This window comes from Rhizobium sp. NPDC090279 (genome assembly GCF_044769665.1).
Taxonomy (GTDB): domain Bacteria; phylum Pseudomonadota; class Alphaproteobacteria; order Rhizobiales; family Rhizobiaceae; genus Rhizobium.
This window is the reverse complement of the sequence record NZ_JBIVYI010000011.1, coordinates 1-57,671: the sequence shown is the minus strand read 5'-3', so window position 1 is coordinate 57,671 and position 57,671 is coordinate 1. Positions and strand designations below refer to the sequence as shown.

Annotated in this window: 45 protein-coding genes, 1 tRNA gene and 4 pseudogenes (1 of these 50 running past the window's edge); 27 read left to right on the top strand and 23 right to left on the bottom strand. The window is 57.2% G+C overall.

Going from position 1 to position 57,671, the window contains the following annotated elements; translation table 11 throughout:
• Positions 1-361 carry the final stretch of a hypothetical protein gene (locus tag ACIQWP_RS25540; protein WP_402793587.1) on the top strand. Its footprint begins 497 nt before the window's first position, so the window shows 361 of its 858 coding nt (coding positions 498-858); the start codon falls outside the window, past its left edge; it ends in the stop codon at positions 359-361.
• A gap of 363 nt (positions 362-724) precedes the next feature.
• Here ACIQWP_RS25540 and ACIQWP_RS25535 read toward each other — a convergent pair whose 3' ends face one another.
• The 3 genes from ACIQWP_RS25535 to ACIQWP_RS25525 all read right to left on the bottom strand — a co-directional run bounded on the left by ACIQWP_RS25535 (position 725) and on the right by ACIQWP_RS25525 (position 3,598).
• On the bottom strand, positions 725-976 hold the full coding sequence (locus tag ACIQWP_RS25535) for a hypothetical protein (RefSeq protein WP_402793585.1): 252 nt from the start codon (positions 974-976) through the stop codon (positions 725-727).
• A gap of 1,101 nt (positions 977-2,077) precedes the next feature.
• Complete coding sequence (locus ACIQWP_RS25530) at positions 2,078-2,473, bottom strand: cupin domain-containing protein (RefSeq protein WP_402793584.1); 396 nt, start codon at positions 2,471-2,473, stop codon at positions 2,078-2,080.
• A gap of 204 nt (positions 2,474-2,677) precedes the next feature.
• Positions 2,678-3,598 (bottom strand): alpha/beta fold hydrolase, encoded by a 921-nt coding sequence (locus ACIQWP_RS25525; RefSeq protein WP_402793582.1) that lies wholly within the window; start codon positions 3,596-3,598, stop codon positions 2,678-2,680.
• A 155-nt stretch (positions 3,599-3,753) separates the two neighbouring features.
• Between ACIQWP_RS25525 and ACIQWP_RS25520 the strand changes: the two genes are divergently transcribed.
• On the top strand, positions 3,754-4,218 hold the full coding sequence (locus ACIQWP_RS25520) for a winged helix-turn-helix transcriptional regulator (protein ID WP_402793580.1): 465 nt from the start codon (positions 3,754-3,756) through the stop codon (positions 4,216-4,218).
• Between the two features lie 33 nt (positions 4,219-4,251).
• Here ACIQWP_RS25520 and ACIQWP_RS25515 read toward each other — a convergent pair whose 3' ends face one another.
• From ACIQWP_RS25515 to ACIQWP_RS25505, 3 genes are read right to left on the bottom strand one after another with little or no spacing between them, the layout of a single operon-like run.
• Positions 4,252-5,931, bottom strand: a complete 1,680-nt coding sequence (locus ACIQWP_RS25515) for an ABC transporter permease (protein ID WP_402793578.1) — start codon at positions 5,929-5,931, stop codon at positions 4,252-4,254.
• A gap of 11 nt (positions 5,932-5,942) precedes the next feature.
• Positions 5,943-6,902: an ABC transporter substrate-binding protein gene (locus ACIQWP_RS25510; protein WP_402793577.1), complete on the bottom strand. Its 960-nt coding sequence runs from the start codon at positions 6,900-6,902 to the stop codon at positions 5,943-5,945.
• Between the two features lie 32 nt (positions 6,903-6,934).
• On the bottom strand, positions 6,935-8,005 hold the full coding sequence (locus tag ACIQWP_RS25505; protein WP_402793575.1) for an ABC transporter ATP-binding protein: 1,071 nt from the start codon (positions 8,003-8,005) through the stop codon (positions 6,935-6,937).
• Between the two features lie 541 nt (positions 8,006-8,546).
• Between ACIQWP_RS25505 and ACIQWP_RS25500 the strand changes: the two genes are divergently transcribed.
• The 3 genes from ACIQWP_RS25500 (at position 8,547) to ACIQWP_RS25490 (ending at position 10,721) form a co-directional block, all read left to right on the top strand.
• Positions 8,547-9,917 (top strand): diguanylate cyclase, encoded by a 1,371-nt coding sequence (locus tag ACIQWP_RS25500; RefSeq protein ID WP_402793574.1) that lies wholly within the window; start codon positions 8,547-8,549, stop codon positions 9,915-9,917.
• 141 nt (positions 9,918-10,058) lie between these two features.
• Entirely contained in the window at positions 10,059-10,475 is a 417-nt protein-coding gene (locus tag ACIQWP_RS25495; RefSeq protein ID WP_402793572.1) for a flavin reductase family protein, read from the top strand.
• A gap of 27 nt (positions 10,476-10,502) precedes the next feature.
• Positions 10,503-10,721: a hypothetical protein gene (locus ACIQWP_RS25490; RefSeq protein WP_402793570.1), complete on the top strand. Its 219-nt coding sequence runs from the start codon at positions 10,503-10,505 to the stop codon at positions 10,719-10,721.
• 279 nt (positions 10,722-11,000) lie between these two features.
• On the opposite strand, the gene ACIQWP_RS25485 is transcribed toward ACIQWP_RS25490, so the two are convergent.
• Positions 11,001-11,213 carry a hypothetical protein gene (locus ACIQWP_RS25485; RefSeq protein ID WP_402793568.1) on the bottom strand — a complete coding sequence of 71 codons (213 nt, stop codon included), beginning with the start codon at positions 11,211-11,213 and terminating at the stop codon, positions 11,001-11,003.
• Between the two features lie 576 nt (positions 11,214-11,789).
• Between ACIQWP_RS25485 and ACIQWP_RS25480 the strand changes: the two genes are divergently transcribed.
• Positions 11,790-12,101 carry an H-NS family nucleoid-associated regulatory protein gene (locus ACIQWP_RS25480; protein WP_402793566.1) on the top strand — a complete coding sequence of 104 codons (312 nt, stop codon included), beginning with the start codon at positions 11,790-11,792 and terminating at the stop codon, positions 12,099-12,101.
• A gap of 22 nt (positions 12,102-12,123) precedes the next feature.
• The gene (locus ACIQWP_RS25475; protein WP_402793564.1) at positions 12,124-12,366 is read left to right on the top strand and encodes a hypothetical protein; all 243 of its coding nucleotides are present in this window, start codon (positions 12,124-12,126) and stop codon (positions 12,364-12,366) included.
• A gap of 33 nt (positions 12,367-12,399) precedes the next feature.
• On the opposite strand, the gene ACIQWP_RS25470 is transcribed toward ACIQWP_RS25475, so the two are convergent.
• On the bottom strand, positions 12,400-12,831 hold the full coding sequence (locus ACIQWP_RS25470) for an integrase core domain-containing protein (RefSeq protein ID WP_402793562.1): 432 nt from the start codon (positions 12,829-12,831) through the stop codon (positions 12,400-12,402).
• Between the two features lie 400 nt (positions 12,832-13,231).
• On the opposite strand from ACIQWP_RS25470, the gene ACIQWP_RS25465 reads away from it, so the two are divergent.
• Genes ACIQWP_RS25465 through ACIQWP_RS25435 form a run of 7 tightly spaced genes read left to right on the top strand, consistent with a single transcriptional unit; the run spans position 13,232 to position 31,407 of the window.
• Positions 13,232-13,903 carry an invasion associated locus B family protein gene (locus tag ACIQWP_RS25465; RefSeq protein ID WP_402793560.1) on the top strand — a complete coding sequence of 224 codons (672 nt, stop codon included), beginning with the start codon at positions 13,232-13,234 and terminating at the stop codon, positions 13,901-13,903.
• 20 nt (positions 13,904-13,923) lie between these two features.
• Entirely contained in the window at positions 13,924-15,717 is a 1,794-nt protein-coding gene (locus tag ACIQWP_RS25460) for a ShlB/FhaC/HecB family hemolysin secretion/activation protein (protein ID WP_402793558.1), read from the top strand.
• A gap of 1 nt (position 15,718) precedes the next feature.
• A complete protein-coding gene (locus ACIQWP_RS25455; protein WP_402793556.1) occupies positions 15,719-16,321 on the top strand; it encodes a hypothetical protein in 603 nt (200 codons plus the stop codon).
• Positions 16,322-16,375: 54 nt separating this feature from the next.
• Positions 16,376-29,503: a hemagglutinin repeat-containing protein gene (locus tag ACIQWP_RS25450; protein ID WP_402793554.1), complete on the top strand. Its 13,128-nt coding sequence runs from the start codon at positions 16,376-16,378 to the stop codon at positions 29,501-29,503.
• 11 nt (positions 29,504-29,514) lie between these two features.
• On the top strand, positions 29,515-30,294 hold the full coding sequence (locus ACIQWP_RS25445) for a hypothetical protein (protein WP_402793553.1): 780 nt from the start codon (positions 29,515-29,517) through the stop codon (positions 30,292-30,294).
• Positions 30,295-30,321: 27 nt separating this feature from the next.
• The gene (locus tag ACIQWP_RS25440; RefSeq protein ID WP_402793551.1) at positions 30,322-30,726 is read left to right on the top strand and encodes a hypothetical protein; all 405 of its coding nucleotides are present in this window, start codon (positions 30,322-30,324) and stop codon (positions 30,724-30,726) included.
• Positions 30,727-30,735: 9 nt separating this feature from the next.
• Positions 30,736-31,407 (top strand): hypothetical protein, encoded by a 672-nt coding sequence (locus ACIQWP_RS25435; RefSeq protein WP_402793550.1) that lies wholly within the window; start codon positions 30,736-30,738, stop codon positions 31,405-31,407.
• A gap of 256 nt (positions 31,408-31,663) precedes the next feature.
• Here ACIQWP_RS25435 and ACIQWP_RS25430 read toward each other — a convergent pair whose 3' ends face one another.
• Positions 31,664-32,581 (bottom strand): DUF1003 domain-containing protein, encoded by a 918-nt coding sequence (locus ACIQWP_RS25430; RefSeq protein WP_402793548.1) that lies wholly within the window; start codon positions 32,579-32,581, stop codon positions 31,664-31,666.
• 476 nt (positions 32,582-33,057) lie between these two features.
• Between ACIQWP_RS25430 and ACIQWP_RS25425 the strand changes: the two genes are divergently transcribed.
• Positions 33,058-34,014 (top strand): hypothetical protein, encoded by a 957-nt coding sequence (locus tag ACIQWP_RS25425; protein WP_402793546.1) that lies wholly within the window; start codon positions 33,058-33,060, stop codon positions 34,012-34,014.
• 61 nt (positions 34,015-34,075) lie between these two features.
• On the opposite strand, the gene ACIQWP_RS25420 is transcribed toward ACIQWP_RS25425, so the two are convergent.
• The 5 genes from ACIQWP_RS25420 to ACIQWP_RS25400 all read right to left on the bottom strand — a co-directional run bounded on the left by ACIQWP_RS25420 (position 34,076) and on the right by ACIQWP_RS25400 (position 37,012).
• A complete protein-coding gene (locus ACIQWP_RS25420) occupies positions 34,076-34,558 on the bottom strand; it encodes a DoxX family protein (protein WP_402793544.1) in 483 nt (160 codons plus the stop codon).
• A 125-nt stretch (positions 34,559-34,683) separates the two neighbouring features.
• Entirely contained in the window at positions 34,684-35,439 is a 756-nt protein-coding gene (locus tag ACIQWP_RS25415) for a DUF2063 domain-containing protein (protein WP_402793542.1), read from the bottom strand.
• A 10-nt stretch (positions 35,440-35,449) separates the two neighbouring features.
• Positions 35,450-36,304, bottom strand: coding sequence for a DUF692 domain-containing protein (locus ACIQWP_RS25410; RefSeq protein ID WP_402793540.1), 855 nt, complete (start codon positions 36,302-36,304; stop codon positions 35,450-35,452).
• Between the two features lie 110 nt (positions 36,305-36,414).
• Positions 36,415-36,699, bottom strand: a complete 285-nt coding sequence (locus ACIQWP_RS25405) for a DUF2282 domain-containing protein (RefSeq protein WP_174176672.1) — start codon at positions 36,697-36,699, stop codon at positions 36,415-36,417.
• Between the two features lie 46 nt (positions 36,700-36,745).
• Entirely contained in the window at positions 36,746-37,012 is a 267-nt protein-coding gene (locus ACIQWP_RS25400; RefSeq protein WP_174176673.1) for a DUF2282 domain-containing protein, read from the bottom strand.
• 292 nt (positions 37,013-37,304) lie between these two features.
• Between ACIQWP_RS25400 and ACIQWP_RS25395 the strand changes: the two genes are divergently transcribed.
• The 5 genes from ACIQWP_RS25395 (at position 37,305) to ACIQWP_RS25375 (ending at position 39,709) form a co-directional block, all read left to right on the top strand.
• Complete coding sequence (locus ACIQWP_RS25395) at positions 37,305-37,871, top strand: sigma-70 family RNA polymerase sigma factor (RefSeq protein WP_402793537.1); 567 nt, start codon at positions 37,305-37,307, stop codon at positions 37,869-37,871.
• Entirely contained in the window at positions 37,858-38,493 is a 636-nt protein-coding gene (locus ACIQWP_RS25390) for an NrsF family protein (RefSeq protein ID WP_402793535.1), read from the top strand. Before ACIQWP_RS25395 ends, ACIQWP_RS25390 begins: the two co-directional genes overlap by 14 nt.
• A 239-nt stretch (positions 38,494-38,732) precedes the next feature.
• Positions 38,733-38,806, top strand: a tRNA-Gln gene (locus tag ACIQWP_RS25385).
• Positions 38,807-39,128: 322 nt separating this feature from the next.
• A complete protein-coding gene (locus ACIQWP_RS25380) occupies positions 39,129-39,419 on the top strand; it encodes a hypothetical protein (protein WP_402793533.1) in 291 nt (96 codons plus the stop codon).
• 107 nt (positions 39,420-39,526) lie between these two features.
• On the top strand, positions 39,527-39,709 hold the full coding sequence (locus tag ACIQWP_RS25375) for a dTDP-4-dehydrorhamnose 3,5-epimerase family protein (RefSeq protein WP_402793531.1): 183 nt from the start codon (positions 39,527-39,529) through the stop codon (positions 39,707-39,709).
• A gap of 43 nt (positions 39,710-39,752) precedes the next feature.
• Here the strand turns inward: ACIQWP_RS25375 and ACIQWP_RS25370 are convergent, their stop codons facing one another.
• Positions 39,753-40,121: a phosphomannose isomerase type II C-terminal cupin domain gene (locus ACIQWP_RS25370; RefSeq protein ID WP_402793530.1), complete on the bottom strand. Its 369-nt coding sequence runs from the start codon at positions 40,119-40,121 to the stop codon at positions 39,753-39,755.
• Between the two features lie 301 nt (positions 40,122-40,422).
• Here ACIQWP_RS25370 and ACIQWP_RS25365 point away from each other — a divergent pair, with 301 nt between their 5' ends.
• Positions 40,423-41,529, top strand: coding sequence for a glycosyltransferase family 4 protein (locus ACIQWP_RS25365; RefSeq protein ID WP_402793528.1), 1,107 nt, complete (start codon positions 40,423-40,425; stop codon positions 41,527-41,529).
• A gap of 337 nt (positions 41,530-41,866) precedes the next feature.
• Here ACIQWP_RS25365 and ACIQWP_RS25360 read toward each other — a convergent pair.
• Together ACIQWP_RS25360 and ACIQWP_RS25355 are read right to left on the bottom strand one after the other, a co-directional pair.
• Positions 41,867-42,001: pseudogene (locus tag ACIQWP_RS25360) on the bottom strand (IS5/IS1182 family transposase); the annotation flags it as partial.
• A 283-nt stretch (positions 42,002-42,284) separates the two neighbouring features.
• Positions 42,285-43,563: pseudogene (locus ACIQWP_RS25355) on the bottom strand (IS701 family transposase).
• 418 nt (positions 43,564-43,981) lie between these two features.
• On the opposite strand from ACIQWP_RS25355, the gene ACIQWP_RS25350 reads away from it, so the two are divergent.
• Genes ACIQWP_RS25350 through ACIQWP_RS25330 form a run of 5 tightly spaced genes read left to right on the top strand, consistent with a single transcriptional unit; the run spans position 43,982 to position 52,113 of the window.
• The gene (locus ACIQWP_RS25350; RefSeq protein WP_402793526.1) at positions 43,982-44,788 is read left to right on the top strand and encodes an ABC transporter permease; all 807 of its coding nucleotides are present in this window, start codon (positions 43,982-43,984) and stop codon (positions 44,786-44,788) included.
• Positions 44,785-46,002: an ABC transporter ATP-binding protein gene (locus ACIQWP_RS25345; RefSeq protein ID WP_402793524.1), complete on the top strand. Its 1,218-nt coding sequence runs from the start codon at positions 44,785-44,787 to the stop codon at positions 46,000-46,002. Before ACIQWP_RS25350 ends, ACIQWP_RS25345 begins: the two co-directional genes overlap by 4 nt.
• The gene (locus ACIQWP_RS25340) at positions 45,999-47,294 is read left to right on the top strand and encodes a methyltransferase domain-containing protein (protein ID WP_402793522.1); all 1,296 of its coding nucleotides are present in this window, start codon (positions 45,999-46,001) and stop codon (positions 47,292-47,294) included. Before ACIQWP_RS25345 ends, ACIQWP_RS25340 begins: the two co-directional genes overlap by 4 nt.
• A 6-nt stretch (positions 47,295-47,300) precedes the next feature.
• Positions 47,301-50,978 carry a glycosyltransferase gene (locus ACIQWP_RS25335; protein WP_402793520.1) on the top strand — a complete coding sequence of 1,226 codons (3,678 nt, stop codon included), beginning with the start codon at positions 47,301-47,303 and terminating at the stop codon, positions 50,976-50,978.
• Between the two features lie 22 nt (positions 50,979-51,000).
• Complete coding sequence (locus ACIQWP_RS25330; protein WP_402793518.1) at positions 51,001-52,113, top strand: glycosyltransferase family 4 protein; 1,113 nt, start codon at positions 51,001-51,003, stop codon at positions 52,111-52,113.
• 123 nt (positions 52,114-52,236) lie between these two features.
• On the opposite strand, the gene ACIQWP_RS25325 is transcribed toward ACIQWP_RS25330, so the two are convergent.
• The 4 genes and pseudogenes from ACIQWP_RS25325 to ACIQWP_RS25310 all read right to left on the bottom strand — a co-directional run bounded on the left by ACIQWP_RS25325 (position 52,237) and on the right by ACIQWP_RS25310 (position 55,438).
• The gene (locus ACIQWP_RS25325; protein WP_402793516.1) at positions 52,237-53,328 is read right to left on the bottom strand and encodes an acyltransferase family protein; all 1,092 of its coding nucleotides are present in this window, start codon (positions 53,326-53,328) and stop codon (positions 52,237-52,239) included.
• 360 nt (positions 53,329-53,688) lie between these two features.
• Positions 53,689-54,035: pseudogene (locus tag ACIQWP_RS25320) on the bottom strand (transposase); the annotation flags it as partial.
• Between the two features lie 262 nt (positions 54,036-54,297).
• Positions 54,298-55,062 (bottom strand): annotated as a pseudogene (locus tag ACIQWP_RS25315) (IS5 family transposase).
• Positions 55,063-55,120: 58 nt separating this feature from the next.
• Positions 55,121-55,438 carry an H-NS family nucleoid-associated regulatory protein gene (locus ACIQWP_RS25310; protein WP_402793514.1) on the bottom strand — a complete coding sequence of 106 codons (318 nt, stop codon included), beginning with the start codon at positions 55,436-55,438 and terminating at the stop codon, positions 55,121-55,123.
• Positions 55,439-55,586: 148 nt separating this feature from the next.
• Here ACIQWP_RS25310 and ACIQWP_RS25305 point away from each other — a divergent pair, with 148 nt between their 5' ends.
• Entirely contained in the window at positions 55,587-55,916 is a 330-nt protein-coding gene (locus ACIQWP_RS25305) for a hypothetical protein (RefSeq protein WP_402793512.1), read from the top strand.
• Positions 55,917-56,556: 640 nt separating this feature from the next.
• Here ACIQWP_RS25305 and ACIQWP_RS25300 read toward each other — a convergent pair.
• Together ACIQWP_RS25300 and ACIQWP_RS25295 are read right to left on the bottom strand one after the other, a co-directional pair.
• The gene (locus ACIQWP_RS25300) at positions 56,557-57,108 is read right to left on the bottom strand and encodes an IS630 family transposase (RefSeq protein ID WP_402793510.1); all 552 of its coding nucleotides are present in this window, start codon (positions 57,106-57,108) and stop codon (positions 56,557-56,559) included.
• 7 nt (positions 57,109-57,115) lie between these two features.
• Positions 57,116-57,511, bottom strand: a complete 396-nt coding sequence (locus ACIQWP_RS25295; RefSeq protein ID WP_402793508.1) for a transposase — start codon at positions 57,509-57,511, stop codon at positions 57,116-57,118.
• Positions 57,512-57,671: the final 160 nt, after the last annotated feature.

The following is a 57,671-nucleotide window of genomic DNA, read 5'->3' as shown; positions in this document are numbered from 1 at the left end:
AGGTACTATCTCTATAGGTTCCACGAAGCAGGAGTTGGTCAAATTTGATGAAGGCACCAAGGACTGGGTAAATACTCGTGAGGAAGCCGTAGGGCTGGAAGTTTTGCGAGGGAATGTCACCCGTTACAACTCGATGTCTCGAAATTCACGTGTTTATGTTGATCAGTTCGACCGTATCGTTCCAATGAGACCGGGAGGCGACTTCGCTGTCGGGAATCTCGCGCTGTTAACGTGGTCTCTTCACGGAAGTAACGTCGGTGCCCCCAACAAGCTGGATATGCGCGTTCGCCGTGTGAGCTCCGCAAGCGGCAAGGTGAAACGTTTGCTTCTGTCAGATTGCGCGAGAGCGCCTATTGACTGAAGCTAGTGCCTTGGAGAGAGGACGGCGGCTTTGATCCGATGCGATCGAATGCGCGAATGCCGTTGCGTTGGAAATCGCGGGCAAGGGCTTGTCCCGAGTTTTCGGTGGCGCATACCTCTGCGGCTGCGGCTGCGGCTGCGGCTGCGGCTGCGGCTGCGGCTGCGGCTGCGGCTGACGATGCAGGCGCCGCTGCCCCGCCCCCAACGCTGAAACCACGGCATTGGATTTCTCGGATCACTTGCCGTCATCTAATCCGTGATACAGGGCCGCTAGGACCGTAAGATCACAGCCGATAATGGCTGCGATCTTGGACGGGTGCTAAGTGTCGCCAGCGCCCACCGGGGAACCACTCCCCAAACAGCATCAACCCTTCTCTTCCGCGAGTTGGACGAGATTATCAAGTCGATCGATGATGCGCGCCCCTCCCTTGAAGTAGGCTGACACTCCCGCTTTCGTGCCGAGGAGCGTCTGCACTTCCTTGTTAAACTCGGAAGGGTACTTCAATGACATGCCAAGTTCATCGACGCGGTCCAGGTAATGTCTGTAGGCTTGCTCAAAAATCTTGAACTCGGCAATAATTTCGCGACTGACGGTGCATTCGGTGGCCTGCGTCATGGTTGGCTCCTTTCATTCTTCTGGAAATTCATGACGGGGCCTATTCTGCATTAACTTGCTGAATTGGCTAGAAATTCTATTTCAAGGACTCGGTGCGGCGGCGTCAATTCTAGGCATCGCGAATCCTTGCGAGTGAGAATTCAGAAGCCTCCGAATCCTTGCAGCAAGGACTCGTCAACTGTCGAATCCTTGGTGCGGTAACGCGGACTAAGCGGCAATCCTTGGAAAAATATTTCTACCGACTCGGGAGAAAAGTCTCCAACGCTCGGAGGCCCTGTTGCTGCATCGCTCTCGCCATCTCCAAGCCTGTGCCCGGAATCCTACTGCGGCGGACGAGGTGCCTTGCCCCGGTTCTACGTTCCCGGAGTACAATTTCGGCGCGATAGAACAGCATGCCTACAGCATCCGCGTGGGCCGTTTCGATAACTAGGACATCGAGCGCAAGGCCCCGGAGTATGGTTATAGTCGTCTTCATCGAAATCCTCAACAACACATTGATAACAATGAATTTATGTCGGATCACGGTAGTCGAGCCCAGGCTTTTGGGTATCATTTCCGGGGCAAACGATCGGATAGCGATCGGAATGTTAACATTACTGAGACTGGCACGACGGTTAGGCAGTGGTTGACTGTCGCATGGGGCGCCATGCTCGGAAGAGGCATGGCCCCTCCAAGGGGGATGCCGCAGGCCGCAGGCCGTTTCTGAGCGGCCCATGCGATTGTCACCGAGGCGCGGGGCCTCGCGACTATGCGGGAAGCCCGCTCGCCTCAGGCGAGCGACACGAGACCAGTGGCTCGTGTCGAAGGGATGGAGCATCGTCGTGGGGCAAGCTGAGGGGAACCCCTGCCGGGTTCTGGATGATACGTGATATCGGTCTTGAAATCCTGTCTCGACGGCGGTCCTTGCCAACGGGGTATCGCTCGGGGTATCACGCCGGGTATCGCAATTTCCGTAGCGTAATCGGGGCTCTATCGAACACCTTGGAAAAGCGGGTATCGCGCGGCTATCTGGCGGATTGTCCCACCCTCTCCGCCAGCCTTTAGGTCTTGATTGCCCGTATCCCCCCGGCCGTGCGCCTGCTGAGAATGGTCGAAAACTCATCAACCCTCCGGAAACCGGTAGACCACGTCTGCAAAAGAGCCAGTCGGAAACACATAGAAGAATTTCAGGTTGGCGGATGACTCGTTGCGGATGCCGTGTTCGGCGTTGCCGGGGATGAAGACGGTCGTGCCTGATTTGACCGTCGTTTCCTCTCCGTCGATCTGGACGATGCCGGTTCCCTCGAAGATGAAGTAGATTTCCGATGGGTCGTGGCGATGCGGCTTCAGTTCGCCGCCGGGCGCAAGGTCTGCGATGCCGGCGCTCATGCTGTCGGTGGGGGTGATGTCGCTGCTCAAGAGCGTGTGCCAGGAGATGGAGCCGTGGACGGGGTCGTTCCATCCGTCGCGCGGGCGTTCTTCGGCTGTGGTGATAACAGCTTGCGATGGCTTGGTCATTTTGCCTCAAAACGGTGGGTGAGCAACAAGTCGAAACGGTGTCATAACGGCTGTGAATGTCAATTGGCCGGGTCCGGATATCGACGTCTTCCGGCCGTGGTTCGTCAGGTTTGATGACGGCAAGAGGCGGGGCCTGATTGACGATGGATCATCGGGAGCGGGAGGTTTTCCCCGCTCCTTTGCTTCGCGTTTCCCCTCCGCCGCTCAGGTCCGGCGGATGAAGTCCGATATCAGGCCGGTGACGGTTTCGGGGGCATCTTCGAAGCAATAGTGCCCGACGCCGGCAAGGCGTTCGATGGGGGCTGCGGGGAAGATCGCGGAAAAGAGCGGCAGGAAGTGTTCCGCGTGGAGCGTCCGGTCGGCGTCGCCCCATATGGCGAGTGCCGGCTTGCCACGGATGATGCGCTCGGCTGCCGGATCGGGCGTTTCGAATTGGTGCGCGCCGGTCGCAAAGCCCTTGGCCCAACCGAGCGCTCCAAGGCACTCGGCCGCAGTGGCAAAAGGCGTGCCATAGGCATCGAGCCAGGCGTCGTCGATGACGGCGTTGTTTTCGAAGCCATTGAGCTTGAGGGTGCTGAGAATGCTGAAGCCAAGATTGCTCAACACAGGCTCAAGTGTGCCGTCGGCTTCTGCCTTGATGATCCATTGAAACCAGGGCGATACGGCGGCATTGGCCAATCCGCGATCCATGCTGTCCGGCTGACCGAAGGGTGTTGGCCCGTTCGTCGAAATGATGCGCCGGATGCGGTGGGGATGACGGGCGGCAAAGCCCATGCCGACCGGACCGCCGAAATCATGCATGACCAGGGTGATGTCGGTGAGGTCGAGCGCCTCGACGAAGGTCTCCAGATTGGCGATGTGGTCCTGTAGCCAATAGCTGCGGGCGGCCGGCGTTTCGCTCTTGCCGAAGCCCATTTGGTCGGGAACGACGACGCGGTGCGTGCGGCTCAGCGTCGAGATGAGATGGCGAAAGAGATAGCCCCAGGTCGGCTCGCCATGCAGGCAGAGGATGACCTCGCTGTCGCGTGGCCCTTCATCGACGTAATGCATCCGGAAACCCGGTGCCTCGGTGAAATGGGGTGCGAAGGGGAATGTGCCGGCGAATGTCGCATCAGAAGGAATCACGATTGTTCTCCTAGAGTGGTTTTAGTTTGCAACCATGATGTCAGTATCTCTTGTGGTTTTAGTTTGCAACCCTTATGTTGGCTGACGACGCAGGCACTGGATTGAGTTCGCGGCGCGGCATCGGCAGACACGGAAACAGGCGAGGGCAGGGCGGCATGGCCAAGAGAGTTAGCCACAAGGATTCGATGTGCGGCGTGGCACGGCCGCTGGACGCGATCGGCGACTGGTGGTCGCTCTTGATCATCCGCGATGCCTTCGATGGGCTGCGCCGGTTCGGCGAATTTCAGAAGAGTCTCGGGCTTGCCAAGAACATTCTCTCCGCCCGGCTGCGCAATCTTGTTGCTCACGGCATTCTCGATACCGTGCCCGCCTCCGATGGCAGCCCCTATCAGGAATATGTGCTGACGCGGAAGGGACAGGGGCTGTTTCCGCTGCTGGTGGCGCTTCGCCAATGGGGCGAGGATTTCTTCTTCGCGCCGGATGAGCCGCATGTGACGCTGGTCGACAGGGTGACAAGCCTGCCGGTGCGGCGGCTGGAGCTGCGAGCGCAGGATGGGCGCATGCTTATGGCGGAGGATACAGTGATCGTGGTGCCGCCGGAACAAGATCAAATAAATTAGCCGGCGAATGTCTTTCAGGCTCTTCCGCCGAGGCTACTCGGCGACCAGGCCGCTTCGGCGCAGCAGCGAGAGGAAAAGCAGCGGGATCAGCGTCGTCAGGATGATCGTCACGAAGGCCATGGCCATGCCTAGGCCGATCGAGCCCTGCTCGAACTGCCGCCAGATGAAGGCGGCGATGGTCTGCATGCCGACGGGCGCCAGCACGATCGAGGCGACAAGCTCGCGCGAGGCGAGCGCGAAGACGAGCAACATGGCGGATGCCAGGCTCGGCAGCACCAGCGGCAGCAGGATGCGGCGGAAGACGGTGAGCGTTCCGGCGCCGGAGACGCGGGCGGCGGCCTCGAGATTGTCGCCGATCTGCTGGAAGGCGGCCGCGGAATAGCGCGCCGTCTGCGGCAGCAGGATGCAGCAATAGGCGAGCAGCAGGATGATGCCGGTATTGTAAGGGGTGAAAGGCAGGCCGGGCATGTTCCAGACGAGGATCAAGCCGACGGCGACGACGATGCCGGGTAGCGCATTCGGCAGCACCGTCATGATGTCGATCAGCATCCGACCGCGCATCCTCGTCTTGACGACGGCATAGGCGGCCACGACGCCGATGAGGCCTGTCACGACGGCGGTGCCGATACCGAGCGCCAGGCTGTTGCCGAGGGCTGCGAGCGCGCCGGCGCTGTTGCCGAAGACGGAGGCGAAATTGTCGAGGCCGAGATTGTCGATGACGAGGCCGCGCGAAATCGTCTTCGAGAGCGCGGTTGCGAGGATCGACAGCATGGGCACGCCGGTCGCGAGGAACGAGACGATGCCGAAGGCGAGCAGAACCGGCGCCGTCATTGCGCCGAGCGGCCGCTTGTCCTTGCTCTGCGGCTTGCCGCTGACGGTCTGATAGGAGCGGCGCGACAGGATGCGGCGCTGGATGAGAAATGCGACCAGCGAGATGATGACGAGGGTCAGCGACAGGACGGCAGCCCCCGGCAGATCGATCGGCCAGTCGCCGATGCGCGTATCGATGCCGGTGACGAGGACCTGGAAGCCAGCGCGGCGGCCGAGTGCTGCCGGCGTGCCGTATTCCTCGATCGCGGCGGCGAAGACCAGCAAGAGGCTGGCAGCAAGGCCGGGAGCGGAGAGCGGCAGCGTGATGCGCCAGAAGGCGCGCGCCGGCGAAGCGCCGAAGACGCGGCCGACATCGGCATAGCGGGCACCGACGGCTTCGACCGTGCGCGACACTGCGAAATAGACGACCGGAAAGGTGTTGAAGGTCATGACCACGGTCATGCCCGCCAGCGAAAAGAGGGTCGGGGCGAGATTGAAGCCGACGAGCTGCTGGAGATAGCCGCGCGGCTGCAGCGTCATGATCCAGCCGAGCGTCGCGATATAGGGCGGGATCATGAAGGGCGTCAGCAGCAGCACGTCCCACATGGGCGCGAGGGGAATGCGGTAGAGCGCCCGCAGCACACCGAGGGGAACGGCGATGAGTGCCGAAGCTAGAACGACGGCGCAACCGAGAAGGATGGTATTCGTCGTCATGCCGATCAGTGCTTCATCGGCCAGCGTCTTGCCGATGGCCGAGAAGGGTGCCGCAAACGAGCCTTGCCCGAGCGAGGGAAAGACGGCCTGCAGCACGACGGCTGCGAAGGGAAAGGCGACGATGACGATCAGCCCGAGGGCTGCGAGCCAAGCTGCCGGCACCGGAGCGCCTGTTCCCTTCGCACTCATTCTCTCAAGCCTTACTTGCCGCCGAACAGGTCGCCGACCTGCTTCAGCGTTTCCTTGCGCTTGCCGTAGACGGCGTTGACGTCGTAATCGAGCAGCTTCAGATCGCCGACGAGAGGACGCGAGGCTGGAATGTCGGCGCGGGCCGGCATCAGGTAAGTGCCGGCGACCAGCTTCTGGCCTTCATCCGAGAGCATGTAGTCGACGAACTTCTTGGCTTCGTCCTGGTGCTTGGACCAGTTGAGGATCATCACCGGACGCGGCGCGATGACCGTGCCGGACTGCGGGAAGACCACGTCGATGCTTTCGCCCTTGGCCTTGGCGGCGAAGGTGATGTAGTCGACCGCGCCGAAGACGGCCGCCTTGGCGCCCTGCAGCACAGGATTCAGCGCTTCGGCATTGGCGCCGGCGATGATGGCGCCATTGTCCTTCAGCTCCTTGAACAGCTTGTAGTTATCCTTGCCGCCGAGGGCCGCGGTCAGCTCGAAGGAGGAGCCGGACTGGGCGGGATCGGGAATATTGACGAGATCCTTGAATTCCGGCTTGGCGAGATCGGCCCATTCCTTCGGCTCGGACGTGCCACTCTTGGTGTTCCAGGCGATTCCGAGAGCGGAAACGCCCTGGGCGACGGCTGTATCGGTCTTCAGGAAGGCCGGCACCTTCTCGGCATTCGGGCTGGTGTAGGAAACGAGCCAGCCGCGCTTGGCAAAATCCGTCGCCGTATCCCAGGAAGCCGAGATCAGCACGTCGACGGCGGGATTGGCAGCTTCGGCCTCGATGCGCGCCATGACCTTGCCGGTCGTTGCCTGGAAGACGTTGACCTTGATGCCGGTCTGGGCCGTGAAGCCGGCGGAAAGCTTGTCGATGAGGTTCTGCGGGCCGGCGGTGTAGACGGTGATATCGGCATGGGCAACGCCACCCAGAAGGGCTGTGGAAAGGGCAAAAACTGCAATGGTCTTCAGCGATTTAAACATGTTTTCCTCTCTATGGCTTCGTAATGTTCCTGTCAGAACCAAAGGATGCCGTTGGCATCGACCGAAAGGCCGATTTGCTCGCCCGGCCGGATCTTGATCGGGCTCAGAACCTGAAGTTCGACGCCCGTCGTGCCATGCGGCGCGGCGGTGACGAGATGGCCGTCGCCGCGGAAATGCGAGCGCACGGCGGTTGCCGGCAGGTTCGGCCAAGCGGTTTCGCCAAGAGAAATGGCGCGCGTGGGGATGAGGATTCTGGCTTTCTCCTGCCCCGGCCGCGCCGTATCCGACAGCACATGCGGGCTTCCCGCCAGCCGCCAGCCATTGTCGCGCCATTCGAGATCGGCCGTGCTGCCGAGCCGCAGGAATTCGGCAACTTCCGGCGATGCCGGGCTTTCGATCAGCACATCCGGCGAGGCGAGCTGGGCGATTTCGCCAGAGCGCATGATGGCGACCTCATCGGCAAGCGTCAGGGCTTCGCTATGGTCGTGCGTGACGTAGATGGCCGTCAGGCCGAGACTGGCGATGAGTTCGGCCAGCTCGCCGACCATGTTTTCGCGCAATTCGCGATCGAGATTGGACAGCGGTTCGTCGAACAGGATGAGCTGCGGTTCGGCGACGATGGCGCGAGCGATGGCAACGCGCTGCTGTTGGCCGCCGGACAGATCGCTCGGGCGTCGCTGGGCAAGTGCCGCCAGCCCGACGCGCTCCAGTGCCCGCATGGTGCGTGTTTCCCGATCTGCCTTCGCGACGCCGCGCATTTCAAGGGGAAAGGAGACGTTGCCGCCGACCGTCAGGTGCGGCCACAGAGCATAGTCCTGAAACACCATGCCGAGGTTGCGCTTTTCCGGCGGTATGAAGGTTTTCAATGCCGCATCGGCAACGATCTGGCCGGAAATGCTGATCCTGCCTTTTGTCGGGGCGAGAAGGCCGGCAACGAGGCGTAGAAGGGTGGTCTTGCCGCAGCCGGATGGTCCGAGCAGCGCCAGCGTCTGTCCTCTCGCGAGCGAAAGATCGATGCCGCCGAGAACGATCGCCTTGTCGTAATGAAGTTCCAATCCCGTCGCCGAAACGGCAGCCTGGATGCGGCTTGCGTCACTTGTCATCTAAAAAATCGGTGTTTCGGAAAAACTGCAAGCCTGAGTAGAGGCGCCGCGTGACAACGGCATGACAATGGCGTGACGAATTTGCTGCAAAACCGGACGGCAGAAGGCGATGCGGCAATGACTACTGAAGTGGCCACAAGAAGATCTGTCCTATAGGCGGCATGTCATAAGTTGATCACATGGCGAATCAGCCTTGAAGGACGATTGTTTCACTAAAAAACAAGATTTTGATCGATTAGATCGGCAATACAGCCATTCGTTTTTAGTGTAGCAGAAGGGGTTTACTCTTCACCTTTATCGGCTATTTGAGCCACTCAACTCATTTGTTCGATTCTGATCCGTCTCGATCTGCGGTCGAACTGTGTGGGTGATGGAGCCGTCGGCCGGTTATTTTGCATGAGGGCTCCGGCCCTCATTGCAACTTCGGGCCGGAAGCGGGATTCGTGCAATGGGCGTGCCTCCGAAGTCCGGTTTCAAGGGCGGAGCACCATCGAACGGCGCAATATCAGGGAACCGATTCTTGAGTGTAGAAAGTACCGTAATGCCTGAACGTATCGCGCGGGAATGGAATAGCCTTGTCGAGCAGACTTCGGCCGAAACACATCAGATCGTCTACGCGATCGTCCACGATCATGAGGGCGAGTTGCAGCAGCGCTACAGGGCCTATCTGGAAGGCGATCCAGACCTCGCTTCCCTCGTCGGAGAGGATGCCAGCCTGACGGCCTTCACGGCCCGGTTCATGGAATGGATGAAGAGACTCGTCGACCCGAATGCGACCTCCGGCGAGCTGTTTTTCTCCGAACAGGATAGCCTTGGCGAGACCATGGCGCGCATCGGCTTTCCCCCGCACGCCGTCTCCAGGTCGATACGCAAGATCAAGCTTTGGTTCCTGCGGCATCTCGCCGAAGCCGATTTTTCCCGGCAGCAGCTGATCGATGCGATGGCCTTCGTCATTGGGCTCTTCGATATAGCGCTAGAAGTTCGCGAAGCCAGCTATCAGAAGGGTGTCGCTTCGAATGCGCGGGTCAACGAAGCCTATCGCCTGCATCTGCTCGGCCAAAACCTGGCGATGGAGCGGGAACGACAAAGGGCTGCCCTGATGGAATGGGGGCATGGCATACTGGCCGCCTTTTATCAGAATACGGCTTCCAGCGAGCTGCCGCGGCTCTCGAAAAGCGAGTTCGGCCTGTGGCTGAATCACAAGGCGCATATCCTGTTCGAGCGTCAGCCGAAACTCGAGCTTATCAAGCAGCTGGTCAGCCGCATCGATGGCGAGCTCGTTCCGGTGCTGGAGCGCGCAAGCTTCGGCGATCGCTCCCAGATCAGCGACGCTGCCGGAAAGATCGAGGAGGAGTTGTCAGCGATCAAGTTCCTGCTGAACAGCATCTTCGAAGCTCATATCGAAGTCGAAAGCGGCCGTGACCCCCTGACGCAATTGCTGACCCGCCGGTTCATGCCATCCGTGCTGATGCGCGAGATACAATTGCAGAAAATGTCCGTCGCTGCCGGTTTCTGCGTGTTGCTGCTCGACATCGATCACTTCAAGCGTATCAACGACACGCATGGCCACAAGGTCGGCGATCAAGCGCTGAGGGCCGTCGCGGCAGCGATCACCGAAAGTGTTCGCCAGACAGATTTCGTCTTCCGCTACGGCGGCGAGGAGATGCTGATCGTGCTTGTCGAGTGCGACGAGGCGATGGGCTTGCAGGTCGCCGAGAAGATACGCGCGGAGATCGCCAGGCTCTCGGTTCCGCTGGCCGATGGCGGCAGGCTTGCCGTAACCGCCAGCATCGGCGTTGCCGCCTTCGGGGGCGAACTGGATTATGAGCGTATCCTGGCCCGTGCCGACAAGGCGGTCTATGAGGCGAAGGAAGGCGGGCGCAACAGGATCACGCTGGCGCCGGCTGCATGACAAGGCTCAAAGCCCGCCGCGGAATGAAGGTCAGGCCCGTCCGGCATCGACCGCGAAGGGCATTCGCCAACGGTTCGTCCGCGGCCGAACTATTTCAGGTCTTCCGCCGTCTACACTGCAGCTCTCATAGGAGAATTTGCAATGTTGACGAAGGAAGCCGAATTCGGCGCCACTGAGAGCGCCCACCAACACATCGAGATCAAGCCGAGCGTTCTTTATATCGGTACGCCCGTCGTTCTGATTACGAGTCTCAATGCCGACGGCACGACGAATATTTCGCCCATGTCCTCGGTCTGGCCTCTCTTCGACCGGGTGGTTCCCGGCCTGACCTCTGCCAGCAAGGGGCGGGAAAACCTGGAGCGCGAGCGCCAGCTCGTGTTGAACTTCCCCTCGCCCGAGCTATGGCCGAAGGTCGAAGCGATCGCACCGAAGACGGGCCGCAATCACGTTCCCTCGCACAAGGAAAAAATAGGGTACCGTTTCGAGGCCGACAAATTCGATGTCGCCGGCTTGACGCCGCAGGCCTCCGATCTCGTGCGGCCGCTGCGTATCGCCTAATGCCCGATCCAGTTCGAAGCGGAGGTAGTGGCGTCCCATTCCCCCGGTGCGGAATGGCCATCGGAGCGTGTCGATTCCTTCCGGATCATCGAGGCGAAGGTCGTTCGGGTCCACGCACACAGGGATATCGTGATCGCTGGCACCAATCACATCGATACCGGCAGGTGGAGCCCGCTGCTTTACGTGTTTCGACATTATTTCGGCGCCGGGCCGGATCTCGGCCGCACTTTCAAGGCCGAGAGATGATGCATGCAATTTCGGACAACGCCCATATGACACATTACAGTCCGCACATGAAGTTGTGCGCAACCCCGCGAGCAATTTATGGCCGTTCGGTCCGCGCGTCACAGAGCGGCGTGTATACAACGCCGTCAATTTTCACGCACGGAATGTCTGAAATTCTGCCAACCCTTGTGGGCCGGGGCCGCGGGGGTGGCTCACCACAGCTCCCGTGGCGCAATTGCCTCGAAGCGCTGAAGAACGCTGACTGGCGGCAGCTTCAATCATTCGGCAAATGGCGGACAATCAATGAAGGTCGATTGTTTGCAAAGGCAATGAGCGATCCAGTTCTCCGCCCGAAAATGCTTCTTTGACTCTCAGTTGATTGACGAAAGAGCCACTGCCGCGAACGCCGTTAATCCAGCGAAAATCAGCAGGAGTTTCGTCATGATGAGCTGCGCAAGCTTTCGCTTTTCTGTGTCCGTCACGCTCTTCTCGCTTCGAAAAATAATTGCTCATAAAACCTTGCTACGCCGCAATTGGAATAACAGTGTCGCTTAGTGTGCAGAAAATAGCACCAAGGACACGCCTTGGCTATAGGTGCGTCGCTCGGCACGACGTTGGGGAGTGTTTACTTCTCGTGCGCAGGCGCGCACCTCATAAGAGGTCGAAAGTTTTGCATGCTAAAACCCATATCTGCATCATCGTTGCGTTTGGCGCGCGTGTTGTTGCGCAAATGCGCCGCTGCCGGAAATGCTCTTTCGGACCACTCTCGGCCGGGCTCCGTTGGAACAAAAGACGATCCACCAGGGAGTGCCCGCTTTCCTAGCGGGCCGAAGTTGGGGTACAATCACGGGCGGCTTAATTCCTTAGCAGTCGGCTCTGCTCAGCTTCCCAAAGCTCCTTGGGCGTCTCGGAGTGTGGTGTCTTCAATTGAAATAACTTTAGCCAATAACATCCCAATAAGACTCTACATTTGGCTCGGACGCGCTTATAGAGAGCGGCGTTCGTCAAGCGTCTATATACGATTTAATTGTTTTATGGTGCTTGAGGCGTCGACCCTTGGCAAAGCACTAACGAGATGAAAGGTTTTAGATGAAAGTTGATTATTCGAAGGCGACGCTAAAAGAATTGAATGAAATCATTGCTGATGCAGTCGCGGCTCGAAACAAGATCATCTCGACACGCAGGTCGCAACTTCTCGCCGAGCTGAACGAGCTTGATAAGTTGTCCAAAGCAGGCTTAGGGAAGACCGCCAGAGAAGTGCCTAGTTCAAAGGCTATCTACAGAGACGACAAAGGAAACTCATGGCGCGGCAGAGGCCGCATGCCTCAGTGGCTGAAAGATGAAGTTGATGGCGGCGCAAAGCTAGAAGATTTTGAGGTGCACGAGGCGAAGGACGACTAGATTTGGTTTGAATCCTCCTTGTATGGACACAAAAAAAGCAAGTGGCTTAGGTGCGATTGTCGCCATAGACCATTTGTATTATGGCAGCTACTTCGTCCACGACCTCAAAGATGACAGTCATCTATCGCGCCAATTTGGCCATTCCATCAACGCCAAGCCCATATACGCTACTGAAAAATTGTGGTGGGCACCGCTGGTTCAGATCGCTTCAAGAGCAAAAGCTGCATGTTGGTTTGCGTTGAGAGTTGACCTGGGATTGGAGTGAACCCCTCGGGCTGGACCAGCGATGCGCTTCAAACTAAGCCAGCTGCTGGGCGAATTGGGTTTCAAATTCTGCTGGTGACCTGTAGCCGAGGGCTGAGTGCAACCGCCTGGCATTGTAGATCTCGTCGATGAACCTGGGCAAGCGGTCAGCCACGTCCGCGAAGGTCTCGTAGCCAGCAGGGTAGATATCTTCCACTTTTAATGTCTTCATGAAGCTCTCTGCCTGCGCATTATGATTGCCGACGGCGCTGATGGAGCCCTGTAGACCAGCGGCATCAAGCGCCCGTCGATAGGTCTCACTAGCGTATTGGCATCCGCGATGCGGGTGTCGAGCGTGTGATGACCGGAAGTCGGCGGCCTTGCAATGCGACGCCCTGTTCGCAGCCGGGGCTGAAGGCTGGCCTTGCAGAATTGCGCGAAGGTGACGTGCTGGTCGTTTGGTAGCTTGACCGTCTGGGCCGGTCACTTTCCCTCCTGATCCGGATCGTTGATAATCATAAGATACCCAGGGTTGTCTTGTACTCTTGACGGAAGGTGATCGACACAACGAATTCGGAATGCCTAGCAGATCTATGACTATTTAAACTATCGCGCCGGGAATATGCTCCTTCGAGAGCAAAAAATAATTTTATTCAATTGTTGAACGTCGATGTTGCAGATTTTACACGAATATCTAAAAACGAGCGTGTGAATCGCCCATGTGTCTGCTACTTTTCGCTGTACTTTTTTGGAAATCTGCTATTGAACGGGCTAGGCCCATGATCGGCCACGCCACCCCGTGGTGAATCTTCCTGAATTTTGACCGACATGTCGATTGAGCAAGGTACGCCTTGCGTAAGCGAATGGCTTTGACTTGGGTAATGTGTATGTCCCCCGCCAATATGCCCCTTTCCTTCAAGACCCTGACTTCAGCAGTTTTTCTTTCCTCGGCATTTCTTGCTTTCCCGGCAATGGCGCAGGAGCAGCAGTCGCAATCGCCCGCAACCGCAGCTGCTGGCGCTCCTGCTGCCCAGGCTGCGCCCCCCGCGGCAACCGGCGAACAGCCGGCTCCGCAGGCGCGGGTGCAGAAGTTCGATGACTGGTACTATCGTTGTGTCGATGGCAAGGCGGCCGATGGTGCTGTGGCGACGAGCTGTGAAGTCGCGCAGATCGCAACGATCAAACAGGGCGATCAGGACGTCAACGTTTTGACGCTGGCTGTGGCCAAGGCTTCGCCTGCATCAGATAAGAAGGCGACAAAGCAGGCCGCAGGCGATCTGGTGCTGACGACGCTTGTGCCGCTCAACATGTATTTGCCGGCCGGCATCAGCATCGATGCAAGTGATAAGCAGGTGGTGCAGTTGGCCTACCGCAACTGCAACCAGGCTGGCTGCTGGGCGCAGCAGAAGCTGGACGGCAAGATGGTTGCAGCCCTTTCAAAGGCTGCGGATGGCACCGGTCACGTACAGATGATGAATGGCCAGAAGGTCAACATCAAATTCTCCCTCAAGGGCCTATCAGCGGCTCTCGACGCATTGCAGAAGCCCGCCTCTCACTAACCGGACGGCGGGAACAGCTCATGACATTAGCTTTGGGGCCGGCTCCCGCGCGGAGCGGCCGGGGCTTTTCGAAGTCCTGCTTCATTGTGTCTTTTGCCGTCGCGTTGTTGTCGGTGGTCCTGGCGTCATCCCAGGCTGCCGCGCAGCGGTCGCCGAGCGACGATTTCGCGCGCCGACAAGCACAGGAGGCCGAGCAACAGCGGCTGCAGAGCTTGGGTCAGATGACGCCGAAGCCTTCTCCGGCCGAAGCGCAGCAGCCGGCGGCGGCCGGCGGCGGCAAGGCCGGCCCATGCTTTGCGATCACCCATATCGAAGTCGAAGGCGTCAGGCAGTTTTCGGCCGCTGCCATCGACAAGGTCACCGTTCCTTATGCGAACCGCTGTGTCGGGCTCGGTGAGATCAATGCGCTCCTGCGCGACCTGACGCATCTCTACCTCGACAAGGGTTTTGTCAGCTCGCGCGTCTATGTTCCGGCGCAGGATATCGCCAGGACCAAGGTGCTGCGCCTCGTTGCCGTCGAAGGCACGCTTGCCGATATCTACATCAACGCCAAGCCAGTTTCGGGTTTCGGTGCGGCGGGCTCCGGCGTGCTTGCCACGGCCTTTCCCGGCATGAAAGGCGAGATCACCAATCTGCGCGATATCGAGCAGGGCCTCGACCAGATCAATCGTCTCACCTCCAACAATGCCAAGACGGCGATGCTGCCCGGCAAGACGGATGGCACCTCGATCCTCAATATCGAGAACAAGCCCAGCCATCCCTGGCACCTCTCGTTCGGCAACAGCAATCTTGGTCAGGAGCAGACCGGCTATTCCAAGAGCTCGGCCTCGATCGGCTATGACAGCCTCTTCGGCATCAACGACCAGTGGAATTTCGCTTACGAACACACTGGCCCGGATTATCCCTGGCGCAATGACGGCCATGGCAAGAGCAACAGCTATTTCGGCAATGTCAGCGTGCCCTATGGCTACTGGACCTTTTCCGCCAATGGCTCCTTGTATGAATATGACAGCTCTGTTCCGGGCAATTTCGGCACGCTGCGGACGTCGGGCGACAGCAAGCAGGCCGGTATCGGCGCCGACCGGGTGATCTTCCGCGACAAGGATTCGATCACCACCTTCAACAGCGGTCTCACCTACAAGGAAACCAACAATTTCCTGCTCGGCAACAGGATCGAGGTCGGCAGCCGCAAATACACGGTCGGCGATCTCGGCATCTCGCATTCGCGCCGTATGCTGGGTGGCCTCTGGGTCTTCGATCTCTCCTACAGCCAGGGGCTGAACCTCTTTGACGCTGTCGCTCCCGGAGAGACCGGGGCAGGGAATGCCGATCCTCGTTTCTCGAAATTGTCGGGCACGATCACGGTGACGAAGCCGTTCGAGGTGGCAGCGCAGCGCTTCGAGATCAATTCGATGGTCACCGGGCAGTATTCTCCTGACAACCTGTTCGGGGCCGAGCAGATCTCGGTCGGCGGCTATTCCTCGGTGCGCGGCACGCGCGAGACGATGCTCTTCGGCAACAGCGGCTTCTTCGTCCGCAACGATCTCGTCTGGCGCACACAGCCCTTCGCCGACAGTTCCGAGCTTGCGAGGATTCTCGGAGAGTTCAGGCCGTATGTCGGTCTCGACTACGGGCGGATCGCACGCCAGGCCGGCTACCAGATCGCAGGCGGCGACATGTTCGGCTGGACGGTCGGCGCCAAGTTCGCCGGCGGCAATGTCAATTTCGATATGGGTTATTCGGACGTCCTCGGCGGCACGGTAGATAAGCGCGATACGGGGCTTCTCTTCGTAAGTACTTCAGTGAGGTGGTGAAATGAGTGAGAAGATGAAGAAAAGTAGCAAAAAATTGCATCGTGGCGTGACTAGAGTTCTGCTTGCCGCTGCGCTTATGGGTTCGATTGTCGGGGTCGGATGCACCACACAAGATCCACGCCTCACCGCGGCACTTAGCACAGCCAGTATAGCTGATGTCCGCATAGAATCTGCGCCTGATCTGAGGATGGGATCACCTCTATTAAACGGTGATACCCGAGAATCTCAGGTAGCACTTGTGTCGCGTATCCTGCAGCAAAGACTTGCAAAAGATCTGAAGGGCTATCCAGGGGGTAATATTCCCGCGCGGTTGATTGTCACCCTTCATGATCTGGATGTGGCGTCGGCTCCCGGCAGAATTATCGCAGGTAACAACAGCTTTATCGATGGAACCGTTCGCCTCGAGGACATGCGCACAGGAAAACTGATCGCGCAGGCTCAGGAGATCCGTGCCAATGACATGACGGTCCGCGGGGATGGGTTAGCACTCATTCCCGCGATGGTCATCAATGCAGCCGTCACCCCCAATCAGACCGCCGTGGCGACCCAACTCGCCGAGACGTTCATGAAGCAGGTGAAGACGTGGCTAACGCCACGGAAGTAGTAGATCGAAAATTCAGGGCAAGCAAAAAGCGTTCAACAGGACAGGGCGATGACCATGACGTCAGCAAGTATTTCAAGTGACGAAAATGGCAAGGTAAGTGTCAGACGTCTGGGCAGCACCATGCGTCAATTGTCTGCGACTCTTCTGAGCGCCCTGCTTGTTTTCCAGCCGATGCTGGCCAACGCGCAATCCGTTTCCGCGGCAGGATCGGCTCCCGCTGCCAATCAGCCGGGCGTAGGGGCTGCCCCGAACGGCGTACCGCTGATCGATATCGTCACGCCGAACGCCACCGGCCTCTCACATAACAAGTACGATAACTTCAATGTCGGCACCCAGGGTCTGATCCTCAACAACTTCAAAGGTGAAGTCGGCACGTCGAACTTGGGCGGCGCGACACCCGGCAACCCGAACCTCAACGGCTCCGGCCCCGCTTCTGTCATCCTCAACGAGGTTATCAGCGGCAACCGCTCGGCCCTGAATGGCCCGACGGAAGTGTTGGGCGGGAGAGCCGACGTAATCATCGCGAACCCGAATGGAATAACTTGCGCCGGCTGCGGCTTCATCAACACACCGCATGCGACGCTAACGACGGGCGTTCCCAATATCGGCGCCGACGGAAGTCTCACCGGCTTCACAGTCAATGGCGGCGACGTCACCTTCGAAGGGGCGGGGTCGAATCTCACGACCGCTCCCGGCGCAGTCGATCTCTTCGACGTCGTCTCGCGCCAGATCCATGTGAATGCTCCAGTGTATGGCAAGACCGTCCGCCTGACTGGTGGCGCCAACCAATACAATTATGCCACCGGAGAGGCGACGGCGCTGACCGCCACCTCGGGCACCCCGGAGTATGCGATCGACGGCACGGCGCTTGGCGCCATGCAGGCCGATCGTATCAAGGTCGTCGTCACGGAAAAGGGCGCCGGCGTCAAGATGAGCGGCGACATGGCCGCCAATGCCGGCGAGTTGTCACTGTCGGCCGACGGCAAGATCTCGATCGGCAATGCGTCGGGCAGCCAAGGCGTTAGTATCACCTCGAAACAGAAGGTCACCGCAGCCAAAGTGACCTCAAAACAGAAAGTCGCTGTGCGGGCCGACCAGGGCATCACACTGCAATCGGTCGCGGCCGATAGCGATATCGCGCTTGCGAACGGCGCCGGCCTCTTGAGCGTGTCAGGCGATATCAACAGCGGCACAAGCGTACAGATGAGCTCGGGCGGCGGGATTGCCGTCGGAAGCGTGACGACTGGCAACGGTGCCGCAACGTTTTCCGCGACCTCCGGCGATATCGCGATTGCCGGCGCTGCCAACAGCACCGGCGACCTTACCTTGACTGCCACGGCCGGCTCGATCTCGGCCGCCTCGCTGCTGAGTTACAACAATCTCGCTCTTACCGCTGGTAATAGACTTGCGGTTTCCGGAAATGTCCTGGCACAGGGCAATGTCAGCGCCACCGCCCAGTCAATCTCCACCGGCATGGTTGTTTCCGGCATCAATATTGCTGCCACCAGTGCCGATCCTGGCGGGAATGTCGTTCTCGGCTCGATGGGCAACTTGAGCCTGACGGCAACCGGCGGCACGATAGACACTGGCAATCTGCAGTCGGCTGGAAGCCTCAGCACCAGTGCGACCGGCAATATCACGGCGGGGAATATTCAATCGGCCGGCAATCTTACCGCGACCGCAACCTTGCTCACGGCCGCTAACGTTACCTCGCATGGCGGGCTCACCGCTAATGCTGCGATGAACGCGAGCGGTCAGATTCTTGGAGCGGGCGATATCCTGATCTCCGGGGCTAGCATTCAGGCGACGGCTATCGCGTCCGGCGTCGACTTTGCGTCAACCAACGCCGCTGGTGGCAACATCGTCTTAGGTTCGGCCGGCGCACTCGATCTGACAGCTGCCGCCGGAACCATCACGGTCGGCACGTTGCTGTCGGCCGGCAATCTTACCGCCCAGGCTTCCTTGCTGCAGTCCAACAATCTCACCAGCCACGGCAACGTCGGTATTGACGGCGGCATGCGCGTTACCAACCAATTGCTCGGAGCCAGCGATATCACCATCAATGGCAACGCCAATGGTGTCAGCGCTGGTCTGCTTGCGTCTGGGGTCAATTTTGCCGCGACCAAGGCCGCCGGCGGCAATATCGTGCTGGCGGGTAGCGGCGATCTGACGATCAACGACAGTGCTGGCGCCATCCAGGCGGGCACCGTGCTTTCAGCCGGCGCGATCAACATCACCGGTCAGACCATCACTGCCGATGCGATCACCGGCAGCAAGAACATCACGCTGACCGGCGCCACCAGTGCGACCGCCGGAAGCGGCAGCGTGAAGATCAGCGGCCAGGTGCTTGGCGGTGGCAATGTCGGCATCACCGGTTCCAGCATGGCGGCTGATGCCATCGTCTCAGGCGTCGATATTGCAGCCACCAATGCGGCGGGCGGGCGCATCACCCTTGGCCCAACGGCCACGGGAACTGGCAATCTGACACTGACGACCGCAGGCGCGATCAGCGCCGGAACGCTATTGTCAGCGGGCGATCTCGACGCGAGCGGCGGATCAGTCACCGTCGGCAATATCTCTGCCCATCGCGACATGACGCTTGGAGGCGTCATCAGCGTCAGTGGCCAGATTCTGAGTGCCCGTAACGTGCTGATCTCTGGTCAGAGTCTGGCGGCACAGACTGTCGTTGCGGGTATCGACTTCGATGCGACCAACGCAGCCGCTGGCAATATCGTCCTTGGTCAGACCGGGAATTTGACGGTGAACGTCAATGGCGCCGTTGCTGCATCGACCATACAGGCTGCGGGTGCCATCGACATCAGCGGTGCATCGGTCGCCGCAGCTTCAATCACCGGCCAAAAGGATATTACCCTTTCCGGCACGGCAGCTGGTGGTGTCGCTGTCACCAACCAGCTGCTTGGAGGCGGTAATGTTGGCATCTCCGGCTCGAGCATTAAGGTCGGTACCGCGGTCTCGGGTATCGATTTCGCGGCAACGGCAGCCGCTAATGGGAACATCGTCCAGACGACAAGCGGCGATCTGACGTTTGCCTCAGCCGGCATCATCGATACTGGCACGCTGCTCTCGGCCGGCAAACTCAATGCTACCGGCTCGACCATCACGGCCGGGACCGTCACGGCGCATGGCGATGTGACGCTCCGGGGTGCTACCAGCGTTGCCGGCCAGATCCTGAGCGCCGGTAACGTGCTGATCACTGGCCAAAGTCTGGCAGCGCAGACCGTTGTTGCGGGCATCGACTTCGGTGCAACTAACGCCGCGGGCGGCAATATCGTTGTTGGACAGCTCGGGGACCTGACGGCTCAGTTGAGTGGTGGGTTCTCGACATCGACGATGCAAGCCGCCGGTGCCATCGACGTCAACGCCGCGACTATGACGGCCGATACCATCACCGGTCATCATGACATTACCCTTTCCGGGGCAACGACCGTCAATCAGCAGATCTTGGGCGGCGGTAACATCGGCATCTCCGGCTCGAGCATCAAGGCCGGCGCTATAGTTTCGGGCGTCGATTTCACCGCGACGGTAGCCGCCAATGGAGATATCGTCCAGACGACAAGCGGCAACCTGACGCTCGCTTCGACGGGTGCAATCAATGCCGACACACTGCTCTCGGCCGGCACTTTTTCGGCCAGCGGTGCGACTGTGACTGCGGACGCAGTCACAGCGCATGGCGACATCACGCTCAATGGCGCCACCAGCGTTACCGGCCAGGTTCTCGGCGCCGGCAACATCCTGATCACTGGCCAGAGCCTGTCGGCCCAATCTGTCGTCGCCGGTATCGACTTCGGTGCAACTAACGCCGCCGGCGGCAATATCGTTGTTGGACAGTTCGGGGACCTGTCGGCTCAGTTGAGTAGCGGGTTCTCTGCATCGACGATGCAGGCCGGTGGCACCATCAACGTCAATGCCGCTGCCGTGACGGCCGATACTGTCACTGGTCACAACGATATTATCCTGTCCGGCGCCACAAATGTCAGCGGACAGATCCTGAGTGGCGGCAACATCAGCATCTCAGGCCCGAGCATCGCTGCAGGCGCGATCGTCTCCGGTGGCGACTTCGCTGCCACCGCTGCCGCGAACGGCAATATCGTCCAGACATCAAGTGGCGATATGTCCCTGGCTTCGAGTGGTAATCTCACGATCGGCACGCTATTGTCGGCGGGCAATGTCACCGCGCAAGCGAGCGATCTGAGCGCGAATAGCATCACAAGCCATGGTACGACCGATCTGGCGGCCAACGGTCTTGTCAACGTCAGTGGCCAGGTATTATCGGCCGGCAATCTCTCGATCGATGGCGCCAGCCTCAACGCCGGACTTCTGGTCTCCGGCGTGAATTTTGCGGCGACCGCGGCCAACGGCGGAAGCATCGTGCTTGGAGGGGCCGGTAAGACGGACCTCACCGTCTCCGGCAATGCCACGGCCGGCACGATCCTGTCGGCGGGTGATATCACGGCAAAGACGGCCAATCTCCAGGCGGGTAGCGTCACAAGCCACGGCAACGTCGGCATCACCGGCAACGTCGCCACGACGACCGCTAGCGGTCGCGTTGACGTCAGCAACCAAATCCTGGCAGCCGGCGATCTCATCATCAATGGTGGCAGCATCAGCGCGCCGACCCTGATCTCCGGCATCGACTTTGCCGCCACCAATGGCGCGGGCGGCACTATCGTGCTGGCACAATCCGGCAACACCAGCCTGACGGCCTCCGACAACATCACAGCCGGAACGATCCTGTCGGCCGGCGATGTCACGGCAACGGCGGCAAACCTCATCGCCGACAGCATCACCAGCCACGGCAAGGTCAACATCGCCGGCAATGTCGATGTGAGCAACCAGATCCTGGCCTCAGGCGATCTCGCGATCAATGGCGGTCACATCAACGCGCCGACCCTGATCTCTGGCATCGACTTTGCTGCCACCAATGCCGCTAGCGGGAGCATCGTGCTCGGAACTGCCGGCGATATGAACCTGACCGCGTCTGGGGGCATCATCGCGCAGACCATGCTATCGGCTGGCGCAATCAATGCCAGTGGTACCGCGATCACAGCCAACGCTGTGACCGGGCATGGCGATATTACCCTCGAGGGCAGCAGCAGCCTCAATGTCTCGGGCCAGCTCCTTGGCGCCGGCGACGTCTTGCTCTCCGGTTCGACCGTCCAACTCGGCCAGGCAGTCACCGGCGTCGATTTCGCGACCACCGCGCGGTCGTCAAACGGCGCTATCGCTCTCGGATCAAGCGGCGATCTGACTATTAACGCCGGAAGTGCGTCGGCCAACACGCTGATCGTCGCAGGCAACCTCAATGTGGTCGCGAGTGCCTTTACGGGCGGCAGCATCACCGGCCACGGAGCGGTCTCGATCGGTTCGGCCACCAGTCCTGGCGCGGTCAGGATCAATGGCCAGCTCCTGGGCGCCAGCAACGTCTCGATGACCGGATCTGCCGTCAGCGGCAACGTCATCGCGGCCGGTGTCGATTTTGCGGCGATCGACCAATCGGGAGCCGGCAACGTCATTCTTGGCCAGAGCGGTAATCTGACGCTCGCAGCCACGGCAGGCGACATCTCTTTCAACAGCCTCCTTGCTGCCGGGACGATTACGGCCAACGCTGCGAACAATATCGGCGCCAATGCCGTCGCCCATGGCGACCTGGCGCTGACCGCCGGCAACGCCATCACGCTCACCGGCCAATCGCTTGCCAGCCGCAACGCCACTCTGTCCGCACGATCGATAACGATCGATACGCTGGTCTCGGGCGTCGATTTCGCCGCCACCAATGCTGCGGCCGGCGGCAGCCTGATGCTGCAGCGTACTGGCGCGATGACGCTGTCAGCCTCGAGCGGCAGTATCAGCGCCAATTCTCTGCTCTCGGGCGGCAATCTTGCCGCTACGGCGACGCAGGACATCGGTTACAACAGCCTGCAGAGCCTGGGAGACGCTGCGCTCACAAGCCCTGGCGCCATTGCTTATACCAGCACCACCCGCGTCGGAGGCAGCCTGACACTTAATACCGGCGCACTTGATCTCTCTGGCAGCAGAGGCAGCCGGATTGCCACGGGCGGCACCCTGATCGTCAACGCTTCATCGGCCAATCTCTCGGGAAGCAATCTCGTCTTTGGCGGCTTGGCCCTCAATCTCTCCGGCGGTGCCGATCTTTCCAATGCACAGGTCAGCACCGTTACCAATGCTGGCGGTTCCGGTGCCATCACCATTTCCGCCGCAGGCCTTGCCACCACCGCCAGCACTTCGCTGCTCGCCGCGCATGACCTGACGCTGAACCTGCCGTCGCTCGGCAATAGCGGCCAATTGGCGGCCGGCAACAATCTGACCTTCAACGTCGCTGGCGACTTCTACAACAGCCCTTCCGGCCTCGTCTTTGCTGGCAACAACGCCAACCTCTTCGTCGGCGGCACGCTCACCAACGACCAGGGCGCTATCCTCGCAGATGGCGGGTTGACCATCCGGGGAACGACCGAAGGTCAGCGCAATGCGGCAGTCACCAATGTGTCCGGTCTCATTCAGTCCGGTGGTGATATGTCGATACTCACCAGCAACCTCACCAATAGGCGATCGACGACGCCGACCTGGGTGACGGGTCAGCTGGTCTCCTCCGGTGGCGTTGTCGGTACCTTCGTGCTCAATCCAGTAGTCGCAGGCCAACCCTTCGCCTATCTGGAATCGACCGACCAGAATATGTTTCAGCTATATGCGGGGGTCGATCCGGGGCAGTTTTCTGACTACCAGCCGCTGTTGTATTCGGTCGCAACCCTTGCCGACGGCACCTCCTATCACGCCTGGACCTGGGTCAGCGGCAGTGGTCCGACGGAAGTTCGGCCTATCTTCGACTGGATCAAGGCTCGCGTTCCCAAGGATGCCAACGGCAATCCGATCCTCGATCCCAACAATCCGTCGCGCTATTTCATTGTCGATGAGGTCGTTCGAAATGGCTCGGATACGAGCACGACCTACACGTGGGATCCAACGTCCAACATATCGCAGTCGGTTTATGAAGACCGCTTCACCAGTGGGCTCAGCCCTGAGGCCGTGATCCGTGCCGGTGGCAATCTCACCGTCGATGCCACCAACCTTACCAATTCCTACAGCCGGATTGAGGCAGGCGGTGATGCGACGCTCAAAGGATCAACGCTCACCAACGAAGGCGTCGTTCTCAATCGCACCACGATGCTGACCTGCAGCGCTCAGAGCGCCTGCTCGGCCTACAACGCCGATGGCACGGCCGATCCTTCCCGCAATATCGCTAACGGCACGTCGATCGTCTCGGGATCGCAGGTTATTGGTGGCGCGGCTGGCACGCTCAAGGCGGCCAGGGCCTTGAGCCTTAATTTCGGTACGGTCAACAATACGTCGCTCGGTTCTACGGGCGGCGGCGCGGCCGTTAGCGCGCCTTCGACACCGAGCGATCCTCTGTCGGCCCTGAATGGCATGACCGCCGGCGGCGCCTTGTTCAATGTCAACGCCGCGCTAGGCAGTTTCACCTCGAATGGTGGCGCCAATGTCGGTAGTGGTCCATCATTGACAGGTACCGGTACAACGATCGCAGGCGGGCCGACCGTCAGTGGCGGAAACCTGACGGCAGCCGTCGGTGCGTCGGTGGGCAGCAACGGCGTGACGCTCGTGAGCGGCCCTTCGATCAGCTCGGGCACCCTGACAGCTGGTGGTGCTGCGATCAATCCCAACAGCCTGATGGGTAAGCTCACCGCTGCTCTCGGCAACAGCGGCAACCTCGCTCAGGTCCTGGAGGTCAATGGCGCGAAACTCGCCTCGCTTGCGAAGCCTCAGTCCGGCGGGGTCGGTGGCACGGTTCCAGGTCAGGTCTTCCTCTTCGAGACACGAGCGGCCTTCCTCGATGTGTCGAAGTTCTATGGGTCGAGTTATTTCATCGACAGAGTTGGCTATACGCCGGAGACCAAGGTTCCCTTCCTCGGCGACGCCTATTTCGACAATCAGCTCGTAGACGAACAGATGCGGCAGCTGGTGGGCGATGGCCTTGGCGCGGGGTCGTTCATCCCCGGCAATAATGCCACCGACCAGATGAAGACGCTGCTCGACAACGGTGTCGCTTATGCCGAGGCAAACGGGCTTGCTCTCGGGCAAGCGCTGACGCCGGAGCAGGCTGCATCGCTAACCCAGTCGATGGTGATCTACCAGACGCAGATCGTCGACGGCGCACCGGTGCTGGTGCCGGTCGTCTATCTCTCTGCCGCTGATAAGGCGAAGGTCAACGCAGGCGGTGCTGTCATCGCCGGCAATAGCGTCAGTATCGATGCCGGTTCGGTCAATAATTCCGGTGTGATTGCCGCTGCGGATGGCATGACCATCAATGCGACCGAGATCAAAGCCAATGGCGGCACCTTCCTGGCCGGCGGCAACATGAATCTCAATGCCACCAATGGCATTACACTTGCCGCCCAGACGATGACCCTCGGTGGTCAGAATGTCGTCACCACAAATGCCGGCGTGTCGGCTGGCGGCAACCTGCAGATTGCCGCGGGCGGTACGCTGAGCTTGCAGGGCACCAAGATTGCCGCGGGTGGCGCAGCCCAGCTATCCGGCGACAATGTCAATCTTACCACTGTCAAGGTCGACAACGGCGGTCAGCAAAATACGACGGGCGCCCGCGTCAACGCCGGTGGTAATCTCACCATTGCGGCCAACAATGACATCAATGTCATAGGTTCCTCCGCCAAGGCCGGTGGCGATCTCAAACTTAAGGCCACGGATGGAGCGGTCAACATCGTCTCGACCGACGTCGCACGAAAGACGGACGACGGCTACAGCAAGACGACGGGTACCGATCAGCAGGCCTCGCAGCTCTCCGCCGGCGGCAACCTTCAGGTCAATGCCAACACAGGTGTCCTGATCTCTGGTTCCGACCTGACGGCAAAGGGTGACGTTGGCCTGACCTCGAACGGCGACATCAATGTCACGACGTCTCAGAGCCAGTCACACTCGACTTTCGGCAAAAACTCCTCGTCCGAGCTGACTCATAATGGCTCGACGATTACGGCGGGTGGTGATCTCGTCGCCACGTCGAACAATAACATCAACGTCATCGGTTCGACGATGGATGCCGATGGAAAGCTTGACTTACAGGCCGGTAAGAACGTCACGATTGCTGAAGCGACCGATAGTGCTACCCTCGATGTAAAGAGCTCCAGCAAGAAGAGCGGGTTTTTCGGTTCGACGAAGGAGAATGCTTCCGGACATCTGGAGACCACGACGGCGGCTGGCTCGTCACTGTCCGGCAAGGACGGCGTGACGATTATTTCCGGCGGAGACACTACGGTATCTGCCTCCAAGGTAACGGCAGGTGATGACACTCATACCGCCGATCTCAAAGTCCAGACTGGTGGCAATCTGATCGTCACGGCCGGCAAGGATACCGAGACCGAGCATGACAGTGCCAAGCGCAAGGGTTTCCTGCGCAGCGGCAGCTCGAGCTATGACGGCTACAACGAGACCACCATCGGGTCGCAGCTTTCAGCCTCGGGCGATGTCAATCTGAATGCCGGCAAGGCGGCCGCCATTGTCGGCTCGAAGGTTAATGCCGATGGCTCGCTGAATATCTCCGGCGAGAGCGTCTCGATCATCGGCGCGCAGGAGAATCACCAATCCGACAGCAAGCGCAAGGATTCAGGCCTGTTCGTCGGCTCCGGCGGTGGTTTCATCTCGCTCTATGGCAAGAACGAAAAGCAGGGCCAGCAATCTTCCACGGACAATATCGGCTCAGAGCTTACGGCCGGGAAGGATGTCAATTTGACGGCGAGGGCCACCGATCTCAACATCATGGGATCGTCGGTCAATGCTGATCGCGACATCAATCTCTCGGCTGCACGTGACGTCAACGTCACGCCAGGCGCCGAGAGCTCGTCACAATCCGAACAGCAGAAGAAATCCGGGTTCGGCCTGGCCCTTTCCGCCGGCAATGGCGGCTTCTCGATTGGGATCGGCGCGCAGTCGACGAAGGACAGCAAGGCGCAGCAGTCCGATACCAATGCCGTCTCCCAGCTTTCGGCCGGTCGCGATCTCAACATCTCGGCGGGCAACAATGTCAACCTGCAGGCGACTAGCGCTTCGGCCGAGCGCGACGTCAATCTCTTTGTCAAGAACGATATCAATCTGCTCTCGGCCGACGACGTCACCAATTACCAGGAGGTGCATGAAAAGACCTTCGCCGGCGTCACCATCTCGGTGACGAGCCAAGTTGGCAAGGCGGCTGAGAGCATCATGAACTCGGCCGAGCGCCTTTCGGACAGTGGCGGCGTCAATGCGGTGACCAACACGGCCATTGCCGGTCTCGGCTTCTATCAGGCCTACAAGGACCTTAAGGCCGCTTCGGAAAATTTTGATGCAGGCAAGGGTCTTTCCTTCAGTATTGGCATCAATGCTGGCGTCAATCATCAGGAGAGCAGCTGGTCGTCGTCGTCCTCGACCCCGGTCGTGGCGGATATTCGTGCCGGGCGCTCGATCACCATGGAGGCCGAGAAGGGCTCCATCACCAGCGATGGTGCGCAGATCCTGGCCGGCTACGACAAGAACGGCATCCCGACAATATCGGGCGATCCGCTGACTGGCGATATCTTCCTGTCGGCCAGGAACGGCGACATCAACCTCAACGCAGCCACGGGCACGTCGGATTCGACCAGCTCGAACAACTCCTGGAGCGCCGGCGTCGGCGTCAACTTCGGCTGCAGTACCAAGGGTGGTTGCCAGGAGACCGGGGTCGGGGTCAACGCCTCCTATGGCAAGGGCGGCTCTGATACCTCCGGCACCAGCCACACCAACACGCATGTGAACGGCACCGGCGATGTCACCATCGTCACCAACGATCTCGCGCTAAAGGGGGCGACGGTTGCCGGCAATTCGGTTGGTATCGACGCGCGCTCGCTGACGATCGAAAGCCAGCTGGATACGCAGAAGGCCAAGGCTGATCAGTTCAATGTCTCCGGCCAGATCGGCTTCGGAAACACCGGTGTCTCCGGCACCGTGCAGAAGGCCAAGGGCGATGCGGTGCTCGTCTCCGAGCAATCGGGCATTCATGCAGGCACCGGCGGCCTCAACATTGATGTCAGCGGCCAGACATCGCTTGTCGGCGGGCTGATTACCAGCCAGGCGACGGCGGATAAGAACTCCTTCTCCACCGGCACCTTGACGGTTGCGGATATCGACACGCATTCGACCTGGAAGGCCGAAACCTATGGCGGCGGGATCGGCACTGGCGGGCTCACCATCGCTCCGCCCGTCAAGGCCGGCGAGAACGAGACCGGCAAGGCCTATTCGGCCATCGGCGGCAATATCGGCATCACGATCACCGATCCGGCGCACCAGGTGCAGGACATCGGCGCGATCCGCCGCGATACCGAGAACACCAATACCTCGCTGCCGGGACTGCCCGACCTGCAGAACATCCTGCGTCAACAGTATAAGACGCAGGCCGATCTGCAGGCGGCGCAAGCCACTATGGCGGGGCTGGTGGCTGATATTGCCAATAATCTCATGTTGAATGCCACGACGCAGGCTGAGAAGGACTTCTGGGGCGAAGGCGGCGCTGGCCGTGCTGCTTTGCATGCGCTCGGCGGTGGTCTTCTTGGCGGTGTTAACGGCGTCGAGGGGGCGGTGAAGGGTGCACTCGGCGGAGCCGCGTCGACAATGCTTGCGCATGCCGTCAAGGAACTCGTTGCGGACATGCTGAAAGACGCCAAATTCGGCAGTGATGAGGACAGAGCCAAGCTCAGCGCCGTGTTTGGAGCCACGATCATGGCCGGCATTGGTAGCGTCGTGGGGGGAGGAGAAGGCGCGGCTTATGGAGCGGCGAACTATCAATATAACTATCTCGCGGATGAAGACCTCTTCAAGGCTGCTGACGCCCTCGCAGCAGCGGAAAAATGCGAGACCGATTGCGCCGCCCTTTGGGAGAAGGTCAATGATTATAAGCAGCTGTCACAATATAACGACGCTGTTCTGATTACCACGTGCACCGCCGCGCCAGCATCCGGTGCCTGCCAGCAGATGAAGCAGGACCTCCTGAAGTTTGCCAGCCGGCTGGATCGGGCGGGAATCGATGTCTTTCTCGACACTGCTCCCAGCGAAAATCCGATCGATTTGACATTCGATGCCGGCACGCTGCAGCAATTCAGTGGAACGAAAAGCGCAATCAATCTCGACGTCATCCTCGCGCGATACCTGTCTGAGGCAGATAAGAACGGCGTCCCGGTCGATGTCGCGATTAATAAGGCGCTCACGCAGATCAGCCGCACCGAGGGTGGCATGAAGGCGCTTTTGGATGCTGCTGGTGTCGTTGGCGGCGCGGCGGCTTGTGCTGGTACCGGCGGGACTGCTTGTGTCCTCGGCCTGATCGGCGCGGCTGTCAGCGCCAATCAACTCGTTGCAAGTGCGCAGCAATCCCTCACAGGAGAGGACGCAAAGACCGCGCTCGTTTATTCGCTTGAGAAGGCTGGGTATTCTCAGGAGGAAGCCGAGCGCTACGAGCACTATATGGATATAGGCGCCGTCGTTCTGACAGTCGGCATCGTTGGCGGCGAGGTAGCTGTTCGATTCACTGCGGCGAACCTTAGCACTATCGCGTCGGCTGCCGAACGGCAGGCCGTGGCGCAGGCCCTTGAGAAGATACCGCCGCTCCGCACCATTAACGGCAAGGCCCTCAATCCGAAACTGCCGGATCCGGCGACCGGCTATGACTATGTCCCCAAAACGGTCGCCTCGGACAAGCCGAACATTGCCAACTCGCATATCAATGGCTTTAATGCCGAGATCGATTTGGCCAACCAGGTTGCCGACTTGCCCGGGCAGCAGGTTCTCAAGTATGGGGATGCAGTTGGAACGCATGGCGCGGATATCATCTCCGTCGATGTCAAAACCGGCGACATTTTCCTGTGGGACAGCAAGTTCAGAAGCTCTGCGGTATCAATCAAGTCGTCGCCAACGTTTACGCCGGGATCTGATGCCCTGAACAACGCGCTTCAGCAAGCTGAGCAGGAAATTCGAAAATCGACTTTGCCACAATCGATCAAAGATAAAGCTATCTCCAACCTGGATGCTGGCGAATTCACGGCCAATACAGTCGGAACGGCGAGCGCCAGAAATTCAGTCCCTGTCAAGTATTGTGGCTTCAATCCCTGCTGAAGGAGTCAGTTGTGAAAGCTTTTAACCCCGTTCGAGAGCGCGAGACGATGGACGGTACCATTGCGTATGTACTTCGGACTGAATTCGATCCGACGAAGCCGATGGGTAATTTTGCAGCGAACAATATCGCGAGAGTCATCGCCGCCTGGCTGGTGCTCTGTAATAAGGAAATAGAACCGGCAATCCATCGCTCAAACCGCTGGCTCGACCAGGTGATCGACGCGGGGGGCGAGAAGTTTGGCCCCGATCCCAATGCCCACCTCACAAAACTAAATTGGGCCAGAGCCATCGGTACATGGCTTGAAGATGGATGCGGCGACGAAGCTCACTGGGATAACGCCCGGATCTTCGAAGAGGCCAGATGGAGGTTTCCAGGTCGGCCATGGCCGCGAAACGAAATCGTGAACTACGGCCTTGACGACTACATGGCTTTTACCTGCCAGAACTTTGAAGAGCCGGAAACTGTCGAGGCTGGTATCGAGATATATGAGCACTGGCTCGGCGATAAGCCGTTGTCGCTGAAAAAGCTGCTGAAGCCGCGCGACCTCGGCTATGCCATTTGCTTGCACTATGCCCGCCAGCGGTTCGAGGAAGAGGAGTTGTTCGAAGCGGGCCGCCGAATGCTGCAGGCCAATCTTGAGGGAACCTGGTTGGGAAGCGGCCAATATATGCGCGCGGCCACATGGCTTAAGATCGTCTATTGGGACCGCAACCAGACACTCACTCCGTTGGAAACCATACTCAAAGCCTACGACAACATGCCAAACGTACCCCGTCCTGATTTTATTTAATGCGACCTGAGCTTTAAGGGGCTTTCTATGGGTGTGGATCTTCGTAACGACGCAGGCGAGACGATCAAGCTAACCAATCGTCATTGGGCCGTCGTGCTTGCTCTTGCAGAGACATTTGGCTGGCAGCCGGCAGGTACTGTAGCGCCGAAGGAATGGCGTGGTCCGGGCGAATGGGCGGCAAGGTACGACTCGAGTGACGGACAATTCGTATTGGAGGAGGATGCCAAGAGCTTGGCGAGGCATCTCCATGGCGCTGTCGTCAGCGACCAGTTCGAGCTCGCCCTAAACGACGTTATTCAATATCTTGAAAAGAGCGTCGAGGCGAGCGGTCGAAAGATCCCTGACGCGATGAGAATGAAGCCGGGCGAGTTCTCGAATATTTTCTCACCTTTGCTGATGTTCCTTTATGAAGGCTCATTTTACATCGAATAGGATTTCAGAATGTACGCAAAATTCTTCGCTGCCATCGGCCTGGGCTTGATTGCCTGCCTTTTGGCTGGCTGTGCTGGGACGCCAGACCCCGCCAAGGTCGCTGCCCAGCAGCATGAAGGGTCAGCCCAGATTTTCGCAAAGCAGAAGGAGAAGGGCTCGCTCCTTCTCGTGCGAATGGTGGATTCACCGTTCTTAGGTGATGTGAATTGCGATGGTTATATCACTCTGCGTCGAATGAATGCAGGAAAGCCAGACGAGGAACCGCCTCTGTCGGTTGGTTCCGCAGCCGCGTATCGTTTGCAAAACCCAAACAAACTGTCGCTGGGCCAGTTGTTCTCCGCGACCGCACAAAGATATGAGAGATGGTTTGTACCAGTTGCCCCTGGTCGCTACTCCATTACATACGCGTCGTGCCGTTATGGAAATACCAACATTGAAGCGGGAGGTGATCAAGACGGCCTCTTCGGTAGAACATTCAGCTACGTCCGCCCATTTGGGGGTGAAAGTACTATCACGATTGGTCAGGATCAGATCGTCGACGCAGGGTATATCCGGCTGGCAGGAACGCGCAGCGACCCACGCGTGGTCGGAACGGTGGCCACGCCCGCCGAGCGTGACCTCATGAAGAGCGTGATGCCGGATGTCTATTCCTCGATCACTTTTACGAAATTCGGCTTGTGAGCGCTTAATCAGTTCGGTCGGCGTACCGCTGTCACCTGGGGCCGCTGTGATGGCAGAATGATTAGGAGAAGTGCTTGGATTTTCCTTGGCATTTGGCCGGCGCCGGATTGAGCGGCGCTGGCCAATCAAGAGATATAGCCAGCAGTTTGCTTGACACGGAGTGGCGAAGAAGCTCGATCTCGCGGGCTACCGAGGGCTTATCCGTGAAAATAAGTTTCTAACTCCGCGCGTAAGCACGTAGCCTCTTGGTCCATGGTCAGTTGACGGAATCGTCCGGATCGGGGTCCTTGACCTTGCCGAAGAGGCTCTTCAGCGCACTGGTCTTGGCTTTCGTTACCTTGTTGGCCTTGATCGCGCGTGTCGCGGCCTTGGCCTGTTCCAGCATCATCTCGATCTGGATCTGCTGGATTTCGGTCAGTCGCTCCCATTGGCGGTTGAGGAGGTGGTCGACCTTTTCATGCAGGTGGCGGATTTCCAGTTCGGCCTTCAGGTTGACCTTGTAGTCGTTGAGGGCGCGCAGGCGATCCTTCTGTTCCTGGCGACGCTGGCTCATCATGATGATCGGCGCCTGCAGGGCGGCGATCGTCGAGAGAATGAGGTTCAGCAGAATGAAGGGATAGGCATCGAAAGCCTTGTTGTCGCCCATGAGGACATTGATACCCATCCATACGGTCAAGAACAGACAGAAGGAAATGATGAAGGTCCAGCTGCCGCCGAATATCGCGACCCCGTCGGCCATCCGGTCGCCGATGGAGCGATGGTCCTCGTAGTCCTCTTCAATGTTTTCGGCGAGCGTATCATGCGTCTTCAGGCTTTCGACGACTTCGTCTTCGAGGTTGGAAAGCTCGCCACGCTCGTCGGTCAGCAGCTCGGCGATATATTGGGCGCGATAGTCGTCCATGACCTTGCGGCTGATATAATCGTCGGCGCGCAGCTCGGGATGCTTCAGCCGCATGAAGTCCGCCAGCGAGGGGCGAAGGTCGTCGACGTGGACCGCATCCTTTTTCTTGAGCACCTGCCCGGTGATGGCGTCGATAAGCTTGACGGACTTGGCCTTCGCCTGGGCGAGGCTTTTGGTGTAGTCGTCCATTTCCACCACGGTCGGGGTCTCGCCCTCGCCCGCGTCGAAATCGACGATGCCTTCCGCCGGCTCAAAGCTCTTCGTTTCTGACATCTAAGGGGGCCCTCTTTGACGCTTTCTCGCTCATTTAGCCAATAATGCAAACAGGAATATGACTGTTCGAAGACAGTGAAAATTACGCCCGGCACAGACCGCCGCCGCCTATCCGCAACTTTCCTTTCCGTCCGCTCTTACCGGATTTTTAGCGTCATTATCCTAAGCAACGGCAAACGAAATGCGTCGTCCTAGCCTTCCGCTACGCCGATTCTGACCACGGAGCCCGAAAAACAACCGTTCCGGGCGATTTCGTAAACGTTTTCGAAAGCGTTGCGTGTTTCTGCGGAAATTTCTACCGATTCAATCAGGTTTTGACTTTTCGCCCCCTTGACCAAGGGCGGTCGACCTCTATTTGCCGCGGTGCAGCAGATATTCGCTGCTGCGAATAAACATTGAAGTTTCAAAGGATTACATCGCATCAACAGGAGTTGGGCCTGTTGCCATGGGTTTTGTAATGTGCAGAAAGGATGACTATGCACAATCCCCCGGCAAGAGACTTGGAGTCTATCGCCCGGCAGGGCGGCCGCTTCAAGCGTATGGCTGTTAGGATACCGACTTACCTGACCGATCTTAAAGAGAATCCGGCCTGGCTGCCGATGTTCCTGCTGGCCCGAACCCTGCCGTTTCGGCGAATGCATTGGTTTGCCACCAAGCAGGCCGTCAGGCTGCCGGTTTCCGGCGCTTCGATGTTTGCTGGCGTCGAGCGCGGCGCCGTCGTCAACGCCTTGCGGGCGGATGGCATCTATCCCAGCCTGATGCTGCCGGATCATATCCATCGCGAGATTGCCGAATTTGCGCTGGCCACCGGCTGCTACGGCAATTTCAACAGGCAGCTCGAATTCATCGCGAGCGAACACGGGCAGGCGGAGGCGCGGTTCGAGCGACCGATTCTGAGCGGGCACTTCTTCGAGCGCTCACTCGATTGCGACGCCGTCATGGCCGTCCAGCGCGATCCGCTGTTGATCGATGTCGCCCGCCAGTATCTCGGCGGTCAGGCCAAGGTGATCACCACCCGCATCTGGTGGAGCTTTCCCACGCAGGCTTCCGAAACCGATAGAAGCCTCGCCTCGCTCGACAAGTACCATTTCGATCTCGACGACTGGCGGATGCTGAAGTTCTTCTTCAACCTCGTCGATGTGGATGAGGGCACCGGGCCACATATCTTCGTCAAGGGAAGCCACAAGCGCCGCCGGGTCCGGCATCAGCTGACCCTGCTTGTCGGCCACCCGGCAAATGAGGTGCTCGATTATTATGGGCAGGCGAACGCGCTGATGCTGACCGGCAGGGCCGGGTCCGGTTTCGTCGAAGATCCCTTCGGCTTCCATATGGGCACCGTGCCCACGCAGAAGCCGCGGTTGATGATGGAGGTTGGCTTCGGCGTTTCGAAACCGTCGCGACGCCGCTTCCATGGAGAACCAGTGCTGCGCTAGGTCTCGTTTGACCCGGCACCACGGAGCGCCATTCGCGATTGGCGCTCCCGTCTGACCGATCTCAGGCCGAGCGTGTGAATCGCTTGGCGATCAGGTGATCGAGCGCGATGCGCCCAGGCCCGCCGGCGATGATGACCAGAAAACAGGTTGCCCATGTGCCGTGCGTCGGCCAGGCATCGGGATAGACGAAGATCTCGATGACAACAGTCATGCCGAGCAGCGCCAGTGCCGAGAGCCGGCTTGCGAAGCCGATGACGAGCAGAAAAGGAAAGAAATGCTCGCTGAAGGCGGCAATATGGGCAGCGATCCAGGGATCGATCAGCGGCAGCCTGTATTCCGTCTGGAAGAGATAGACGGCATTGTCGGTCACATGCCAGCCGTCGACCTTGGTCTGGCCGGACTGCCAGAAGACGGCGGCAATCGACAGCCGCGCGACGAGCGCGATGAGATCATGCGGAATACGATCAAGACGCTTCAGGCCGCTATAGAGCCTTTGGGGCACAGTTTCTCGTTCGGCCGAGGCCGTCATCATCTGGTTCTGCATGTCGGTTCTCCCTAGAGCATGATGCCGAAGCGCGGAGGGATTTTGGCATCATGCCCTGTTTCTGTGATTTCAGAGCGGATTCGGATTTCAGGTCACTTTTACCTGAAATCATCCGGCTCCAGCGTTCAGCGGATGGCCGCGAAAGCGCCTGCCGTGAACGCACCGGCGAGGTTGGCGGATAGATCGAAATTGGCAGCTTCGGCGAGCGCCGCCTCATAGGCCTCGCCAAGCGCAGCGTCGGCAAACAGCTGCTCCAGAAAGGTCGCGCTACCCGGCGGCAGGCGATGCACCTCGACGATCATCTGCGGGCGGATGACGAGAGCATCCTCGCCCGTCCAATCGTCGATATCTGTAAGCTCGTTTTCGCCAGTGTTCATCGCCCAGATGGTGACGGCCGGATAGGCGGAACGTGCCAGCGAGGCGGAAGGATGCGGCACGAAAGTCAGCTCCGCCAGGCAGGCCGGCTCGATGGTTGCCACGAGGGCCGCATCGAGCGGTACAGCATCCGCCGCATGATAGGCCCCACCCCGCAGCGCTTCCAATCGCATGACATCGGGCAGATAGGGGATTTCTCGCGCCGGTTCGAATCCCTCGACGAAATCGGGAAAATCATCGCCATAGGCAAACAGCAGCGGCGATCGCGGCGGGTGCAACTGAATGAATTCATGCGCCATGGCTGCGAAGAATTCCTCGCCGACGATCCTCTCGGCAGCCGGAAAGCGCGAGGCGAGCGCGCCAATCAGGCCGATGGCGACATTGTTGCGATAGACGCCAAAGCGCCGTGCCGGCTGTGGACCGTTCCAGGCGGTCAGGCCTTTCGGTACGTCGCGGCCGGGATCGACGAGTGCCGCTGCAAATTCGCTTTGCGTGGCGAGAGACATCGATCCCTCCTCAGGCTGCCCGGCGTGCGGCGGCGCGCTTCAAAATCGCGTCGGCGGCTTCGGCCTCGGCCCTCAAGACCGGCCATTTGGGCACGTCATTATCCCATTCGACCAGGCTGGCGATTGGCCCGGTGCGACCGATGAGTTCCTCGTAAAGCGCCCAGACGGGATACTTGACCGGCGTATCGTGGCTGTCGATCAAAAGCGGAGCACCGGCATCGTCGATGGTTTCCGAATGGCCGCTCAAATGGATCTCGCGCACCCATTGCGCCGGAAAGCGCTTGAGGTAGGCCTGTGCGTCCATGTGGTGGTTGGTGGCGGCGACGAAGACGTTGTTGACGTCGAGCAGAAGGCCGCAACCCGTGCGCCGGGCGACTTCGGCCAGAAAATCCGTTTCCTCGATCGTGCTTTCCTCGAAGAGCAGGTAGGTAGCCGGATTCTCCAGCAGCATCTGGCGGCCGAGCAATGTCTGCACCTCATCGATGTGAGCGCAGACCTGCTTGAGCGTCGCCTTTGTATAGGGCAGGGGCAAGAGATCGTTGAGAAACGTCGTGTCGTGCGTCGACCAGGCGAGATGTTCCGAAAAGCTTTCGGGCTCGTAGCGATCGCAGACGATCTTCAGGCGAGCGAGATGCTCCTTGTCCAGCGGCTGCATTGAGCCGATGGAAAGGCCGACGCCGTGGATGGACAAGGTATAGTCCTCGCGCAACTTCCGGAGCTGCGCATGCGGCGGACCGCCATCGCCCATATAGTTTTCGGCATGGACTTCAAAGAAGCCGATCGGCTGCGCGGCGCTATTGATCATGGCAAAATGCTCCGGCTTGAAGCCGACGCCGGCGCGGCGGGGAAGTTCTGACGGTTTCATTGCGGGCCTCCGGGTTAGGCAATTCGAGCGAAATTGCGAAGCGGCTTTGCGTTCGGAAGGCGGGCGGCGCCTGTAAAAGGCTGCGCCGCCCACGCGTTTGCGCTGCCTTGTCAGACCGGTGCCGGACCCTGCATCAGGGTGCCGTGGCCGTTCGGTGTCTTGATCGTCTCGCAGGTTCCTCCTGGAACCAGCTTCCACGAGTTCCGCTGGTAGTCGACCTTCGACGTGCCGGCGCAGGTCGTGCCGGGGCCGGCGGCGCAATCATTCTGGCCCTTGAGGGCGACGCCGTAGCATTTTTCCTTGGCATCGGCGGCCGAGGCGGTCGTTGCACCGGCAACCAGCGTCACCGCGGTTGCGACCGATGCGGCCAGGGCGAGTGCGGACATCTTGTTCATGGCAAACTCCTTACGAGCGATGATTGACGATCGATCCTGTTCCGGATCAGGCCGGGGTCAGCGAGCCATGGCCCTTCGGGGTCTTCATGGAGGTGCAGCTGCCCGTCGGAACGAGCTTGAAGGACATCTTGTCGTAGTTCATGGTCGACTTGCCGGCGCAATCGTGCTTGCCGGCGGCGCAATCGTTCTGACCCTTGAGGGCGACGCCGTAGCATTTTTCCTTGGTATCGGCGGCGGAAGCCGGGACGGCGACGGATGCAAGTGCCGATGCGATCGAGCCGGCGATAGCCAGGGTGAGGATGCTGTTCTTCATGGATCTGTCTCCTAGATGGATGCGAGCCGTCATTGGCTTGCATCAAGGTCTACGGAGCGTCTCGACCGGATGTTACAGCCGCATCGGAAATTTTTCGAGACGACGTCATTCATAGTGTGCCGGCTATCTGCCGTGGCGGCAATAGCCACGCGTCGCATGGCGATGCGGTCCACAAGGTGCATCGACAGAAGGCGCATCTTGCGAACAGCCCGCCATGGAAAGGAAAGGACTTGAAAAATAAGTGCCGTTGCCGGTAACGAAAGCCTGCGGTCCCGCGTAGAGGAGATGTCGGATGAATCATTCGGCGCGCGAAGAGGAATGGGCAGTCTGGATGCGCGCCGCCATAGGCGGCGATGCGCAGGCCTACCACCGTTTCCTGTCCGCAGTGACGCCACATCTGCGCGCCATGGCGAAAAGGCGCTGCGATCAGTTGGGCGCGCCGGTGAGCGAGGCCGAGGATGTGGTTCAGGAAGTGCTCTTGGCCGTCCATCTGAAGCGCGGCACATGGGACACGTCCCGTCCGATCGGACCCTGGCTGTCGACGATCGTGCGCAACAAGCTGATCGACAGCCTGAGACGGCGCGGGCGGCATGCGAGCGTGCCGATCGACGATGTGATCGATTTTCTGGAGGCGGAAGAGCATACCGACGCCTTGGATCGGTTCGACGTCGATCGTATGTTGGAATTGCTTAAAGATCCGCAGAAGACGATCGTGCGCTCGATTTCCGTCGAGGGAAGCGGCGTCCGGGAAACGGCGGACCGGCTGAGGATGACGGAAGGGGCGGTGCGCGTGGCGTTGCACCGCGCTTTGAAGGCGCTTGCGGCCTTGTATAGGAGTGAGACCAGTGAAAACCGATGACCTCATCAATCTTCTGGCGCAGGACGCGCCGGTCCGCACGCGGATCGGCAAGGTCCTGACCCTGGCGGTTGTCGCGGGCATCCTGATCAGCGGCGGTCTTTTCTTCGCCATGATCGGTTTTCGCGCCGATATCGACACCGCGATGGAGACCGTTCGTTTCCTGTTCAAGTTCGTCGTGACGATCGCGCTGGCCGTGACGGCCTGCTCGGTCGTCTTCCGCATCGGCCGGCCGGGGGTGTCGCTGCGCCTCTGGGGCTGGACACTTGTGGCCGCGCCTCTCCTGCTGCTTGCCGCGGCTGCCGCCGAAATGGCGGTCATGCCGGCCGACAGCTGGAGCGCACGGATGATCGGGCATAATGCCCGCTTCTGCCTGACTCTCATTCCGCTTTTGTCGATCGGCCCGCTTGCCTGCTTCCTTCTCGCCCTGCGCCACGGCGCGCCGGAAAAGCCGGGTGCGGCCGGCGCCGTTGCCGGACTTGCCGCAAGCGGCATCGCCGCGACCTTTTACGCCTCCAACTGCACGGATGACAGCCCGCTTTTCGTCCTCCTCTGGTACCCGATCGCGATCGCGATCGTGACATCAGTCGGCTACATCCTCGGCAAGCGCCTTTTGCGCTGGTGACGCGATCGAACCTGCCGTTGCGAGCGCAGCCAAATCATTTGAGGGACGACGTCTGGACGAGTTGCGGCGGCTTCGCTTGAAAAAGGCGCGTGTCATGCGCGAACTCAAAGGCTCTCACACGCTTTCCGTCACTCCATCAAAAAATCGCAGCTCGGCGCGTTAAAGTGTTTGCATCCGCGGCAAATTCGATTATAGAGGCGCAGCCTTCACCGCGAAGAGTCTTATCGCCTAGCGGTCGTTGGGGAATAGTTCAATGGTAGAACGACGGACTCTGACTCCGTTAATCTTGGTTCGAGTCCAGGTTCCCCAGCCAAATACTTCTTTTGAAAATTGATTGGGCAATTGGGTGGTCGCTCGCCATCGGCGATGTTGCTTATCGCGTTAAGTTGCGCTCCAATCCTTGGTTTCCGAGCATTTCCAGCTGGCCGCGGCAAATTCGAGTCGCATGAAAAAGCTCCTGCTGATCATTGAATTTTCATCCGCCAACGAAAATACGGCAACCCGTGGCGATAGCGTTCAGAGATGGTGCTGCCGCCAGAAAACTCGCTCAGTCCGTAATGTGACGCTACCTTCGCTTGTTATTTACTGCTATTCCCCACATAGGGAGTGAGGTTGTTTCTAACCGGGGAATTTTGATGTCGACCGATGAATTTTTTACCGATCAACAGATCCACGACTTTTTTATGAAAGGCCTATCCTGGGGTGTTCGCGTTCTACGCGGCGTTGCCTATTTCGGGGTGGCTCTAATGCTCTTAAGAAGCAACTCCTACGGCTTGCTCAATCAGACCTCCGTGGCTATAGCCATAGGCATCCTTGGGGCCGGATCTGCCAGCGCGCGCTTGGCGCAGACGGCTATCGCCGTTTTACTGTTTATGGCGATCCTACCTATCGGCATTTTTGGAAGCCTGAGAGCCTTATTTGGCTGAAGAGTGAGGCTGGCCGATCGACACCTATCATCAATAACCTGAAGACCTTAGCCACGGGCTGGACGCCGCTACTGCAGCGTTCCGGTCCGCAACTGAGATGATCCAAAGTGGGTAGGGATCTAGACGTTGCCGTCGACAGCCTGCAATCGCGTGCGACGTTCGGCCAGCGCGTAGGTATTCTTTTGTCAGACAACAACAAGCGCCGGCTTTTAATCCTGAGAGGCTTTGCCCGCAGATTCCCGATATCGAGCGCTCGCGTCGAAAGGGCAAAACTCAAGGTAATGAAGTAAGCGGCCGGCGCCCGTCAGTAGTTTCGAAGCCTCGGATCTAATGTCAGGCCCGATTGTAGTCGTCGCTCAACCTAATGATATCGCTCTCGTCGAGCAGCTCGCCGTATTGAATTTCGATGAAAACCAACGGCTTATTTCCGGTGCACGAAACCCGGTGTGTCGCCTTGAGCGGAATATCGACTGTATGTCCGAGCTGCAGAGCGTGTTCCGTTCCGTCAATCTCCGCAATACCATGCCCCGAAACGGCGGTCCAACGCTCCGAGCGGTGATTGTGATATTGCAGCGATAGCCGCTCTCCCGGATTCACAACAATGCGTTTAACGACGTGGTGATCACCGATATCAAGCACATGCCACGTGCCCCAAGGGCGCTGATCATTGTCACCAACCTTGTATAAGCTTCCCGACTTCAATGAGATTTCCTTTGCGATAAGCCGATCGGCGACCGCCGACCGAAAATAATGCGCGGGATTAATTCACTGGTGCTGGCAGAGCAAGGGTTTTCTGCGAATGTGGCAAAAGCGCCTTCTTGCACGTTGCTATCCAACTTGCTTAAGGACACCAGTTCAGAATTAGTCGGCCCGCGGTGCGGTCGACGTCGATGCAGCCGAAATATTCCGGCCATTGGCCTGGAGATTGCGTGGCTTCTAATGTTTTCTCCGACTCAACGATGCTCCAGGTGACGCAGCGATCACTTTTCGATACAGGAGTGGAATGCGCGTTTTACATTTTTTCAAAACATATTGGCCCGACACATTCGGTGGGGTTGAGCGGACCATTCATGCGATCGCCAAGGGTACCGCCAAATATGGCGTAGAATCAGATGTTCTCTCACTCAGCAAAACACCGTTGGAAAACAGTGTCGAATTCGACGGGCATATGGCGCATAAGGCCAAGCTCGATTTCGAATTCGCATCCAGCGGTTTTTCGCGCGAGGCGTTTGGACGATTTCGGGAATTGAGCCAGAAGGCCGACATCGTCCACTATCACTTTCCGTGGCCAGTGATGGATATCGTCCATCTGAGCGTTCCTCCCGGCAAGCCTGCCGTCGTGACCTATCATTCCGACATCGTGAAGCAGAAGGTTTTGCTGCAATTCTACAAGCCGTTGATGTTTCGCTTTCTGAAGAACGTCGACCGCATTGTTGCGACGTCTCCCAATTACCTCCTGTCGAGTGATGTCCTGAAAAGGTTCAAATCCAAGACGACGGTGATCCCGTTGGGTCTGGATGAAGCAGACTATCCGAAGGCGGACGAAGCGACGCTAGCCCGCTGGCGCGACAGGCTTCCCGATCGCTTCCTTCTATTCGTCGGTGTCCTGCGATATTACAAGGGAGTTCATATCTTGCTGGAGGCTGCGAAACACAATGGCCTCGATATCGCGATCGTCGGCAGTGGTCCGATGGAGGTCGAACTGAAGCAGGCTGCTGGGCAAAATCTGCACAATATCCATTTTCTCGGATCCTTGTCGGACAACGACAAGATTGCTCTGCTCGAGCTTTGTGCGGGGTTCGTGTTTCCCTCGCATCTTCGCTCCGAGGCCTTCGGGCTTTCTCTCGTCGAAGCGGCAATGTTCGGCAAGCCGATGATTTCGTGTGAAATCGGCACGGGGACAAGTTATGTCAACCGGGATAAAAAGACTGGGTTCGTAGTACCGCCGAACGATGTTGATGCTCTATCAAACGCAATGAAGTCGATCTGGGACGATGGGAAAGGGGTTGCTGTGCTGGGCGCTGCGGCGCGTGATCGCTATCTTGCATGCTTTACGGCAGAGAAGATGTGTTCAGAATATTATCGCCTCTATCGCGAGTTGGTAGGCTGAGTTCGGTAATACATGCCCGATATCGATTGGCACCCAGATGTACGGTCGCGCCAAAACCGATCGACTTTACGCCGGATTGATCGGAGCGACCTAAATTACTCTTCGAACCGGCGCAGTGGACGTTTCTTGTGGTGACGCCAATCGCCACAAAACTGAAGAGATAGTACCAAGGAGAAGATTACCGCAATCGGATTGGATTTGGTAAAGTCGGTTTTTTGAGGTCCACGTCCTCACTGACGGGGGAGACGTTGTTGTCCGACATGCCTTGCGGCGGTCGCAGGTGCCCGGAGTTCTTTTGTAACATCGAGTCCTGTCTCGTCGGCATCAAGGCTTGTGTTTGCCGATAAATCCAGCGCGAGAAGACGAAGGAGCCCTTGCGGTTTGTCTTTGGCGGAATGTTTGCCTATGCCTTTCGCTCGGCAGACTTGGCTCGAACGGCGTTGGTATCATAGCCCTTGTCGGCCAGCAGGAGGTGCTTCGGCACCCGCCGATCATCCACGCGGGGAACACCGCGGGGCTTGTTGGGCAACAACAGCGATATGATCGACCATTAATGCTCGGTAAGTTCGTAGCGGCGACGTGTCATGAAATGTTTCCTTGTCCGGAAGCCTTGAATCGCGACAGCCGATAATCGTCAAGCAATTTTATGGGCATGTGACCTAACATTACAGTTGTATTTTAGACTTTAGATGAGCCTGCCGCGCGGCAGCTTGGTGAGCGCGTCTCCAGCATGAACACGATGATGTAGGTGGGCTTTATGCGACGCTGGGCAAGCCTTGTGGCGATGCGTCGGACCTCCTGGATGGACCAGCGGATCAGATGTTGATGGTCGGCATCCGCGGTCTTTTTTTGGGGCGTCGCGTCGTTGGCGCGGTACCGGATCACCGCCATCATGGCGAAGGCGAGCATGACAAGGGAGACGTGGCGATGCCAGCCATGCCATGACCTGGTTTCGTTGTGATCGCGCCCGAGCCCGTTCTTGGCGGTCTCGAAACTGTCTTCGATCGCCCAGCGATGACCTTCCACGGAAACAAGCGTCTGGATGCCAGTCCCGGCCGGGCACCATGTGGTGAAGAATGCGAGTTCGCCGTCGCTGATATTGCGCCGGCCGGATCAGGAGGCCGCGCGTCCAAAGCCCAGTTTGGGTCTCGTCATATTCGTCGGCGTCGAGATCAGCGAGTTCGCAGTAAGCCCAGTCATGAAGCCGCGCGCCTTTGGTGCCCTCTCCGGCGGAAAGCCGCTGCCATGCACTTGGATCGAGATCACCGGCAATCTCCTGAGCTGTGCCGGCGACCGGAGGCTTGCCTGACCAGGAGCCGAAATGATGGTCCGATTTAACCCCGAGAACATAGCCTTTGCAGGCTCGGCGCAAAGCTCCTTCGATGTCCCCGACACCATAGACGGCATCAGCAGCCACCCATGAAAACGGCACATCGGCTGAAAGCCCCCGCCGTATCATATCGACAGCCAGACCGGGTTTGGTAGCGAAGGCTGTAGCCTCAGGAACATGCGCTGCTGCAAGCCTTGCCGGATCGCCAGTCCAGGTCGTGGGCAAGTACAGGGCTCGATCGATAAAGGCATGACTGCGAACGTACACATAGGCGGCGAACACACCGATCTGGCAGTTCGTTATCTTGCCTGCCGAGCCTGTATATTGACGCGCAACACCGCACGATGTCTTGCCCTGCTTGAGGAAGCCGGTCTCATCGATGACGAGGACCGCATCATCTGTAGAGAGGTGCTCTACAACATAGTCTCGTACGATGTCGCGAAGCCCGTCCGCAATCCAGCGACCGCGACCCAGAATGGCTTGCTGCCGCCAGGGGCCGGGATCACCGGCCGCCTCAGCGCGCATCCAACCTGTCTTGCGCCGTTCGTCACCCAGCAAGCCGTCCAGGAAAAGGTTGCCGACGCCGCAACCCGCTCCTGCGTAAACAGTCCGCGCATACGAGCCTTCACGTCTCGCAGCGATGATGCCCAAAGTTCAAGCGTCGTCTCGATCGATGCACCCGTCATCCATGACCTACGAATCATCGAAACCTATAGATTCAGACTATGGATAAATGCGCAACTGTAATGATAGGCGATCTATATCGCCGATCTCACCGTGGCCAGCGGTCTAAGACTGCGGTAACAAGCCGGACATATGATTGCACCGTCCAACGGCAATTTACGTTGAAACAGTCTTATAAGCCGGACCGTCCCACATATGAATCTGAGCCAACTCTCTGCGGAAATCCCGATCAGGTTTCGGTGGAATAAGCATCGCTGAGTCTCAAAAGCTTGAAAACCCGGCCTTTTCCGTTTAAAGGCGGCGCGATCGCACCGGCGGCAATTCTCACCCGGATTGACCGTGGACATGAATTTCATTGCAGAGGTAACGCGATATGGAATATCAACGTCAGCCATGAGATGGCAACCAAGGCTGGATTCAATTCAATATGACTGAGGCATGAAGGCTGATATGTTAGGACTAGCGAATGGGATTTGGAGCTACCGGTATTTTATTGCGAATTCGATATGGAACGACTTCTACACTCGTTTTGTGCGCAGTAAACTTGGTGGGGCATGGATCGTCCTGCAACCGCTGTCCCAGGTTATGATTTATGCGTTGATCCTTTCCAATCTTCTATCATCCAAAATCCCTGACATTAACAACACCTACGGTTACGCAATCTATCTGATGTCCGGTACGCTTGCCTGGAATTTGTTTTCCGAGATCATCGATCGTTGTCTGAAAGTTTTCGTCAACAACGCTAATATCATTAAAAAGATGAATTTCCCGAAGGTCACCTTGCCAGCGATTGCTGTTGGGTCGGCTATCGTCAATAACCTCATTCTTCTCGTAGTGATGGTGGTCATCTTTCTGTTTCTTGGGCATGTACCCAGCTGGAATCTGATGTTTATCTTCCTGCTGATGCCAGTTATCGTGGTTTTTGCGGTTGGGATCGGACTTTTTCTTGGAATTGTTAACGTCTTCATTCGAGATGTTGAGCAAGTCGTGCCAATTGTCTTGCAGATTCTTTTCTGGTTCACGCCAATTGTCTATCCGATTACTGTGATTCCGGAGAAATATGTTCGTATCCTTAAGCTTAACCCTATGTTCGATATCGTTGACGCCTACCACAAAGCGATTGCATACGACGTCGCGCCTCGATTGACGGCGGTGCCTGTCACTCTCGTTCTCGGTCTCATCCTGTGCGGAATCTCGCTTGTCGTCTTTCGTCGTGCTAATACAGAGATGGCTGACGTTCTATGACTGTTCTCAAAGTTGAAGGTATTGGCAAGGCTTTCCGAACTTATCGATCGGAGTGGCAGCGCGTGTTGAGTTGGCTTGGCCTTTCGGTAGTGCCGCGAGAGGAGAAGTGGATACTGCGCGACATAACGTTCAGCTTAGAGGCCGGCGAAGCGGTCGGTATTGTCGGGCAGAACGGGGCAGGTAAGAGTACGCTTCTTAAAATGCTGTGCAATACGCTGGCGCCAAGTGTTGGCACGATCGAAGTTAATGGCCGTATTGCGGCGCTTCTCGAGCTCGGAATGGGGTTTAATCCTGATTTGTCGGGGCGAGCAAATGTCATGAATACGGCAGGGTTAATGGGATTTACCCATGACCAGATTCTTGGCGTTATGTCACAAATTGAGGCTTTTGCTGAAATTGGCACCTATTTCGATGAGCCGCTACGAACATATTCCAGTGGAATGCAGGTGCGTCTCGCCTTTTCTGTCGCGACCGCCTTCAGGCCTGAGATTTTGATTGTGGACGAGGCGCTCTCGGTCGGAGATGCTTATTTTCAGCACAAAAGTTTCAATCGCATTAAACAATTCCAGAAGGAAGGCACAACGCTTCTACTGGTATCTCATGATAGATCCGCGGTAATCTCTCTTTGCGATCGTGCCATCCTAATTGAAAAGGGCGAAATTCGAAAAGACGGCCCTCCGGAGGATGTCCTTGATCTTTACAACGCCTTGATCGCCGAGAAAGAGGGGGGCATCGTTAGCCAAACGAAAAATAAGGATGGGAGAATTCAAACAGTTTCAGGAACTGGCGAAGCAGTTATCGCCGATGTGGTACTGCTGAATTCAGCTGGTTGTACAACTGATGCGGTGAGTGTGGGCGAAGCCGTCATTCTCGAAGTAAAAGTCGAAATCGTCAGAGATATCCCGGAACTGGTTGCTGGCTACATGATCAAGGATCGGCTCGGACAGCCGATCTTCGGGACCAATACCTTTCATCTGGATCGGGTTCTTTACAATCTAAAAGCCGGGGAAGAGTTGACGTTCCGCTTCAAGTTCAATGCCAACTTCGGCAACGGCAACTACTCCGTGGCAGTATCACTGCATCAAAGCGAGGCGCATGTGGCTTACAACTACGAATGGCAAGACCTCGCTTACACCTTTGCTGTGGTTAATACCGACAAGCAGAAGTTTGTGGGTGTAGCGTGGGTGCCGCCGGGACTGGAGCTTGTACGATGAGTTCGGGCCTGTTCTATCGCGACTTTGAAGAAAAATTCCGCGGCGATCGAGCAGAAATTGCCAAGCGACTGGAGATTTACCTGCCCTTCGTGAAACCGCTACTCGATGATGGCGGCACGCGAAGGATCATCGATCTGGGCTGCGGCAGAGGAGAGTGGTTGGAATTGATGCAGTCTATAGGTATGATTCCACACGGAGTCGACCTTGACGACGGTATGCTCGAAGATTGCTTCGCTCGCAATCTTTCCGCAGAGAAGCTCGATGCCATCGCGTGTCTGAAAAGTCTGCCAGATGAAAGTCAAGCTATAGTCTCCGGCTTTCATATTGCCGAGCATCTTCATTTTGAGGTGCTCCAGAAGCTAATCTCGGAGTCACTTCGTGTCCTTCGTCCTGGCGGATTGTTGATTCTTGAGACGCCGAATGCGGAAAATATAAGCGTCGGTACGCTGACTTTTCACATGGATCCGACTCATAACCGACCGCTTCCACCCGGATTGCTTTCTTTCTTGCCGCGGTTTTATGGCTACGCGCGCGCTGTGGCGATACGACTTCAGGAAAACGGCGCTCTACGGCAATCTGGTGATGTCCACCTCATCGATGTGTTTCAAGGGGTTAGTCCGGACTATGCAGTCGTGGCGCAGAAGGCGGCGCCTAGCACGTTTCTGCAAAAATTCGACGGGCCTTTCAATGCCGATTACGGCCTTACGCTAGATGCGCTGTCGCAACGTTTCGAAGCGCGTCTGATCTCTGCGGCCGAATTCGAAGTTAGATCGCAGGCAACCGACGAGGCGATAGCGAAGGCATCGGCTTCTATAAGCGGATTGAAGTCGGAATTCGATCGAGTTCGGGAAGATCTTGCTCGAATTCAACAGGAGTTCGATTTGCTACGCAAGGAAAAAGACGTGCTGCGCGAGGAGATTGACAACTATCAGCAGCGTCTGATGGATGTTTATAAGAGTTCGTCTTGGAGACTTATGGCGCCGTTTCGCAAGACGATGGGGACCCTACGTCGACTTCGGCACGGACACCAGACCGTCATTTTGAATATCAAGATCTTTATTGCCGATGTTCTACGTCAGTTCATCCGCTTTGCCGTCGCTCGCCCCACTCTACGGCGTGTGGCGGTGCGGCTTCTCTCTTGGTCTCCAAGAACGACAGACCGGCTGAAGCGGCTTATCGTGCCTGGTCCCGTAGAACAGTCTGGCCATTTCGATCATCGAATCGATCATGCCGACCTCTCTCCTCACGCTAAGCGTATTTTTGAAAAATTCAAAAGCGCCACAGAACGGTAATCTCAAATGGCTCGTATCCTAATCGATCTGCAGGGAGCGCAAACCGAAAGCAGGCTGCGCGGCATTGGTCGCTATACTATCGCATTAACCTTGGCGATGATCCGTGAAAGCAGAGACCACGATATTCACGTCTTGCTGAGTAAAGCCTTTCCTGAGACCATCATCGAGCTTCGTCGTACGCTAGAAGAATTTCTACCGGACGAAAAGATTCATTTTTTCGACATTGTAACGCCGACAACTGGTCTAAACCGACAAAATGCTTGGCGCTCCGCTGCTTCTGCGCTCCTCCGCGAGGCGTTTATCGAGGGGCTGCATCCGGATGTGGTTTTTTGCCCCAGCCTTTTTGAGGGGTTTATCGACGATGCTGTCCTAAGTGTCCGTCGATTTTCCTCCATTCCCGTTGTCGTTACGCTGCACGACCTCATTCCTCTGATCTACAAAGAAAACTACCTTTCCAGTGGGAATGGCTATGAGGCTTTCTACTACAACAAGGTTGAGGAGATAAAGAAGGCGGATGGTTTGTTGACCATCTCAGAATCGTCCTCGTCGGAAGCTGTCAGTCTCCTTGGATTTTTGCCAGATAAAGTTCTCAATGCTTCAGAAGCCGCTGATGCGAAATTTTGCAAAAAGGAGATTAGCGACACCCGGGCGAAACTCCTGCTGAAGAATTTCGGTATAGACAAGCCATTCCTCTTTTATACAGGTGGTGCCGATCATAGAAAAAATCTTGATAGGCTCTTGAGTGCTTTTGCCGCTCTGCCTGCTGCTCTGCGCGATGAATATCAGTTGGTCATGGCTGGACGCATGCCTGATGGCGAAATTTGGGCGTTAAAGGAACAGGCAAAACGCTTGGAGTTCGGTGAACGGCAGTTGCTCTTTACTGGTTACGTATCAGATGACGATCTGATCGAACTTTACAATCTTGCCCGTGCCTTCGTTTTTCCCTCTTTGCATGAGGGCTTCGGCCTTCCTGTTCTCGAAGCAATGCAATGCGGCGCGCCGGTGATCGGCGCCAATATTTCCAGCGTTCCTGAAGTGTTGGGCAATTCCGAAGCTTTGTTCGATCCGACCTCTGTCAAGGATATGGCGTATAAAATCGAGCATGCGTTGAGCGACGATGCTTTCCGGGAGCGTCTGATTAAACACGGACGTGAACACGCTAACCGGTTCTCATGGCAAACCAGCGCTAAGAGCGCCTTGGAAGGCATTGCACGATTCGCGAGCGAGCCACAGACGAAAGAGCTTTCGTGGGCAGATATCCGGGATCGCCTTGAGGATTGTGAGTCGCGACTGATTGCTGCGATATTGGCCATCGATCCTTCGATCGGCCGGCCAGCGGAAAGAGATCTGCTGCGATTGTCACAAGCTATTGCTGATAATCGCCGAGCAGTCGAAGAACGTCTACGTTTGCGATCCCTTTCGAAATCGGTCCGTTGGCGGTTGGAAGGTCCATTCGACTCCAGTTATAGCCTTGCATTGGTTAATCGCGAGATGGCTCGATCGCTTTCCGCTCAGGGGGAAACCGTCGACCTTTGGTCATCGGAGGGCCCGGGCGATTTTCCTCCAAGCGAACAGTTTCTTATTGAAAATGCTGATCTTCGTTCGATGTATGATCGGGCAAGCACGGTAGCTTCGGACCAAGTCGACATTGTCAGCCGCAACATGTATCCACCGCGTGTCGCGGATATGACTGGCAAATTCAATGCTCTTCATAATTATGCCTGGGAGGAGACCGGCTTTCCTGAAGAGTTTGTAAGGAGCTTCAACGAAAGTCTGCAATTTGCCACCATCACATCTCAGCATGTGCGAAAGCTACTCATTGATAACGGTGTCTCTATACCGCTAGCGGTGGTGGGTAACGGCGTTGACCACTGGATCGCTGTCAATCCTGATCAGAACTACAATATCGCCAAACGTGGTTTCACGTTCCTACATGTTTCTTCTTGCTTTCCTCGCAAGGGAGCAGACGTCCTTCTTGAAAGTTATGGTCGTGCCTTTACGTCCAAAGACGATGTAATCCTGATCGTCAAGACTTTCCGCAATCCGCACAACGAGATCGAGCACTGGTTGGAAGAGGCTCGTGCGCGTCATCCGGATTATCCTAACATCGCAATTATTTTCGATGATCTAACTGATGCACAGATGAAGGCTGTTTACAGTCAATCCGATGTTCTGGTCGCACCGAGCCGAGCAGAGGGATATGGTCTTCCGCTCGCAGAAGCTGCCCTCAGTGGTACGGCGGTGATCACAACCGCTTGGAGCGGCCAGCTAGATTTCTGCGATTCTACTGAAGTTGATTTGATCGACTTCCATTTCGTTCCGGCGGCCACTCATTCCGGCGTTCAGAATAGCGTCTGGGCAGAGCCGGATCCAGACCATCTAGCGCGGATGATGCGCAAGGTATTTGATGAGCCAGCAGAGCAACGGCAAGCAAGGACTTCGGCTTTTCAAAAGCGGTTGTTGGAGTCGCATAAATGGAGCGATGTAGTAGCGCGGCAGATCGAGGCGGCGCGGCGGTTTGTATCGAATCCATGTTTTTCGGAACCGAAGATCGGCTGGGTTACTACCTATAATCAGCGTTGTGGCATTGCGACCTACTCAAACCACCTCTTGCAGGTTCTGGGCATGCCCGTTTTGGTACTCGCGCCGAAAATCCATACAGCGTTGGGGGTGGATTCGGAAAATGTGATTCGTTGCTGGAAAGAAGGCAATGACGACGATCTGACAGAACTGGCGCAGCAGATCGAGCGGCATAAGTTCGATATTATTGTCCTTCAGTTCAACTACGGTTTCTATAATATTCCTTATCTCTGTAGCTTTTTGAATCGGATCATGGATTCCGGCACCCAAGTCGTGATAACGCTGCACGCGACGGTGGACCCCAAACATGATAAGGAGAAGCGGCTGGTTGATCTTAAGCCGGCATTGCTTCGCTGCGATCGAATTCTTGTGCATTCAATTAATGACCTCAATCGGCTCAAGAATATAGGCATTCTCGACAACGTCGCCTTGCTACCACACGGAGTTCTTTCGAGCGTTGATCCCGCAAACAAGCCTGTGCCTTATTCGGCATCAGCTTCGCAATCGAGTTTCGTGATCGCAGCCTATGGTTTCTTCTTGCCGAACAAGGGAATTTCCGAGTTGATTGAGGCGCTGCACATTCTGCGTCGAAACGGGATTGATTATCGACTCCGACTGGTCAACGCAGAATATCCAGCGCCAGTTTCGGCGGAGCTTATTGCTGAAGCGAAGGCACTGGCGCGCCGTCTCGGGTTGCTTTCTGCAATTGAATTTTACACCGATTTTTTGCCGGATGACGAGAGCCTCCGCCTTCTTTCTTCTGCAGATCTCATCGCTTATACTTATCAAAACACAGCGGAGTCAGCGAGTGGTGCTGTTCGATATGGCATTGCTACCGGCAAACCAGTCGCCGTCACGCCACTTCCGATCTTCGACGACGTGTCGAATGCGGTTTTCCAGCTTCCTGGCGTTTCTCCTTTAGAGATCGCTACCGGGCTCAGCGAGATACGTGCGAGCATTGTCGCCGGTGACGAAAGATTTCGGCATACCATGAGTGAGGCGCGTCGCTGGCGACACGCTCATTCCTATCCGGCGATCGGTCGCCGGTTGGCGGGGATGCTAAAGGCGCTGCATCAAGAGAAACTTCAGGGCACTCACCAGTAAGTGTTGTTTGGGGAGCCGACATTTGAAGATTGGAGTTGACGCTCGTCTGCTTTCAATCCCTTTGACGGGAATTGGGCGATATACTCACGAAATGTGCAACGCATTGTTGCGCGCAGGTGCAAATCTACGTCTTTATAGCCCTTCTCCGATATTGTTCTCGTTGGAAGATGAGCGGGGACATCATGAAGCAAAAACGCTTAGCTTAAGTGCTAGCCGAATAGGTAGGATGCTCTGGGCAGAGACGGCTTTACCATATTGGGCAGCGACAGATAATATTGATGTTTTTTGGGGACCTACACATCGGTTGCCCTATGGTTTGCCGCCGCGGGTATTCAAGGTGGTAACAGTGCATGATCTCGTTTGGTATTTTGCTGGCCATACAATGCGTCGTCTCAGCCATTTAACTGAATCGACACTCATGCCGCTCGCACTGAAACGGGCTAATGCCGTTGTCTGCGTCTCTGACAGCACGCGACGTGATATTCTCTCTGTCTTTCCCGCCACGAATGCTCCTATATCAACGATCTATCCCGGTATTTCCAAACTGCCTCCAAGCCTGTCGGTCTCTTTTCTAGAAAAATGGCAGATTAACAAACCTTACATACTATTTGTCGGTACTTTGGAACCGCGGAAAAATCTTCCCCGACTTCTGGAGGCTTTCTCGTTACTTTCGGAAGAGCTTAGAGAGCAACATCAACTGGTGCTGGTCGGTGGTAAAGGATGGGGTGACGTAGACCTCGCGGACTTAATCGATAGGCTACGTCTTAAAGACAGTGTGAGAGCCACGGGTTATGTAACGGAACAAGAGTTATCGACGTTATACTCTTTTGCGACATGCCTTGCGATGCCGTCTCTCTACGAAGGCTTCGGCCTTCCGCTGGTGGAGGCAATGAGCCGATCCGTGCCGGTATTGACCTCCAATGTTTCATCGATGCCCGAGATCGCGGGCTGCGCCGGTGAATTTGTGGACCCTCACAGCGTTAGGTCAATAGCCACCGGGCTTACGAACCTCTTGAAAGACTCGGGAAAACTCAAACGATTGGGAGAGCTTGGCCGAAAGCAGTCTGAGAAATACGACTGGGACAGAGCAGCATATGCAGTGCTGGACTTAATGTCGTGTGGCGTCAAGCGTTAACAGTTGCCGATTTTGATGATGGCTCATTAGAGCGTTTCAGTTCTTGAAGCGCTCTAGACCTAATTTCCTCATCCGGGCAGGCTACCCGTTATTAACAATTGGTGCAATTGAAATACTGATTGACTATTCTGCGGGTGAAGTCTGACGGTGGCGCAAGAAATTCGCGCGAAGCCAGTTTTTTGTGGGATGTTCAAATGCGACAAAAGTGAAGGCGGCTACCGGGATCAAAATTGCGAAGAAAGCCGCCATTGCGAATGGCGAGAGAAGGACTGTTCTCTGATAACCCAGCCTATCACACACAATTGCGAAGACGATTTGTAACGGAAAATGCAATAGATAAACGGAATAGCTTATATCCCCGAGCCATGCTCCGTTTTTGAGGAAGTTACGCTTTGCGATACCGATCGCCGCGAACATGCCGACAGTTGCGGGGAAAATGATATATCTCGAAGTGTCCGAAACTCCGTAATTCGCTGCGTATACCCACGCAATAAGCGCAAGTGCCGTCCATACTCCTGCAGTGGACCGCGCACCCATGCGGGGCAATGTATGGGAAATGGCGAAGTAGACGAAGCCTCCTGTGAAGAATTCACGCAGTCCCACGGCAATTTTTCCAAATTGCTCAGGAAGCAGGTAGCCGATCGCGATAAGTACTGCGAACGCAAGTAATCGCGCGCGCCCAAGTAGGCATCCGACGCCGAATGCGATGTAGAGGAACACCTCCACGGAAACGGACCATATCGGCGCATTGAATGACCAGCCCTTTTCAAAACCCCAAGCGGGAATTAGGAATAAATTCAAAAAAGCATGGTACAAGTCATTCAACTGAAAAACGAAATAAGCCGTGTGTGATCTCGCATAAAGAAATTGCAGAAAGAAAACCGCAGCGAACGTGACTATGTGCAAGGGATAGAGGCGGCTGATTCTATCCAAAGCATAGGTAGCGAGTGAGATCTTTCCTGTGGCAATTTTGTCGGCAAAGAGCCACGCGAACACATATCCAGACAAGGCGAAGAAGAGGTCAACCGCTAGCCAACCGTGTTTGTAGAGCGCGAAAAGGTATGGGTAAAAGGGCTGTGAATCCCAAGGAACGTTGGATGCATCGCTGCCGATATAGAAAAAATGCTGCCAGTGCCAGAATATCACGACGATTGCCGCGCCCCCCCTAAGGGTGTCAAGCGCGTATAGCCTCTGAGGCATCTCATAGTTTTTCATTGCGCCCTCGTTGCAAATCCACGGCGTGGCTCAAGCTGATCGAACTTTCCAAATTGGTGTGCCCTTGGGGCTGCTTCCGCATGTTGCTTTATGTCTCCGAGCGTTTCTGGCACCGCTCTGACGAGATGTCCATAGCAAGGCATTGTATGTTGATGGGGCCGACGCCTTGGGCGGCTGCAAGATGTTGATTGCAATTCTTGGCGCAACTCCTGGATCGTAACCGCCCGGTTGCTACTGCGGAGATTTTGCTTTGTTCTCCATCAAATGCCAACGATCTGCGACCTGAACGGCATCTGGTAAAGCCTTTGCGACAGCTTCACGATAGCCGCTGACCTTGCCCCCAAGTTTTATCGTAAGCGGTTAGCTGAGGGCGTGTGACCTGAAGTTCCATGGCATGAGGGCGTCTATTTCTGAGACGGGCCAGCCTTGAGCGATGCGTGTCAATGTCAGGGAGAGCCAGTCGAGGGGATCGACGCTGTTCATTTTGGCTGTCTGCAAGAGAGTGGCCACCGTCGCCCAGGTTCGTCCGCCGCCCTCGCTGCCGGCGAATAGACTATTCTTTCTCGTAATTGTCTGGGGCCTGATCGCGCGCTCGACAATATTGGAGTCGATTTCGATACGACCGTCCGTCAGAAAGCGCTCCAACGCCTCGCGCCGGTGAGAGCATAGCGGATCGCCTCCGCAGTTTTGGACTTCCCGGAGACTTTGCCGAGCTCAGCTTGCGGCGCGTCCGCAACGGCGCCGTCGTCAACACTTCAAATGTTCGTGGCTGATTCACACTGTCGCTCATAGGATTCCTCGCATGATTCATGCCGAAGAAACCCCATCAGCCCGCCAAATGATACGTGGGGTCCATACACGCTTACGATGCAAATGGCGTATGAATACAATCGAACTTAAACCACTTGCTTATTTTCGTGTCCATACGAGGAGAATTCAAACCAAATCTACCTGTCCTACGGCGTCGACTCATAAATTCTGGCACCATATTCTTGCGGCGACGAGCTTTACTGCGGCGAGGTAGTTTTTTGGGCGCTTGTCATATCGGGTTGCGATGCCTCGGAACTGTTTGATCCTGTTGAAGAACCGTTCCACGAGATTCCGTTGCCGACAGACCCAGCGCGAGAACACGAAGGAGCCCTTGCGGTTTGTCTTCGGCGGGATGTTGGCCCAGGCTTTTCGCTCGGCGGCCTTGGTCCGATTGGCATTGCTGTCATAACCCTTGTCGGCCAGCAGGATATCTCCTTCGCCGAGTTCGTCCGTCAGCGCGTCGGCCTGCGTGCAGTCGGCGACCTGTCCACCAGTCAGACGCAGGTTGACGGGGAGACCTTCGGCATCGACAAGCGCGTGGATTTTGCTCGTAAGTCCGCCGCGGGAACGTCCCGTGCCGCCAGCATCGCCATCCCCTTTTTTTCCGTAGCCGCATGCTGGTGAACGCGGATACAGGTCGATTCGATCATGACGATGTCACCATCGTACGCCGCCGAAACTGCTTCAAGAAGCCGATCCCATACCCCGGCTTTCTGCCAGCGGACGAAGCGGTTGTAGCAGGTGGTCGGCGGGCCATAGCGCTTCCGGGACTTCCGCCCAGGGCGAGCCCGTTCGAAACCGCCACAGGATGCCATTCAGCACCCGCCGATCATCGACCGGCGGAACGCCGCGGGGCTTGTTGGGCAACAACGGCGATATGACCGACCACTCGTGGTCGGTCAGTTCGTAGCGGCGACGCGTCATCAAATGCTTCCTTATTTGGAAGCCTTGAATCACGGCAGTCGATAAACACCAAGCAATTTTATGAGTTTACGCCGTAGTCCTCGCGCACCCCAAAATCTTCTAACTTTGCGCCACCATCAATTCTATCTTTCAGCCACTGAGGCATTCGACCTTTGCCGCGCCATGAATTTCCTTTGTCGTCTCTATAGATAGCCTTTGAACTAGGCACTTCTCTTGCGGCCTTCCCTAAGCCTGCTTTGGACAACTTATCAAGCTCGTTCAGCTCAGCGAGAAGTTGTGACCTGCGTGTCGAGATGATCTTGTTTCGAGCCGCGACTGCATCAGCAATGATTTCATTCAATTCTTTTAGCGTCGCTTTGGAATAATCAACTTCCATCTAAAGCCTTCATTTCGTTAATGTTTTTCACTTGTGGCGTCGATTACCTCAAGCAACATAATGCAATTAAAGCGTACATAGGCGCTTGACGAATGCCATTCTCTATAAGAGCATTCGCGCCAAATGTAGAGTCTTATTGGAGATGTTATTGGCTAAAGTTATTTCAATCGAAGACACCACGCTCGAGATGCTTAAGGAGCTTTGGGAATCTGAGCAGATACCGGCGGACCGTTATGTTGAGGAATTGAGCCGCCGTGGGTTGTACCCCAACTTCGGCCAATCAGGGAACCAAGCGCTCCCTGGTGCATGGGTTTTTGTTCCCAAAGAGCCCAGCCGAGAGTGGTTCGAAAGAGCATTTCCGGCAGGGGCGCATGTACGCAATGACCCGGGCGCCAAACGCAACTATGATGCAGTTATTGAGTTTCGCATGCAAGAGTATCGACTCCTTATGAAGTGCGCGCCTATGCGCGACAAGTAAACTCTCCCCCAACATCATCCCGAGCGACGCAGCTATAGCCAAGCCGTGTCCTTAGTGCTATTTTTGCACACTAAACGACACTGTTATCCCAATTGCGGCGTAGTAGTATTCTCTCAGCAGCTATTTTTCGAAGCGAGAAGAGCGTGACGGACACAGAAAAGCGAAAGCTTGCGCAACTCATCATGATGAAGCTCCTGTTGATTTTCGGTGGATTAACGGCGTTCGCGGCAGTCGCTCTTTCGTCAATAAACTGAGAGTCAAAGAAGCATTTTTTGGCGCTCTTTATGTTGGGGTGCAGAACGCAATCCTTGCACGTTTTGCAGGGACTTGTACTTAGGGTGATGCGGACCGTTTGTAGGGCGTCTTGATCTCTGTGCCCTTCTTTCTTCCCGCAGTGTTTTGTCAGTCGGCTCAACAGCAATTGCCACAGGCACGATGCCGGCTCCGCACCAATGCATTGCGACGGCGCGGTTGTCACCGCAAACGGCAGCACCGGAATGCCGTCGCGCGCCTGACGCCGCCAATCGGAAAGCTGGTTTGTGACCTGCCACTGAGACTTTCCTCCAGAATGGATTAGAGTCCGCCCTCTTCTGAACCGCCCAAGGTTTCTGGACCAGCGGAGGCTAAAAGCGTGTCGCATTTATCTGGCCTCATAGCCGGCGGCTTTGAAATAGTTGCGGCATTCTGCGACTGAGAAAAGGTTTATGATGTCGCCGAGAGCTTTCGTGATTGCGTCGAAGCTTCGTGCGGCTCGCTTTCTCAGAAGTGCTTTGAGCTTGGAGAAGGCCATTTCGATGGGGTTCAGGTCTGGCGAATAGGGTGGCAGAAAGAGAAGCCACGCGCCTTTCGCTTTGACCAACTGTTCGGCGCGCTCACTTTTGTGAAAGCCGACCTTGTCAAGGATAACGACATCGCCGGGCGACAATGTCGGGGCAAGCTGGGTGTCGATCCAAGTTTCGAAGATACGGCTGTTCATTGGTGCATCGACGATGAAGGGAGCCGTGAGGCCATGGCATCGCAGCCCGGCGATGAAGGTCTGTGTCTTCCACTTTCCGAAAGGGGCATAGGCGTTGAAGCGACTGCCCTTGGGAGACCAGCCGGTGCGCTTTGTCAGGCGTGTATTCGTTGACGTCTCGTCGATAAAGATGAGACGCGACAATGCCTTGTTGAAGAACCGCTTGCGTCGGCTCATCCAAAGATCACGTGCCTTGGCGATTTCTGGCCTGCGCTGCTCGCTTGCCTTGAGGCTTTTTTTTATTGCTCAGCCCAAGCCGATGTAGAAACCGGCCGACCGTGGCTCGATGCACTTCGACACCACGCGCGGCGAGTTCGACACACAGTTCGTCCAAAGTCGTTTCGCCATGGGAAGACATACGCTCGCGGATCCATTCACCATGGGCCGAAAGCTTAGCCCCACCAGGCGGGTGGCCCTGCCTGGCTGCGGCAAGAGTGCCGGATGTCCGCTGCAGTATAATCATGTTGTTGACGAACCGAGGCGAAACGCGGAAATGCCGTGCCGCCGCCCGGTTACTATTGCCATCACCAACAAACGCAACGACGCGCTCACGCAACTCGATTGGATGCGGCTTGCCCATGGCACTTCTCCTTCCAGGGGCAAAGTGAATCACAGATCATCACAAACGGAAATCCCGAATCCGATGTAAGCGCCGTTCTGGGGCCACGGCGGGTGGAAGCTTATGCTGCTATTTTGTGAGTTTATAGGCAGCCAGACGCTCCGCTTCTGCCAACGCGGCA

Coding starts and splice junctions, on each gene's coding strand:
- ACIQWP_RS25430 (WP_402793548.1), bottom strand. CDS start 32,581: ATGTCAGAAACGAAGAGCTTTGAGCCGGCGGAAGGCATCGTCGATTTC.
- ACIQWP_RS25345 (WP_402793524.1), top strand. CDS start 44,785: ATGACTGTTCTCAAAGTTGAAGGTATTGGCAAGGCTTTCCGAACTTAT.
- ACIQWP_RS25500 (WP_402793574.1), top strand. CDS start 8,547: ATGCCTGAACGTATCGCGCGGGAATGGAATAGCCTTGTCGAGCAGACT.
- ACIQWP_RS25400 (WP_174176673.1), bottom strand. CDS start 37,012: ATGAAGAACAGCATCCTCACCCTGGCTATCGCCGGCTCGATCGCATCG.
- ACIQWP_RS25465 (WP_402793560.1), top strand. CDS start 13,232: ATGTCCCCCGCCAATATGCCCCTTTCCTTCAAGACCCTGACTTCAGCA.
- ACIQWP_RS25350 (WP_402793526.1), top strand. CDS start 43,982: ATGAAGGCTGATATGTTAGGACTAGCGAATGGGATTTGGAGCTACCGG.
- ACIQWP_RS25300 (WP_402793510.1), bottom strand. CDS start 57,108: ATGAGCCGACGCAAGCGGTTCTTCAACAAGGCATTGTCGCGTCTCATC.
- ACIQWP_RS25480 (WP_402793566.1), top strand. CDS start 11,790: ATGAAAGTTGATTATTCGAAGGCGACGCTAAAAGAATTGAATGAAATC.
- ACIQWP_RS25410 (WP_402793540.1), bottom strand. CDS start 36,304: ATGAAACCGTCAGAACTTCCCCGCCGCGCCGGCGTCGGCTTCAAGCCG.
- ACIQWP_RS25335 (WP_402793520.1), top strand. CDS start 47,301: ATGGCTCGTATCCTAATCGATCTGCAGGGAGCGCAAACCGAAAGCAGG.
- ACIQWP_RS25455 (WP_402793556.1), top strand. CDS start 15,719: ATGAGTGAGAAGATGAAGAAAAGTAGCAAAAAATTGCATCGTGGCGTG.
- ACIQWP_RS25460 (WP_402793558.1), top strand. CDS start 13,924: ATGACATTAGCTTTGGGGCCGGCTCCCGCGCGGAGCGGCCGGGGCTTT.
- ACIQWP_RS25510 (WP_402793577.1), bottom strand. CDS start 6,902: ATGTTTAAATCGCTGAAGACCATTGCAGTTTTTGCCCTTTCCACAGCC.
- ACIQWP_RS25485 (WP_402793568.1), bottom strand. CDS start 11,213: ATGAGCAATTATTTTTCGAAGCGAGAAGAGCGTGACGGACACAGAAAA.
- ACIQWP_RS25520 (WP_402793580.1), top strand. CDS start 3,754: ATGGCCAAGAGAGTTAGCCACAAGGATTCGATGTGCGGCGTGGCACGG.
- ACIQWP_RS25425 (WP_402793546.1), top strand. CDS start 33,058: ATGCACAATCCCCCGGCAAGAGACTTGGAGTCTATCGCCCGGCAGGGC.
- ACIQWP_RS25535 (WP_402793585.1), bottom strand. CDS start 976: ATGACGCAGGCCACCGAATGCACCGTCAGTCGCGAAATTATTGCCGAG.
- ACIQWP_RS25435 (WP_402793550.1), top strand. CDS start 30,736: ATGTACGCAAAATTCTTCGCTGCCATCGGCCTGGGCTTGATTGCCTGC.
- ACIQWP_RS25325 (WP_402793516.1), bottom strand. CDS start 53,328: ATGAAAAACTATGAGATGCCTCAGAGGCTATACGCGCTTGACACCCTT.
- ACIQWP_RS25495 (WP_402793572.1), top strand. CDS start 10,059: ATGTTGACGAAGGAAGCCGAATTCGGCGCCACTGAGAGCGCCCACCAA.
- ACIQWP_RS25440 (WP_402793551.1), top strand. CDS start 30,322: ATGGGTGTGGATCTTCGTAACGACGCAGGCGAGACGATCAAGCTAACC.
- ACIQWP_RS25395 (WP_402793537.1), top strand. CDS start 37,305: ATGAATCATTCGGCGCGCGAAGAGGAATGGGCAGTCTGGATGCGCGCC.
- ACIQWP_RS25505 (WP_402793575.1), bottom strand. CDS start 8,005: ATGACAAGTGACGCAAGCCGCATCCAGGCTGCCGTTTCGGCGACGGGA.
- ACIQWP_RS25295 (WP_402793508.1), bottom strand. CDS start 57,511: ATGGGCAAGCCGCATCCAATCGAGTTGCGTGAGCGCGTCGTTGCGTTT.
- ACIQWP_RS25515 (WP_402793578.1), bottom strand. CDS start 5,931: ATGAGTGCGAAGGGAACAGGCGCTCCGGTGCCGGCAGCTTGGCTCGCA.
- ACIQWP_RS25380 (WP_402793533.1), top strand. CDS start 39,129: ATGTCGACCGATGAATTTTTTACCGATCAACAGATCCACGACTTTTTT.
- ACIQWP_RS25405 (WP_174176672.1), bottom strand. CDS start 36,699: ATGAACAAGATGTCCGCACTCGCCCTGGCCGCATCGGTCGCAACCGCG.
- ACIQWP_RS25415 (WP_402793542.1), bottom strand. CDS start 35,439: ATGTCTCTCGCCACGCAAAGCGAATTTGCAGCGGCACTCGTCGATCCC.
- ACIQWP_RS25530 (WP_402793584.1), bottom strand. CDS start 2,473: ATGACCAAGCCATCGCAAGCTGTTATCACCACAGCCGAAGAACGCCCG.
- ACIQWP_RS25365 (WP_402793528.1), top strand. CDS start 40,423: ATGCGCGTTTTACATTTTTTCAAAACATATTGGCCCGACACATTCGGT.
- ACIQWP_RS25340 (WP_402793522.1), top strand. CDS start 45,999: ATGAGTTCGGGCCTGTTCTATCGCGACTTTGAAGAAAAATTCCGCGGC.
- ACIQWP_RS25450 (WP_402793554.1), top strand. CDS start 16,376: ATGACGTCAGCAAGTATTTCAAGTGACGAAAATGGCAAGGTAAGTGTC.
- ACIQWP_RS25310 (WP_402793514.1), bottom strand. CDS start 55,438: ATGGAAGTTGATTATTCCAAAGCGACGCTAAAAGAATTGAATGAAATC.
- ACIQWP_RS25475 (WP_402793564.1), top strand. CDS start 12,124: ATGGACACAAAAAAAGCAAGTGGCTTAGGTGCGATTGTCGCCATAGAC.
- ACIQWP_RS25420 (WP_402793544.1), bottom strand. CDS start 34,558: ATGCAGAACCAGATGATGACGGCCTCGGCCGAACGAGAAACTGTGCCC.